37 protein-coding genes and 2 tRNA genes are annotated in these 53233 nt (G+C 65.0%); 16 read left to right on the top strand and 23 right to left on the bottom strand.

Annotated features, from left to right (window positions below):
- From NFW05_RS00435 to NFW05_RS00405, 7 genes are all read right to left on the bottom strand, one after another.
- A partial coding sequence (locus NFW05_RS00435) for an Orn/Lys/Arg decarboxylase N-terminal domain-containing protein (RefSeq protein ID WP_295301822.1) occupies positions 1-1322 on the bottom strand: 1322 nt, incomplete at its 3' end.
- Positions 1323-1421: 99 nt separating this feature from the next.
- On the bottom strand, positions 1422-1988 hold the full coding sequence (dcd, locus tag NFW05_RS00430; protein WP_295301820.1) for a dCTP deaminase: 567 nt from the start codon (positions 1986-1988) through the stop codon (positions 1422-1424).
- 369 nt (positions 1989-2357) lie between these two features.
- A complete protein-coding gene (gene apbC / locus NFW05_RS00425; protein WP_295301816.1) occupies positions 2358-3449 on the bottom strand; it encodes an iron-sulfur cluster carrier protein ApbC in 1092 nt (363 codons plus the stop codon).
- 89 nt (positions 3450-3538) lie between these two features.
- Complete coding sequence (locus tag NFW05_RS00420) at positions 3539-4387, bottom strand: A24 family peptidase (RefSeq protein ID WP_295301813.1); 849 nt, start codon at positions 4385-4387, stop codon at positions 3539-3541.
- Between the two features lie 11 nt (positions 4388-4398).
- The gene (locus tag NFW05_RS00415; RefSeq protein WP_295301810.1) at positions 4399-5637 is read right to left on the bottom strand and encodes a type II secretion system F family protein; all 1239 of its coding nucleotides are present in this window, start codon (positions 5635-5637) and stop codon (positions 4399-4401) included.
- Positions 5638-5650: 13 nt separating this feature from the next.
- Complete coding sequence (gene pilB, locus NFW05_RS00410; protein WP_295301807.1) at positions 5651-7366, bottom strand: type IV-A pilus assembly ATPase PilB; 1716 nt, start codon at positions 7364-7366, stop codon at positions 5651-5653.
- 162 nt (positions 7367-7528) lie between these two features.
- Positions 7529-9817: an NADP-dependent malic enzyme gene (locus NFW05_RS00405; protein WP_295301803.1), complete on the bottom strand. Its 2289-nt coding sequence runs from the start codon at positions 9815-9817 to the stop codon at positions 7529-7531.
- Positions 9818-10134: 317 nt separating this feature from the next.
- Between NFW05_RS00405 and fusA the strand changes: the two genes are divergently transcribed.
- On the top strand, positions 10135-12180 hold the full coding sequence (gene fusA, locus NFW05_RS00400; protein ID WP_295301800.1) for an elongation factor G: 2046 nt from the start codon (positions 10135-10137) through the stop codon (positions 12178-12180).
- Positions 12181-12211: 31 nt separating this feature from the next.
- Entirely contained in the window at positions 12212-14689 is a 2478-nt protein-coding gene (gene plsB / locus NFW05_RS00395; RefSeq protein ID WP_295301797.1) for a glycerol-3-phosphate 1-O-acyltransferase PlsB, read from the top strand.
- Positions 14690-14701: 12 nt separating this feature from the next.
- Here plsB and NFW05_RS00390 read toward each other — a convergent pair whose 3' ends face one another.
- From NFW05_RS00390 to NFW05_RS00355, 8 genes are all read right to left on the bottom strand, one after another.
- Complete coding sequence (locus NFW05_RS00390; protein WP_295301794.1) at positions 14702-15391, bottom strand: transglycosylase SLT domain-containing protein; 690 nt, start codon at positions 15389-15391, stop codon at positions 14702-14704.
- A 276-nt stretch (positions 15392-15667) separates the two neighbouring features.
- Positions 15668-16666: a HupU protein gene (locus NFW05_RS00385; protein WP_295301790.1), complete on the bottom strand. Its 999-nt coding sequence runs from the start codon at positions 16664-16666 to the stop codon at positions 15668-15670.
- Complete coding sequence (locus NFW05_RS00380; protein ID WP_295301787.1) at positions 16663-18123, bottom strand: sigma-54 dependent transcriptional regulator; 1461 nt, start codon at positions 18121-18123, stop codon at positions 16663-16665. Before NFW05_RS00380 ends, NFW05_RS00385 begins: the two co-directional genes overlap by 4 nt.
- Positions 18120-19847 carry a hydrogenase maturation protein gene (locus tag NFW05_RS00375; protein WP_295301784.1) on the bottom strand — a complete coding sequence of 576 codons (1728 nt, stop codon included), beginning with the start codon at positions 19845-19847 and terminating at the stop codon, positions 18120-18122. Before NFW05_RS00375 ends, NFW05_RS00380 begins: the two co-directional genes overlap by 4 nt.
- Before the next feature lie 11 nt (positions 19848-19858).
- Positions 19859-20908 (bottom strand): hydrogenase expression/formation protein HypE, encoded by a 1050-nt coding sequence (gene hypE, locus NFW05_RS00370; protein ID WP_295301780.1) that lies wholly within the window; start codon positions 20906-20908, stop codon positions 19859-19861.
- Complete coding sequence (hypD, locus tag NFW05_RS00365) at positions 20905-22059, bottom strand: hydrogenase formation protein HypD (protein WP_295301778.1); 1155 nt, start codon at positions 22057-22059, stop codon at positions 20905-20907. The genes hypE and hypD overlap by 4 nt, the downstream gene beginning before the upstream one ends.
- A gap of 356 nt (positions 22060-22415) precedes the next feature.
- Complete coding sequence (locus NFW05_RS00360; protein WP_295301776.1) at positions 22416-22790, bottom strand: Hsp20/alpha crystallin family protein; 375 nt, start codon at positions 22788-22790, stop codon at positions 22416-22418.
- Between the two features lie 11 nt (positions 22791-22801).
- Entirely contained in the window at positions 22802-23236 is a 435-nt protein-coding gene (locus NFW05_RS00355) for an Hsp20/alpha crystallin family protein (RefSeq protein WP_295301773.1), read from the bottom strand.
- Positions 23237-23387: 151 nt separating this feature from the next.
- Here NFW05_RS00355 and NFW05_RS00350 point away from each other — a divergent pair, with 151 nt between their 5' ends.
- From NFW05_RS00350 to NFW05_RS00325, 6 genes are all read left to right on the top strand, one after another.
- Entirely contained in the window at positions 23388-24350 is a 963-nt protein-coding gene (locus tag NFW05_RS00350) for a DnaJ C-terminal domain-containing protein (protein WP_295301771.1), read from the top strand.
- Positions 24351-24353: 3 nt separating this feature from the next.
- Positions 24354-24662 (top strand): chaperone modulator CbpM, encoded by a 309-nt coding sequence (locus NFW05_RS00345; protein ID WP_295301769.1) that lies wholly within the window; start codon positions 24354-24356, stop codon positions 24660-24662.
- A gap of 94 nt (positions 24663-24756) precedes the next feature.
- Complete coding sequence (locus NFW05_RS00340) at positions 24757-25878, top strand: trypsin-like peptidase domain-containing protein (protein ID WP_295301766.1); 1122 nt, start codon at positions 24757-24759, stop codon at positions 25876-25878.
- Positions 25879-25934: 56 nt separating this feature from the next.
- Positions 25935-26630 (top strand): hypothetical protein, encoded by a 696-nt coding sequence (locus tag NFW05_RS00335; RefSeq protein ID WP_295301764.1) that lies wholly within the window; start codon positions 25935-25937, stop codon positions 26628-26630.
- A gap of 171 nt (positions 26631-26801) precedes the next feature.
- Positions 26802-28013, top strand: a complete 1212-nt coding sequence (locus NFW05_RS00330; RefSeq protein ID WP_295301761.1) for an MFS transporter — start codon at positions 26802-26804, stop codon at positions 28011-28013.
- Positions 28014-28017: 4 nt separating this feature from the next.
- Positions 28018-28761, top strand: a complete 744-nt coding sequence (locus tag NFW05_RS00325; RefSeq protein WP_295301758.1) for a GNAT family protein — start codon at positions 28018-28020, stop codon at positions 28759-28761.
- Between the two features lie 10 nt (positions 28762-28771).
- On the opposite strand, the gene NFW05_RS00320 is transcribed toward NFW05_RS00325, so the two are convergent.
- A tRNA-Arg gene (locus NFW05_RS00320) sits at positions 28772-28846 on the bottom strand.
- 101 nt (positions 28847-28947) lie between these two features.
- Between NFW05_RS00320 and NFW05_RS00315 the strand changes: the two genes are divergently transcribed.
- Entirely contained in the window at positions 28948-30081 is a 1134-nt protein-coding gene (locus NFW05_RS00315; RefSeq protein WP_295301756.1) for a tyrosine-type recombinase/integrase, read from the top strand.
- A gap of 115 nt (positions 30082-30196) precedes the next feature.
- A complete protein-coding gene (locus NFW05_RS00310; RefSeq protein ID WP_295301753.1) occupies positions 30197-30364 on the top strand; it encodes a hypothetical protein in 168 nt (55 codons plus the stop codon).
- Between the two features lie 833 nt (positions 30365-31197).
- Here NFW05_RS00310 and NFW05_RS00305 read toward each other — a convergent pair.
- From NFW05_RS00305 to NFW05_RS00285, 5 genes are all read right to left on the bottom strand, one after another.
- Complete coding sequence (locus NFW05_RS00305) at positions 31198-34437, bottom strand: hypothetical protein (RefSeq protein ID WP_295301751.1); 3240 nt, start codon at positions 34435-34437, stop codon at positions 31198-31200.
- A 256-nt stretch (positions 34438-34693) separates the two neighbouring features.
- Positions 34694-37399 (bottom strand): phospholipase D-like domain-containing anti-phage protein, encoded by a 2706-nt coding sequence (locus tag NFW05_RS00300; protein WP_295301824.1) that lies wholly within the window; start codon positions 37397-37399, stop codon positions 34694-34696.
- Position 37400: 1 nt separating this feature from the next.
- Entirely contained in the window at positions 37401-40412 is a 3012-nt protein-coding gene (locus tag NFW05_RS00295; protein WP_295301749.1) for an anti-phage-associated DUF1156 domain-containing protein, read from the bottom strand.
- Positions 40409-40993 (bottom strand): anti-phage-associated DUF3780 domain-containing protein, encoded by a 585-nt coding sequence (locus tag NFW05_RS00290; RefSeq protein WP_295301746.1) that lies wholly within the window; start codon positions 40991-40993, stop codon positions 40409-40411. Before NFW05_RS00290 ends, NFW05_RS00295 begins: the two co-directional genes overlap by 4 nt.
- Positions 40990-44073: an anti-phage-associated DUF499 domain-containing protein gene (locus NFW05_RS00285; protein ID WP_295301743.1), complete on the bottom strand. Its 3084-nt coding sequence runs from the start codon at positions 44071-44073 to the stop codon at positions 40990-40992. The genes NFW05_RS00290 and NFW05_RS00285 overlap by 4 nt, the downstream gene beginning before the upstream one ends.
- A gap of 632 nt (positions 44074-44705) precedes the next feature.
- On the opposite strand from NFW05_RS00285, the gene NFW05_RS00280 reads away from it, so the two are divergent.
- The 6 genes from NFW05_RS00280 (at position 44706) to NFW05_RS00255 (ending at position 51368) form a co-directional block, all read left to right on the top strand.
- Entirely contained in the window at positions 44706-46376 is a 1671-nt protein-coding gene (locus tag NFW05_RS00280) for a hypothetical protein (protein WP_295301740.1), read from the top strand.
- 210 nt (positions 46377-46586) lie between these two features.
- Positions 46587-46838, top strand: a complete 252-nt coding sequence (locus NFW05_RS00275) for an AlpA family transcriptional regulator (RefSeq protein WP_295301737.1) — start codon at positions 46587-46589, stop codon at positions 46836-46838.
- Between the two features lie 10 nt (positions 46839-46848).
- Positions 46849-49440: a DNA-primase RepB domain-containing protein gene (locus NFW05_RS00270; RefSeq protein WP_295301734.1), complete on the top strand. Its 2592-nt coding sequence runs from the start codon at positions 46849-46851 to the stop codon at positions 49438-49440.
- Entirely contained in the window at positions 49437-49817 is a 381-nt protein-coding gene (locus NFW05_RS00265; RefSeq protein WP_295301731.1) for a hypothetical protein, read from the top strand. The genes NFW05_RS00270 and NFW05_RS00265 overlap by 4 nt, the downstream gene beginning before the upstream one ends.
- Complete coding sequence (locus tag NFW05_RS00260) at positions 49804-50607, top strand: hypothetical protein (RefSeq protein WP_295301728.1); 804 nt, start codon at positions 49804-49806, stop codon at positions 50605-50607. The genes NFW05_RS00265 and NFW05_RS00260 overlap by 14 nt, the downstream gene beginning before the upstream one ends.
- Before the next feature lie 119 nt (positions 50608-50726).
- Positions 50727-51368 (top strand): hypothetical protein, encoded by a 642-nt coding sequence (locus NFW05_RS00255; protein WP_295301725.1) that lies wholly within the window; start codon positions 50727-50729, stop codon positions 51366-51368.
- 79 nt (positions 51369-51447) lie between these two features.
- Here NFW05_RS00255 and NFW05_RS00250 read toward each other — a convergent pair whose 3' ends face one another.
- Positions 51448-52215, bottom strand: coding sequence for an NYN domain-containing protein (locus NFW05_RS00250; RefSeq protein WP_295301723.1), 768 nt, complete (start codon positions 52213-52215; stop codon positions 51448-51450).
- Positions 52216-52596: 381 nt separating this feature from the next.
- Positions 52597-52673: transfer RNA gene (locus tag NFW05_RS00245), tRNA-Arg, on the bottom strand.
- Between the last annotated feature and the right edge of the window lie 560 nt (positions 52674-53233).

Below are 53233 nucleotides of genomic sequence, written 5' to 3'. Positions count from 1 at the left end.
ACGTCGCAGGAGGCGATGATCGCGTACTGCGGCGAGGTCGAGGTGTGCATCAGGTAGGCTTCATTGAACACGTCGCGGTCGAGCTTCCGGCCCTCGGAGTCCTGAACGAGGATCTGCGAAGCCTGCGAGAGGCCGGCGAGCAGCTTGTGCGTCGACTGTGTCGAAAAGATCATCGAGTCGCGGCAACGCGGCCGATTGGCGCCGATCGCATGGTAGTCGCCGTAGAAATCGTGGAATGCGGCGTGCGGCAGCCAGGCCTCGTCGAAGTGCAGCGCGTCGATCGCGCCGTCGAGCATTTCCTTGATTTCCTCGACGTTGTAGAGGATCCCGTCGTAGGTGCTCTGGGTGATCGTCAGCACTCGCGGTCTGGCCTTGACCGAACGGGCGAAGGGGTGGGCGTCGATCTTCTTCTGGATGTTCTCGAAGCGGAACTCCTCCTTGGGGATCGGCCCGATGATTCCGTAATGGTTCCGGGTCGGCATCAGGAACACCGGGATCGCGCCGGTCATGATGATCGCGTGGAGCACCGACTTGTGGCAGTTGCGGTCGACGATCACCACGTCGCCCGGCGCGACGGTCGAGTGCCAGACGATCTTGTTCGACGTCGAGGTTCCGTTGGTGACAAAGAAGAGATGGTCGGCGTTGAAGATCCGGGCCGCGTTTCGCTCCGACGCGGCGACCGGTCCGGTGTGGTCGAGCAGTTGCCCGAGTTCCTCGACGGCGTTGCAGACGTCGGCGCGCAGCATGTTCTCGCCGAAGAACTGGTGGAACATCCGGCCGACCGGGCTCTTCAGGAACGCGACGCCGCCTGAATGGCCAGGACAGTGCCAGGAATACGACCCGTCCTCGGCGTAATGCGTCAGCGCACGGAAGAAAGGCGGCGGCAGGCTGTCGAGGTAGGCACGCGCCTCGCGGATCACGTACCGGCCGATGAACTCGGCGGTATCCTCGAACATGTGGATGAACCCGTGCAGTTCGCGGAGCACGTCGTTCGGGATGTGCCGCGAGGTCCGTGTCTCGCCGTAGAGGAAGATCGGAATGTCCTCGTTGCGGCAACGGATCTCCTTGACGAAGGCGCGCAGGCCGGCGATCGTCTGGTCCGCGCGCCCATGTCGGAAATCCTCGTCGTCGATCGACAGGATGAACGTCGACGCCCGGCTCTGCTGCTGGGCAAACGAGGTCAGGTCGCCGAAGCTGGTGACTCCGAAAACCTCGAAGCCCTTCTTCTCGATCGCCTTGGCCAGCGCCCGAATGCCCAGTCCGCCGGTGTTCTCCGAGCGGTAGTCCTTGTCGATGATGATCACCGGGAAGTTGAAGTGCATGGTCACTCCAGTAGCGGGTTGAGGGTGGCGAAGTGCACGGCGATCGGGGAATCCGTACCGGGGCGGCCGCCGCGGCGTTCTCCCGATGGTCAAGGCAGGTCAGATCTTGGGCAGCGTCACCCCCACCTGTCCCTGGTACTTGCCCCCGCGGTCGCGGTACGAGGTCTCGCATTCCTCGTCGGATTCGAAGAAGAGCACCTGTGCGATGCCCTCGTTGGCATAGATCTTGGCTGGCAGCGGGGTCGTGTTCGAGAACTCGAGCGTCACGTGGCCCTCCCACTCGGGTTCGAAGGGCGTCACATTGACGATGATCCCGCAGCGCGCGTAGGTGCTCTTGCCCAGGCAGACGGTCAGGATCCGGCGCGGAATGCGGAAGTATTCGACGGTCCTGGCGAGGGCGAACGAGTTCGGCGGAATGATGCAGAAATCGTTCTTCACCTCGACGAACGAGTTCGGGTCGAAATTCTTCGGGTCGACGATCGTCGAGTTGAGGTTGGTGAACAGCTTGAACTCGTCCGAACAGCGGATGTCGTAGCCGTAGCTCGACGTCCCGAACGAGACGACACGGCGACCGTCGATCTCGCGCACCTGGTGCGGCTCGAAGGGATCGATCATGCCGTGCTCCTGCGCCATGCGCCGGATCCACCTGTCCGATTTGATCGACATTGCCGCCTCTCCGGACCCCGTCCAGTCAGATGAAGCGCCAATTCTACGGCCTCCGGGCAGCCTACGGTACTGGCCGCTGAGCGCCGGCGCCGGACTGGCGGCGCCGCGCCGACCGATTTCTGCTCAGAGCTTGTGAATGAATCGACTGCGCGGCCGATCGGCGCGGTTGCTGCTCGCTCACTCAACGGCCGGCTTTGCACAGCCGGCCAGCTGGGGCGGGCGCGCAGCATGCCGCGCGAAACCCCGCCTTCGCTCTCGCCCATCTGTCTGCTGTGTCTCGTCGTTCGCTCCAGGAGGAAAGGGAAGGGAGCCTCCCCTTCCCTGGCGCCGGGCATCCCGGCCTGCTCGCGACGATCTCTCGACGACCTCTCAGCTGTTCTCGACGACGATGTTCGGGAAGCGCGAAGTCATGTCCTTGGCCCGCTCGGCGACCTTGACCGCGATGCGCCGGGCAATCTGGCGGTAGATCTCTGCGGCACGCGATTCGGGCGCACCGACGACCGTCGGCAGGCCCGAGTCGGTCAGCTCGCGGATCGAGCGTTCGAGCGGCAACGAGCCGAGCAGTTCGGTGCCGTAATCGCGGCACATCCGCTGGCCACCGCCTTCGCCGAAGATGGGCTCTTCGTGCCCGCACTTCGTACAGATGTGCAGGCTCATGTTCTCCACCACGCCGAGGATCGGGATGCCGACCTTCTCGAACATCTTGAGGCCCTTGCGGGCATCGATCAGGGCGATGTCCTGGGGGGTGGTGACGATCACCGCGCCCGTCACCGGCACCTTCTGGGCGAGCGTCAGCTGCGTGTCACCGGTGCCCGGGGGCATGTCCACGAGCAGGTAGTCGACATCCTGCCAGTTGGTCTGCTTGAGCAGTTGCTCGAGAGCCTGGGTGACCATCGGTCCGCGCCAGACCATCGGCGAATCGACGTCGATCATGAAGCCGATCGACATCGCCTGAAGGCCGTGCGCGCGCAAGGGATCCATCGACGTGCCGTCCCGCGAGTCGGGCCTCTGTCCGGCGAGGCCGAGCATCTGCGGCTGCGACGGCCCGTAGATGTCGGCGTCGAGCAGGCCGACGCTGGCACCCTCGTCAGCCAGCGCGAGCGCGAGATTGACCGCCGTCGTGCTCTTGCCCACGCCGCCCTTGCCCGAGGCGATGGCGATGATGTTCCTGACCCCGGGAAGCGGCTTCAAGCCGCGCTGCACGGTATGCGGAACGATATTGACCCTGACATCGACGCTGACGTTGCCAGTTCCGGGGATCGTCCGGATCGTGTCGATCACTGCCCGACGGATCGACTCGATCTGCGTCCTCGCCGGATAGCCGAGTTCGATGTCCAGCGAAACGTCTGCACCATCGACCCGAATGTTGCGCGCCGACCGGCTCGAGAGGTAGTCCTTGCCGGTGTTCGGGTCGATCAGATCCCTGAGTGCCGTGTGCACGGCGGTGATGTCCAGCGCCATCGAGGTCTCCTGCGAGCCATTCCTGAGTAAATTTGTACAGTATACCCGAGTTGCCGGCTCGGCGGCAAAGCCCCGTGTTCGCTCGTTCGCTAGAGCAGGCTGATGTACGCCCGGGTCAGTGTCTTGCCCCAAAACATCGAGATCAGCCCGGCTGCGGCGAGGTAGGGCCCGAAGGGTATCGGTACGTTCCTGCCGCGCCGCGTGACGACGATCAGCACGATGCCGACGAGCGCCCCGAGCAGCGACGACAGGAGGATGATCAGCGGCAGCATCTGCCAGCCTTGCCAGGCGCCGAGTGCCGCGAGAAGCTTGAAATCCCCGTAGCCCATGCCCTCCTTGCCGGTGGTCAGCTTGAACGCCCAATAGACCATCCACAGCGTCAGATACCCGGTTGCGGCACCGATCACCGCCGATGACAGATCGGTGTACGTCCCGAACAGGTTGAGCAGCAGTCCTGCCCAGAGTAGCGGCAGGGTCAGCGAATCGGGCAGCAACTGGCTGTCGAGATCGATGCATGTCAGGGCGATCGACGTCCAGCCCAGGAGCATGGCTCCCGCGGCCGGCCAGCCATAGCCGAAGTGAAAGGCACAATAGGCGCAGAGCAGGCCACTGCCGAGCTCGACCAGAGGGTAGCGCGGCGATATCGCCGCCCGGCAGGCCGAACAGCGGCCGCGCAGCCAGAGCCAGCTGAGTACCGGAATGTTTTCGTAGAATCTCAGTGGATGGCCGCAGGCCGGACAGCGCGAGCCTGGCCAGGCGAGCGACAAGGGTTCGAGCGCTGGCGGGTCTTCGCCGCGCAGTTCAGAGCAGTGGACGCGCCAGTCCCTTTCGATGATCTTCGGCAGTCGGTGGATGACGACGTTGAGGAAACTGCCGACGATCAGGCCGAGGGCGCCACTGAGCACGACGAAAAGTGCCGGCTCGAGGTCGGCAGGCATCGTTGCCGGCCCTAACCGACCACCGCACCGAGTTTGAAGATCGGCAGGTACATGGCGATGACCATGCCGCCGATCAGCACGCCGAGGACGACCATGATCATCGGTTCCATCATGCTGGCCAGAGCTTCGACCGCGTCGTTCACCTCCTGCTCGAAGAAGTCGGCGACCTTGCCGAGCATCGAGTCGAGCGCGCCCGATTCCTCGCCGATGGCGACCATCTGGTTGACCATGTTGGGAAACAGATTGGTGTTCTGCATCGCCGTGGTCAGGCTCGTGCCGGTGGCCACCTCGCTCTGGATCTGCCTCGTCGCGGCCTTGTAGACGTAATTGCCGGCCGCGCCACCGACCGACTCGAGCGACTCGACGAGCGGCACTCCGGCAGCGAACATCGTCGCCAGCGTCCGCGTCCAGCGCGCGATGACCGACTTTCGGATCACGTCGCCGAACACCGGGAGGCGCAGAAAGGCGCGGTCGAAGGCGATCTGCATCGTTTCGGAGCGCTTCCAGGTATAGAAGAAGGCCCAGATGCCGCCGCCGATTCCCCCGAACAGGGCCCACCAGTACTCGACGACGAAATCGGACATCGCGATGACCACCAGTGTCGGTGTCGGCAGGTCGGCGCCGAAGCTCCTGAACACCTCCTTGAACGCCGGAATCACGAAAATCATGATCACCGCGGTGATGACGAAGGCGACGAGGATGATCGTCACCGGATAGAACAGCGCCGCCTTGATCTTCGACTTGATCGCCAGCATCTTCTCCTTGTAGTTGGCCAGACGGTCGAGCAGCGTTTCGAGAATGCCCGCCTGTTCGCCAGCGGCGACGAGGTTGCAGTACAGGGCATCGAACTGCAGCGGGTGCTTGCGGAAAGCCTGCGAGAGCGAGCTGCCGGTTTCGACGTCGGACTTGATTTCGAGCAGCAGCTTGCCGACGGACGGATTCTCGTGGCCCCGGCCGACGATCTCGAAGGTCTGCAGCAGCGGGACCCCGGCTTTCATCATCGTCGCCAGCTGGCGCGTGAACAGCGTGATGTCCTTCTCGGTGATCTTCCGGCCGCCCCTGAAGCGCTGCCGACTGATCTTGCTGACCAGAATTCCCTGGCGCCGCAGCGTGGCGTGAACGACCGTCTGGCTGGTCGCACGCTGTTCACCGCGAACGACCTTCCCCGCCTTGTTCTTCCCCTCCCAGAGAAAGATGTGTTCCTTGACTTCCGGCACGATCTTGCGGGTAGGTTTCGCTGCAGTAACCATGACTCCCTCTTCTTCAAGCGTTTGTGCTGCCGAGAACCTCGTCGAGCGAGGTCAGCCCCTGCTTGACCTTCAGCAGACCGGAACGGCGCAGATCGTTGATCCCTTCCCTCCGCGCCTGGGCGGCGATGTCGAGTTCCGAGCCTTTGGCCATGATGATCTGCTGCATCTCCTCGCTGATCGGCATCACTTCATACACCCCGACGCGCCCCTTGTAGCCCGAGCCCTTGCAGCGGTCGCATTCACCCGGGCCGTACAGCTCCCAGCTGCCATCGAGATCGCTGTCCAGAAAACCGGCGTTGATCAACGTCTCGATCGGGACGTCGATCGGCCTCTTGCACGTGCACAGGCGCCGCACGAGCCGCTGGGCGGTGACCAGAAGCAGGGTTGCGGCGAGGTTGAACGTCGGGATGCCCATGTTCATCAACCGGGTCACCGTCCCCGGGGCATCGTTGGTGTGCAGCGTCGACAGGACGAGGTGACCGGTCTGCGCGGCCTTGATGGCGATCTCGGCGGTTTCGATGTCGCGAATCTCGCCGACCATGATGATGTCCGGGTCCTGGCGGAGAAAGGCCTTGAGCGCAACCGGGAAGGTCAGGCCGGCCCGGTCGTCTACGTTGACCTGGTTGACCCCGGGCAGCGCGATTTCGGCGGGGTCTTCGGCGGTCGAGATATTGACGCCGGGCTGATTGAGGATGTTGAGGCAGGTGTACAGCGAGACGGTCTTCCCCGAGCCGGTGGGGCCGGTGACCAGGATCATCCCGTACGGCCGCTCGATCGCGTCGAGCAGCAGGGCCTTCTGTTCGGGCTCGTAGCCGAGTGCGTCGATGCCGAGCGTGGCGCTGCTCGGGTCGAGAATGCGCAGCACGATCTTCTCCCCGTACATCGTCGGCAGCGTACTGACCCGGAAATCGATCGACCGGTTTCTCGAGAGCACCAGTCTCATTCGCCCGTCCTGAGGGACGCGCTTCTCGGCGATGTTTAGACGCGAAATCACCTTGATCCGAGAGGCAATCTTCTCCTTGATGACCAGTGGCGGCGAGGCCACCTCGCGGAGGATGCCGTCGCTTCGGAAGCGGATTCGATAGCTCTTCTCGTAGGGCTCGAAGTGGATGTCCGATGCGCCTTCGCTGATCGCGTCGAGCATCATCTTCTGGATGAAGCGGACCACCGGCGCGTCGTCGACCTCGAGACTGGCCGCCTCCTCGGCCTTCTCCTGGGTCTGCTCGTCGGTGAACTCGAGATTGATGTCCTCCGCCGAGATGGCCCGGAGGGCGTCCTCGGCCGACTCGGCGAGCTTGCTGACCAGCGGCGTGAGCTTGTTTTCCTCGACGACTACCGGATCGACGGCCAGGCCGGTCTGGAAGCGGATTTCGTCGAGCGCCCGCAGGTTCGTCGGGTCGGCGATGGCGATGGCCAGTCGATTGCCGCGCTTGTACAGAGGAACCACATGGTGCGTGGCGATCAGCTTCCGGTCGACCGCGTTGGGCGGGATATGGACCTCGTCGAAAGCCCCGAGGTCGAGCAGCGGATAGCCGAACTTGTCCGCGGCAAAGCGCGCCAGATCGAGGTACGCGCCTTTACGGGCGAGCACCAGCTGCTCGATCAGCGAGGTCCGCTTGGCGGCAGCCTGGGTCAACAGCGCCTCGGCTTCCGCCTCCTTGAGACGGCCAGCCTGCACGAGCGCGCGGGCAAGCCCGCTAAGCGGTGTCTGCGGCGGATTGGCTGCCATTTTCCGTGATCTGACCCTGCAACGCCCGATGTCAACCAGGCTTCCCGAAGCGCGGAGCTTCGCGCTTCGATGATGCATGCCCCGCGCGCATTTGTAAAGTTTGCCACATCCCGGGCATCCGGCCGAAGGCGCAGCCGGACGCCGGCGAGTGGAGCTTCTCCGCTACTGGCTGGCGGCGTCGACGACGACCAGCGCGGTCATGTCGACTATCCGCCTGACGCTCGAAGTCGGCGCCAGAACATGTACCGGCTGCGCCGCGCCGAGCAGGATCGGGCCAACCGAAATGCCGTCGCCGCCGGTCATCTTGAGCAGGTTGTACGAGATGTTCGCGGCGTCCAGATTGGGCATGACCAGCAGGTTGGCTTCCCCGGAAAGCGGTGATTCGGGATCCGATTGTCTGCGGATCGCGTCGGAGAGCGCGCTCTCGCCGTGCATCTCGCCGTCGACTTCGAGGTCGGGCGCCTTCGCCCGAACGATCTCGAGCGCTTCGGCAACCTTGCGCGCCGCCGGGCTCTGCGAGGAACCGAAGTTCGAGTGCGAGAGCAGCGCCACCTTCGGGCGGATGCGGAAGCGACGGACGGCGTCTGCGGCGAGCAGCGTGATCTCGGCGAGCTGTCCCGCGTCAGGGTCTTCGTTGACGTGGGTGTCGCAGAGGAAAAGGGCCCGTCCGGGCAGCAGAAGGTGGGTCATCGCCGCCATGATCGTTCGCCCTGGCGCCTTGCCGATGATCTCGTCGACCTGTCGCAGATGGTGGGCAAAGCGCCCGGTGAGGCCACAGATCATTCCGTCGGCGTAACCGAGCCTGAGCAGGATCGCCCCGATGATCGTGTTGTCGTTGCGCAGGCGGGCCTTGGCGATGTCGATCGTCACGCCGTGGCGCTTGCGCAACTGATGGTAAGCCGTCCAGCACTCCTTGTAGCGCGCGTCGCTGTTCGGGTCGACGACTTCGATATCGGCGCCGACGCGTAGCTTCGAGCCGACCCGCTTGAGCCGCGCGGCGATCACGTCCGGTCGGCCGATCAGGATCGGACGCGTCAGGCCCTCGTTGATCACCGTCTGTGCCGCGCGCAGCACCCGTTCGTCCTCTCCGTCGGGGTAGACGATGCGCGTTCTCCGTCCGCGCTTCGCTGCCGAGAAAACCGCGCGCATGCCGACACCGGCCCGGTATACGAATTCGCGCAGCTTTTCACGGTACGCCGCTCGATCGGCCAGCGGCCGAGTGGCCACTCCGGAGGCCATCGCCGCTTCGGCGACTGCCGGGGCGATCGTGGTGATCAGACGCGGGTCGAACGGCTTCGGAATCAGGTAGTCCGGCCCGAAGGCCAGCTGCTGTCCGGGATAGGCCATGGCCACCTCGTCGCTGACCGGCTCATGAGCCATCGCCGCCAGCGTCCGGACGCAGGCCATCTTCATCGGTTCGTTGATGCTCGTCGCACCGACGTCGAGAGCACCGCGGAAGATGAACGGGAAACAGAGTACGTTGTTCACCTGGTTCGGATAATCCGACCGTCCGGTGGCCATGATCACGTCCGGGCGGACTTCACGGGCGACTTCGGGCATGATCTCGGGAGTCGGGTTGGCGAGCGCGAAGACGATCGGCTGTCTGGCCATTCGCGCGAGCATTTCGGGAGCGAGAACACCCGCTGCAGACAGGCCGAGGAAGACGTCGGCGCCGTCGATCGCGTCGCCGAGCGTGCGCGCGTCGGTGTCCTGCGCATAGCGGGCCTTGGTCGGATCGAGGCGCTCGTCGCGTCCCTTGTAGATGACGCCCTTGGAATCGCAGACGGTGATGTTCTCGCGGCGGATGCCGAGATCGCACCACAGGTTCAGGCAGGCGATCGCCGCTGCCCCGGCTCCGGAACAGACGACCCTGACCTCGCCGATCTTCTTGCGGGCGACCTTCAGCGCGTTGAGGATCGCTGCCCCGGAGATGATCGCCGTGCCGTGCTGGTCGTCGTGGAAGACGGGGATCGACATCCGCTCCCTGAGGCGGGCTTCGATGTAGAAACACTCCGGAGCCTTGATGTCCTCCAGGTTGATGCCGCCGAGGGTCGGCTCCATCGCGGCGATCATGTCGATCAGCCTATCGGGGTCGCTTTCTGCGAGTTCGATGTCGAAGACATCGATTCCCGCGAACTTCTTGAACAGGCAGCCCTTGCCTTCCATGACCGGTTTCGCGGCCAGCGGGCCGATGTTGCCGAGGCCGAGTACGGCGCTGCCGTTGGTGATCACCCCGACGAGATTGGCGCGCGAACTGTACAGGCTGGCCGTGGCCGGGTCGTCGACGATCGCGTTGCAGGCGTAGGCCACGCCCGGGGAATACGCCAGAGCGAGGTCGATCTGATTGGTCAGCCCCTTGGTCGGCTGGACGGCGATCTTCCCCGGAGTCGGATAGCGGTGGTACTCGAGGGCTGCCTCGCGGAGATCGGACTGGCGTTGCTCGTCTTGCATCGGCTTTCCTCCTGTCGGGTTGTCGGTCTGGTCGGCAACGCGTGACTTTATCCGACTCGCGCGATTTGTACAAAACTGATGTCATCCCGATGATCCGTGCGCGAGGTGCGGAAAGGCGCGGCGAGCGGCCGGTTCGCGCCCGTCCCCAGACGATCGCGGCGGCGCCATCGACCGCCGCGCACCGCCAGGGATGCCGCAAGCGCGTGAGCGCGTGGGTTCCGGGCAAGGTAGAATGTCGGCCAGACGCGCGGGTGCCGGGTCATCCTGGGCCCGACCCGCGGAGAAGACCTGCATACGACCTGAAGGGGAGATGATCAATGGGCCAGACTGCCACCAGTAACCTTCGTACCGTTGCTCTCGTCGGGCACGGTTCTGCCGGCAAGACGACGCTGGCTGAAAGCCTGCTCGCCGCCTCTGGCGCGATCGGCAGCCGCGGGACCATCGAGAAGGGCAATACCGTCTGCGACTTCGATCCGCTCGAGAAGGAACTCGGCCATTCGGTCAACTCGGCTCTGGCCAGTCTGTCGTGGCAGGGAGTGCAGGTTCACCTGATCGACACCCCCGGCTTCCCGGACTTCGCCGGCCAGGCGATCGGCGCGCTCGCTGCGGTGGACACGGCTCTGGTGGTGATCAACGCGCAAAACGGCATCGAACTGTCGGCCGAGCGGATGATGAGACTCGCCGCCGCGCGTGGCGTGTGCCGGATGATCGTCATCAACAAGATCGACGCCGAGAACATCGACCTGCCGGCGCTGGTCGGCGAGATTCGCGAACGCTTCGGTCGCGAGTGCATGCTGCTCGATCTGCCTGCCGGCCACGGCAGCGAGGTCGTCGAGGTGCTCGGGCACGACGATGGCGAGAGCGATTTCGAGTCCATCGCCGCTGCGCATCGGGCGCTGATCGACCAGATCGTCGAGGAAGACGAGGACTTGCTCGCGCGCTATCTCGAGGATGGCGTCGATCCGTCGCCCGAGGAACTCCACGTGCCTTTCGAGAAGGCCCTGCGCGCGGGCCATCTGGTGCCGATCCTCTTCGTCTCCGCGCGAACCGGCGCGGGCATCCCGCAACTTCTCGACGTGCTTGCCAGACTCGCGCCGAGCCCGACCGAGGGCAACCGGCCGCCGTTCTACCGCGGTGAGCCGGATTTGAGCGAGGCCTTCGAGGCGGTTCCCGATCCCGACCGGCACGTACTGGCGCACGTTTTCAAGGTGGTCAGCGATCCGTTCATCGGCAAGGTCGGTGTGTTCCGAGTCCATCAGGGAACGATCCGCAAGGAGTCGCAACTCTTCGTCGGTGACGGCAAGCGGCCATTCAAGGTGGGACACGTCTATCGGCCGCAGGGCAAGGAGTACCTCGAGGTCGAGACGCTGATCCCCGGTGACCTCGGCGCCATCGCCAAAGTCGAGGAAATCGAGTTCGACGCCGTCCTGCACGACTCACACGACGAGGACCACATCCACCTCAAGCCGCTCGAGTTCCCGCAGCCGATGCAGGGGCTCGCCGTGCAGGCGAAGCGCAAGGCCGACGAGCAGCGGCTGTTCGAGATCCTGCACAAGCTCGAGATCGAGGATCCCTGTTTCAGGGTCGAACGTCATCCGACGACCAATGAGACGGTGATTCGCGGGATCGGCGAAATGCATCTGCGCGCCAAGCTGATGCGTCTCGCCCAGCAGTACAAGCTCGAGCTCGACACCCGACCGCCGCAGATCGCCTATCGCGAAGCGATCACCGCTTCTGCCGAAGGGCATTGCCGGCACAAGAAGCAGAGCGGCGGTGCAGGCCAGTTCGGCGAAGTGATGCTTCGTGTCGAGCCGCTGGCCCGCGGTGCCGGCTTCGAGTTCGTCGACATCGTCAAGGGTGGCGTCATCCCCGGGGTGTTCATGGCGTCCGTCGAGAAGGGCGTGCGCCAGGCGCTCGCCGACGGGGTCGTCGCCGGTTTCCCGGTCGAGGACCTACGCGTGACCGTACACGACGGCAAGTCTCATCCGGTCGACGGCAAGGACATCGCCTTCTTCACGGCGGCCAAGAAGGCCACGGTCGAGGCCATTCGCGCGGCCAAGCCGATCATTCTCGAGCCGGTCGTGGACATCGAGATCCTGACGCCCGAGATGATGACCGGCGACATCACCGGCGACCTGTCGAGCAAGCGCGGGCAGCTCAAGGGCACGCAACCGCGTGGCCCGGGGGTCATGGCGATCAGCGGGCAGGTGCCGCTCGCCGAACTCGAAGGCTACCAGTCGCGCCTCAAGTCGCTGACCGGCGGGCAGGGTTCGTACAGCATCGCCTTCTCGCATTATGCGCAGGTGCCGGTGACCACCCAGCAGCAGCTGGCGTCCGCGCACAAGGTCGTCGAAGAGGAGTGACGGTCGCGGCCTCGGGGCGGGCAGGCGGTACGTGGCCAACGACGCGTCGCTCAGGTTGCCCGGCTGGCTCGCTTCGCTGGCTCGCCGCCTGCTCTACGTCTGGGTGCGCACCGCGGTCTTTCCCGAGAAGCTCGACGAACTGGCGGTCGACGCGATGCGGCCGGTCTGCTACGTGCTTCAGGACCGGCATCTGTCGAACCTGCTCGTGCTCTTCGAGGAGTCGCGGCGCAATGCCCTGCCACGTGCCGACACACCGATCGTCGTCGGCAGCCAGCGCTTCCCGCGCTCGTTCTTCTTCCTGAATCGTGAGCGCAGCGCCGCGGCGCGGGCCCGCGGCGACGGCCGGCATTCGCCGCTGCTCGTCAGCCTGATCGGCCGGGCGGTCGCCGACCCGCTGTTCGACGTCCAGCTCGTTCCCGTGGTCATTCTCTGGGGACGCAGTCCGGACAGCCAGGACTCGGTGCTCAAGGCGCTTTTCTCCGAGACCTGGAGACCACTCGGTGCCTGGCGGCAGCTCTTCGCGGTCCTCGTTCACGGACGGGACGTGCTCGTCCGCTACAACCCGCCGCTCTCGCTACGCGAGTTTCTGCGCGGCGGGCTCGACGAGGAACAGGCGCTGCGCAAGCTCTCGCGCGTGTTGCGGGTGCATTTCCGCCGGCAGCGGCAGATGGCCATCGGCCCCGACCTGTCACATCGCAACACCCAGATCGGCGCCGTCCTGTCCGGCGAGCGGGTTCGTGCGGCGATCGCCGGCGAGGCCGAAGTCAGGGGGATCCCGCTTGCCGAGGCCAGGGACCGGGCGTGTCGCTTCGCCCTGGAGATTGCTTCGGACTATTCATACGGCGTGGTCCGGGCGTTCGAACTGTTCCTCTCCTGGCTGTGGAGCCGCCTCTACGATGGCCTCGCCGTACACGGTTTCGAGACGGTGACGCGGATCGCCTCCGGCCAGGAGATCGTCTACGTCCCCTGCCATCGGAGCCATGTCGATTATCTGCTGCTCTCCTACCTGATCCTGCGCCAGGGCCTGACGCCCCCGCACATTGCCGCCGGGGCCAACCTGAACCTGCCGATCGTCGGCCCGCTGCTGCGCCGCGGCGGGGCGTTCTTCGTGCGTCGCAGCTTCAGGGGCGAGCCGCTCTATGCCGCGGTGTTCGACGAGTATCTGCACCTGATGCTCGCCCGGGGCTTCCCGATCGAGTACTTCATCGAAGGCGGGCGAAGCCGCAGCGGCCGCATGCTGACCCCGAAGGCCGGAATCCTCGGCATGACCGTGCATAGCTTCATTCGCGAGCACGCCCGGCCACTGGTCTTCGTCCCGGTGTACATCGGTTACGAAAAGCTCGTCGAGGGACACAGCTACCTCGACGAGCTGGCTGGCAGGCCCAAGCAGCGCGAGTCGCTGTGGGGCGTGCTGAGCAGTGTGCGCAACATCAGGCGGGTCTTCGGCGCGGTGCATGTCAACTTCGGCGAACCGCTCGCGCTGGCCGCCTTCCTCGATTCCCGCCATCCTGGCTGGCGGGAAGAGGCTGCGGCCCTGCCGGCGCCCTGGTCGCGCGCGGTGACGCGCGAGGCCGCGTCGGAGCTCGCCAAGCGCATCAACGAGGCCGCGGTGGTCAATCCGGTGAACCTGATCGCCCTGACCCTGTTGCCGACGCCCAGGCGGACGGCCGACGAACACTCGCTGCAGCGAATGATCGCCCACTACCAGGCGCTGGCCCGGCAGGCACCGTATTCGCCAGCGACGGTCACCTGCGAGCTCGACCCGGTGCACATCGTCGCGTACGCCGAAAGGCTCTCTGCCGTCGAGCGCGTCGCCGACCCGCTCGGCGACCTCATCCGCGTCCGCGAGGACCAGGCTGCGCTGCTCGCCTATTTCCGCAACAACGTCGTGCACCTGTTCGCGCTGCCGGCGGTGATCGCCTGTCTGCTGAGCCACAACCGGAGCCTCGACAGCGATCGCATTGCCCAGGCAGTCGACGGCATCTGCACGCTGATGCGCGCCGAGCTCTTCCTGCGCTGGTCGCGCGCGGAGCTGCCCGGGGCGTGCCAGGCGGTCGTCGGTGTCCTGCGTGAACGGGGCCTGGTGGTCGGCCCCGCGGGAAGCGCTGATCTCGTCGCGCCCGAACCGGTCAGCCAGGAGTTCGCCGAACTGCATCTGCTCGGCGAGACGATCCGCCCGTTGCTCGAACGCCATTTCCTGGCCCTCTCCCTGCTCGAGAGCCATGGTAGCGGGCGGTTGACCCGGCGGGCGCTCGAGGACGACTGCCACCTTCTCGCCCGGCGGCTGTCGCTGCTCTACGAGTTCAATGCCCCCGACTTTCCCGAAAAGGCGACCTTTTCGGCTTTCGTCGACAACCTGATCGAAGCCGACTTCCTGCGCGAAGACGAGCAGGGGCTGCTGCACTTCGATGAGCGCCTGACCACCCCGCTGGCTCATTCGGAACTGGTTCTTCCGGCCGACGCCCGTCAGGCGATCCGGCGCAGCGCGGGATCCGGCATCGCTTGCTGAAGTTCGCCGCGGCTAGCCCCGGGACCCGGAACCTCGGCGGCTGGCGGCCTGCTCGAGACGTTCCTTCTCGGCGAGCACCCGGTTCGCGTAGCTGGCTTCACCGTCTTCGGAGGCACCGCCGTAGTGCTGCAGGCCGGCGGTCAGACCGCCGCGCCAGCGGATCGCCTCCTCGAGCACCTGCACGCCGACCTGGATGTTGGTCACCGGGTCGAGGAAGGGCAACTCGCCGGCGCCCTGCGGCACCTTGTCGAGATGATAGCCGGGGACGATCTGCATCAGGCCCTTGGCGCCGACGGCGCTTTCGGCGAAAGGATTGAAGCGTGATTCGATGCCGATGATCGCGATGATCAGCAGAGGGTCGAGGCGGTGCTCGCGGGCGACCGTCTGTGCCGCCTCGAAGACCGGGAACAGGGCCTCGGGCGCCACGCGGTAACGCCGCGAGACGAAGTCGAGAACCCGGCGCATCCGTGGCGACAGCCCGGTTTCAGCTTCCCGTGCCGGTTCGGCGGGAGCGACTTCGGCCGACTGGGTTTCGGAAACGGCGGCTGACTGGCCGTCGCCGACGCCGATTTCGCCGACCGCGTGCTTGACCGCGCCGACGACGACGATCAGCGCGGTGGCGATCAGGCTGTGTTGAATGAAGCTCAGTGTGGCGTCGATACGACGCCCGATCGTACTGGGCAGTGCAATGGTTGCGGACATGCTCTCTCCTTCACTTTGGTCGTCGTGGCACGACAACACCACGTCGATGGACGGTTACAGGCGGGTGCAAAGCCTCGGAAACTTCGGGGTGACTTCCCCTGAGGCCGGAACTCCGGGCGGTGAAGAGAACCGCGTCCGGAGCGGCGAGAACGCAGCCAAGCGGCTGCGACGTGTCGTTTGTTGGCAGACGGGCCGCAGTCTATGGAATTCTCGGGACTTGTCAATCCCTTTCTTAGCTGTCGGGGCAGCTCACGGGGCGTTCAGCCGTTCGGCCGATCACTTTCTGCCACGCTTGCGCGGCTGCGGGGCGATCAGCGGGTGGTCGGAGTGGGCATTCTCGCGGACCCGCTCGGGCATGGCCGACTTGGCCAGCGCGGCGAGCGCGACGAACCACGCCTTGGGCATGTCCACCGGCAGGCCGGTCGGAATCCCGGCGATCTTTGGCGTTTCCAGGAATGGATGGCCGGGTTCGTCGAAGTCCGGTTCGGTGCATGCGATGCACGGAAAGCCTCCGCGCACGCACGAGCCGACACCATGCCAGAGACGCAGGTTGCAGTCGGCGCTGGCCTGGGTGCCCTTGCAGCCGAGGTTCTCCATCAGACAACCGAGGTCGGAAGGCCTCAGGGCGCTCGCCTTGAACTCGTAGAACTCGTTTCTCGGGCAGCCATGGTGGACGAGTTGCTCGGTGTAGAAGCGCGGGCGCTGCCAGGCGTCGAGGTCGGCCGGTCCGAGGGCGCCGAGCGCGAGTGCGATCAGCGTGTCGACGATCCAGCCCGGATGCGTCGGACAGCCGGCGACGTTGATCACCGGCATCCCCGACCCACTCCGGAAGTCGGGACCGAGCAGGCCGCCGGGCTGGTCGCCGTCGAACTGGAGCCCGCAGGCCTCTGCGGGATTGTCTCCAGCGGCCACGAGACCACCGAAAGCCGAGCAGGTGCCGATCGCGACGACCACCGGCGCGCGGCGAGCGAGCTCGCGGACCCATTCGATGACCGGGCGGCCGGTACCCGAGAGGATCTGGAAGCGCCCGCTGCCTTCGGGTCCGCGCAGCAGGGCGCCTTCGACGCAAAGCACGTCGAAGGGCAGTGTCCCCGTTGCGGCCGCCTCGAGAATGCACAGCGCTTCGTCGCCGGTGGCTTCCGAAAGACCGGGATGGAGCATGAACTCGAGACCGTTTTCGGCGAACTGCGCGAGCACACCATCGCGCGCCTCGGCGCCGAGCAGCGACTGCGTACACCCGCCGCATCCCGCGGCCTGCAGCCAGAGCAATTTCATCCGTGCTCGAGCCCGTAGCGCAGCAGCTTGCTGCGCAGACCGACTCGCGAAAGGCCGAGCTCGCTGGCGGCCCGCGACTTGTTCCAGCGGTTGCGGATCATCGTCTCCCTGAGCACCCGCGCTTCGAGTGCCTCCATTCGCTCCTTGAGTCCGCCGTCGCTGGCCACGAGGTCGAGCAGGTCGTCGCGGCGCTGATCGACCGCCGGGCTGCGCAGGATGCGCGGCGCGAGCAGGTCGGCGCCGAGCTGCGGCGAGTCGGCGAGGGCGAGCATGCGCAGGATTTCGTTCTGCAATTCGCGCACGTTGCCCGGCCAGGCATACACGGCGAGACAGGCCAGCGCTTCGGTGGTGAAGCCGTCGACCGACTTGCCCAGCGCCTTGCGGCTGTTCTCGAGCAGGCGCTCGGCGAGCAGCGGAATGTCCATCGCCCGTTCGCGCAGCGGAGGGACCTGCAGCGTCACCGTCGCCAGCCGGTAATAGAGATCCTCACGGAAGGTGCCGGCGCGCACCTCGGCTTCGAGGTCGTGGTGGGTCGCCGCGACGACCCGGACATCGACGGCGACCGGGCGTGCCGCACCGAGCGGCCGGAACTCTCCTTCCTGCAGGACGCGCAGCAGCTTGACCTGGAAAGCCGGACTCGTGTCGCCGACCTCGTCGAGGAAGATCGTTCCCCCGTCGGCGAGCTGGAAGCGACCGACGCGGTCTTCGTAGGCGCCGGTGAAGGCGCCGCGCCGGTAGCCGAACAGCTCGGCCTCGAGCAGCTGGTCGGGGAGCGCGCCGCAGTTCTCGATGACGAAGGGCTGTTCGGCGCGGCGGCTGCGGTAGTGGATCGCGCGCGCGAGCATTTCCTTGCCGGTGCCCGACTCGCCGCAGATCAGCACCGAAAGGTCGAAAGGCGCGACCTTCTCGACGAGGCGGCAGACGTCATTGAGCGGGCTGCCCGGACTGCGGATCAGTCCGTCGAGCGCGAACTCGCGTCTGGCCCGCTCGTGCTTTGCCTCGACGCGTCTGGCGAGCACCGGACTCGCCGCGCGCAACTCGATCGACAGCCGCTGGTTCTCCTGCTGCAGGCGATGGACGGTCGCCGCGGTCTGCAAGGTCAGCAGCAGCTGCTCGGGTTGCCAGGGTTTGGTCAGGTACTGGTAGATCCCCGCTTCGTTGACCCCGGCGATGATGTCCTCGGCGTCGGTATACCCGGAGAGGAGAATGCGCAGCGTGTCGGGCCACTGACTGCGCAGCGTCTTGAGCAGATCGACCCCGGTGGTTCCGGGCATCCGCTGGTCGCAGACGACGACGTGCACCCATTCGGCTTCCATGATCCGCAGCGCCTGCTCGGCACTCGCCGCGGTGAACACCTCGAAGTCGTCCTCGAGCGTGCGGCGGAGCGCCTCGAGCGAGCGCGCCTCGTCGTCGACGACCAGAACGGTCGGCAGTCTGGGTTTGCGATTCGTGGTCATCGGGGCAGCGTCCAGCCGAGTTCGCGGTGTTTCGCCAGGTGGCGGGGGGTCCACGAATGCGGTGTCTTGTGCACGAAATGGAAGCGCGCGACGTGGTAGCTCGGGTCGAAACCGTAGAAACTGCGGGCCATCTCGGCGAGTTCCGCGGCGCGATAGCTGGCCAGCGGCTTCTGCTGCTCGTCGGCCAGCAACCGGGCGCGTTTGGCCTCCAGTCGCCCGGCGAGGTCGGGCGAGCCGGCGAGCTCTGCGGCGCGGCGGGCGACGTCGACGCGGAACGCTTCGCGGCTTCCCGCGAGGCAGGCGTCGATCAATCCCCTGTCGACAGCATCGCCGGCGCTGATCGGCAATCGCTCGCGCATGAGTCCGGCCGCCGCTTCGGCGCCGACGCGCGCCGGCAGCAGGTAGGTCCAGTACTCCGATCCGAACAGGTTGCCCATGTTCCGGTAGTGCGGATTGAGGACGATGCCGGGGCGCGCCCAGACGAAGTCGCTGGCCCGCGCGAGAAAGCAGCCGCCGGCTGCGCAGTTGCCCTGCAGCGCGGCGACCGTCAGCTGGTCTTGGCAACGGATGATCGCCTCGGCGAGGTCGTCGATCGCGTTGATGTTCGCCCACGATTCGTCGGGCGGCGACTCGGCGGCTTCGATGCTCGCCAGATCGATGCCGTTGGACCAGAAGTCGCGCCCACCGAGCAGGACGATCACACTGACCGGCCGGCGGCGAACCCACTCGAAGGCGGCGAGCAGGCGCTGGCACTGGCGCGTGCTCATCGCTCCGTTGTAGAACTCGAAGTGCAGGAAAGCGACGCGCCCGGCTTCCTCGTAGCGGATGTCCTGCCAGGTCCGCCCGGCCGGCGCGAGACAGACCTCGGGCGAGCCGCCCAGTGGCATCTCGGGCAGCCCGGCGAGCCGCGCGCCGAGGACGACGGTCGCCGGGAGCTTGATCGCCCCGGGTGCCTCGCGCTTGAGGTGGCCGATCCACAGCGCACCGTCGATCGTCCGGCGCAGCACCGCCGTCTCGCGCCAGGCGATCACCTCGCCCGGCGCACCGCTGTGCGGGCGATCCTCGGGCCAGGCGTCATGGAGCCGGCAGAGCTCGCCGCAGACCTCGTCGACGACGCCGGGTGACCCGTCGGCGGCGTTGATCCGTGCGACGGTCGTCGCCGTCGTGTCGCGCTGCCAGTCGATCGCCCGGTCGGCCTGGCGCATCGCCGGGCGCTCGCGGCCGCGGACCCGCGGATCGGCCGGATCGACCGGCGACGGCACGAAGCCGCCTCGACCGAAGCGCTCGACGGCGTCGAGTACGGCGCGTGTCGCCGCCTCGGCCACTTCGTGACGGTAGAGGCTCGACTTGCTCGCCTGGCGCATCGGGAAGGTCTCGCTGGCCCACACCGGCCCACCGTCGAGTTCGCCGGTCGCCTGGAGAACGGTCACACCCCATTCGCGTTCGCCCTGCTGGATCGCCCAATCGAGCGCCGATGGCCCGCGATCGCCGACGATGCCCGGATGGACGACCAGGCAGACGTGCCGGCGCCAGATCGACGGCGGGATCGCCCGCTTGAGGTACGGCGCGAGCACCAGCTCGGGCCGGAAGAGCTCGACCGCCTCCTCGCTCACCTGATCGGCGATGTCGAGCTCGACCGACAGCTCGTGGCCGCGTACGGCCAGTTCGCAGTACAGGCGCTGGCACAGGCTGTTGAACGCGTGGCACAGCAGCAGGATGCGCATCGCCGAGCCTCTCAGCAGATGCGCGGCAGTTGCTCGCCGGTCAGCCAGTCGACGATCCGCCGGCCGCCGAGCGCGGTGGTCATCTGCACGAAGTGATGGTCGTCGCGATGCACGCTGCCGATCAGCGCCGCGCGCCGCCCGAGCGGGTGAGCGCGCATCGCGGCGAGCAGCCGTTCCGCGTCTCCCGCCGCGACGATCGCCAGGAGCTTGCCTTCGTTGGCCACGTACAGCGGGTCGAGACCGAGGAATTCGCAGGCCGCGGCGACCTCCGGCTGGATTGGCAGCGAGCGCTCGTCGATGACCATGCCGACGGCCGACTGGCGAGCGATCTCATTGAGCGTCGTGGCCAGGCCGCCGCGCGTCGGGTCGCGCACGACGCGGATCGCCGCTCCGCTGGCGCGCATCGCCGCGGTCAGCCCGTGCAGCGCGGCGGTATCCGAGACGATCGGCGCGACGAAACCGAGCCCTTCGCGCTGCGCCATGATCGCCATGCCGTGCTCGCCGATCGACCCGGAGACGATGATCCGGTCGCCGGGCTGCGCTCGGTCGCCGGACCACGCCGCGCCCTCGTCGACGACCCCCGCGCCGGTCGTGCCGATGTACAGCCCGTCGGCCTGGCCACGCCCGACGACCTTGGTGTCGCCGCAAACGACCGGCACACCGGCGTCGCTCACCGCCCGGGCCATCGAGTCGACGATCCGCGCCAGGTCGCGCAGCGCGAAGCCTTCCTCGATGACGAAGCTCGCCGTGAGGTAGAGCGGCGTCGCGCCCATCACCGCGACGTCGTTGATCGTTCCGTGGACGGCCAGACAGCCGATGTCGCCGCCCGGGAAGAAGAGCGGCGAGACGACATGCGCGTCGGTGGCCAGGACCAGCCGCCCCGGCGGGAACGGAAGGACTGCGCCATCGTTGCCCTGGCGCAGGAACGCGTTGTCGAGCCGGCTGGCGAACAGTTCGTCGATCAGCTGTGCCATGGCCCTGCCGCCACTGCCGTGGGTCAGGTCGATGCGCCCGTCGCGCAGGTCGAGCCGGCGCACGTAACTTCGGCCAGTCCTGCTCACGTGGTCACCGCCGCTTCGCGAAAGCGCCCGAACGAGTAATGCGCGGCGCACGCTCCCTCGGGCGAAACCATGCACGAACCGACCGGATTCTCGGGTGTGCACGCGCTGCCGAATATTCGGCACTCTTCGGGGCGCTTCACGCCGCGCAGGATTGCTCCGCATTCGCACGCCGGATGGTCGGCCACCGCCTGGTAGCTGATCGCAAAACGGCGCTCGGCATCGAAGTCGGCAAAGCGGCTGCGCATGCGCAGTGCGCTGTACGGCAGCTCGCCGAGGCCGCGCCAGGCGAACGAGCGGCGCAGCTCGAAGACGCTGGCGACGAGTTCCTGCGCCTTGCGGTTGCCTTCGCGGCTCACGGCTCGGGCAAACTCGTTCTCGACGACCGCGCGGCCGGCGTTGACCTGCCGGATCAGCATCAGGATCGCCTGCATCACGTCGAGCGGCTCGAAGCCGGCGATGACCACCGGCTTGCGGTATTCGTCGGCGAAGAACTCGTAGGGTCGCGTGCCGATGATCGTCGACACGTGCGCCGGGCCGATAAAACCGTCGATCGGCACGCTGCCCCACTGGCGGACTTCGGGTGCTTCGAGGATGCTGGCGATCGCCGAAGGCGTGAGCACGTGGCAGCAGAGTACCGAGAAGTTCGTCAGGCCGAGATGCGCGGCCTCGCGGATGACCACCGCCGTCGGCGGTGTCGTCGTCTCGAAACCGATGGCCAGGAAGACGATCTGACGATCGGGGTTCTGCTGCGCGATGGCCAGCGAGTCGGCCGCCGAATAGACCATCCGGACCTCGCCGCGCGGGCCGTTGCCGGCGGGTCGCGCGCGGACCCTGAGCAACGACAGTCCGTTCGACGCCGGAACGCGCAGCACGTCGCCGTAACTGCAGAGAATCACGCCGGCGTCGCTGACCAAGCGAATCGCCATGTCGATCCGTCCGACCGGCAGCACGCAGACCGGGCAACCCGGGCCATGGATCAGGCGTACCTCTCCGGGCAGCAGGTCGGCGACGCCGTACCGCGCGATCGCGTGCGTGTGCCCGCCACAGAATTCCATGAACCGGTACGTCCGGTCGGTCCGCGCAGCGAGCCGGATGGCCGCGGCGAGACGCGCGGCGAGTTGGCCGTCACGGAACTCGTCGATGTACCTCATCGAGGCGCTCGTGCCGGCCTGCGAGGCACGGCCGCTGGGTATCGATCGCCCCGGTCGCTGCTGCCGGCATGCGGGCCCTGGCGACACGATCGAGCGATGTCTTGCTGGCGCATGAGCGGCTCCGTTGGCGCGCGGACGACGATGCGCCACTATAAGCCGCTTTGCGGGATGCGTTCAAGCCGCCGTCAGGACTGGACGGGCCAGGCTGCCCGGAAGCTCGTCCACGGGCGCTGCAAAGCGCCCGAACCAGCGCTGGCCGTCAGGCCGCTGTTCGCCCGGCGGATGTCGCAGCACCCACGGCATTCACCTGCGAACTCCCGGGGAAGCTCGCCGTTGGCGATTCCCCCGGGAACGGCTCAGAGGACCCTGACTTCGACCTTTCGCGGCTGGGCGTACTCGGCCTTCGGAATCAGCAGCTTGAGGACCCCCTGGCTGAACTCGGCGTTGACCTTGGCCGAATCGAGTTCCTTCGACAGCGTGAACACGCGCCGATAGCGCGGCAGGCTGACCTCGGCGTGACTCGCCTCCATGCCTGCCGGCACGTCGAGGGCGATTTCACCTTCGATGGTCAGCGTGTCGGCTTCGACCTGCAGATGCAGCTTGTCCTTCGGCACGCCGGGCAGATCGGCGAAGAGCGTGATCCCCGAGGAATCCTCGATCACGTCGACGGGTGGCAGCAGCGCGGCTTCGTCGCTCGCGGACTGTTTCCTGACGGGAGTGGTGTCGGTCATCGTGCTTCTCCTCACTGAATGGTGATCCGCCGCGGCTGGGCGGACTGCTTGCGGGCGATGCTGATGCGCAGCACGCCATCGCGGTAACGCGCTTCGACGGCGTTGGCGTCGACGTCGTCGGGCAGCGTGACGACGCGCCGGAAGCGGCCCGCGAAGCGCTCGTCGATATGCACGGTCGCCTGTTCGGCAGGTTCGGGGAGCTTGCGCTCACCGGCGATGGTCAGCACACCCTTCTCGATCTGCACGTCGAGGCTGGCCGGGTCGATCCCGGGAGCGAAGGCGTAGATTTCGACCGATTGCGGCGTGCCGCCGACGTTCATCGCCGGGAAGCCGCCGCGGGCGATGCCGCGGATGCTCGGCGACAGGTGGAAGGCCTGCTGCATCTCGCGCTGCAGCCGGTCGAGCTCCGCGAGCACGTCGCGGGGGAAGAGGGAGCGATACATCATGTTGAATCCTCCATGCGTTGGCAAGGGACGCCTGATCGGCGCTTGACACCAAACTGGGGGCGCTTCGGCGAAGTTCAATATCCCCCGATTTCCACCCGCCGGCACTATTTGCTATCGTTGTCGTCTGGCCGATGGCGATCGGGATTGGTGAATGGAATTCAAGGACTACTACCAGGTGCTCGGAGTTTCGCGTGAGGCGACTGCGGAGGAGATCAAGAAGGCCTTCCGCAAGCTGGCGCGCAAGTACCATCCCGACGTCTCGAAGGAGCCCGATGCCGAGGCGCGGATGAAGGAACTCAACGAGGCGCACGCCGTTCTCTCCGATCCCGAGAAGCGCGCAGCCTATGACCAGCTCGGACGCGGCTACCAGCCGGGCCAGGAATTCCGCCCGCCCCCCGACTGGGACGCCGGCTTCGAGTTCTCCGGACGCGGTTTCTCTCCGGGCGAAGCGGCCGACTTTTCGGACTTCTTCGCCGAGCTGTTCGGGCGGATGGGTGGCGCGCGTGGCTTCGGTGCTGGACAGAGGGCGAATTTCGAGGCGCGCGGCGAGGACCATCACGCGAAGGTGCTGCTCGACCTCGAGGATGCCTTCACCGGGGCGACCCGACAGATTTCGCTGCGCTCGCCGCGCAGCGATGCCCAGGGGCGCGTGACGCTCGTCACCCGGACGCTCAACGTGCGCATTCCACAAGGCGTGTACGCCGGCCAGATCATTCGTCTCGCCGGGCAGGGGGCGCCGGGAATCGGTGGAGCACCGCCCGGAGACCTGCTGCTCGAAGTCCGTTTCCGCCCGCATCCACGCTTCCGGGCGCACGGTCGCGACCTTCACCTCGGCTTGCCGATCGCTCCCTGGGAAGCGGCGCTGGGCACGGTACTGCCGGTCGAGCTGCCGCAGGGCAGCGTCAAGGTGCGCATCCCGAGAGGCGCGCAGAGTGGGCAGGAACTGCGCGTGCGCGGCAAGGGGATCCCCGGCGGCCAGGGCGGAGCCGCCGGTGACCTGCTGCTCGAAATCCGCGTCGTCCTGCCACCAGCCGAGACACCGCGGGCGCGGGAACTGTATGAGACGATGGCGCGCGAGCTGGCTTTCGATCCGCGCCAGCTGGGGAGGGGATGATCGATGCTCGACGACGAAATCCTGATCGGCAGCCTGATCGAGGACAGCTGGCTGACCATCGAGCAGGTCGCCGCGGCATGCACCGTCGACCCCGATTGGCTCCTGCGGCACATCGAGGACGGCCTGTTCCCGAACGCCGAGAGCATCGCCGGCGTGTGGTGCCTGTCGACGACCGGACTGCTGCGCGCGCGGCGGATGCGCGAGCTCGAGCGCGACTTCGACGCCGTTCCCGAACTCGCCGCGCTGGTCGCCGACCTGCTCGAGGAGCTCGATGATCTGCGCACACGCGTCGGTGATCGCCGCCTACGCTGATCGCCGAGCGCCACCGTGCGGCCGCTTTGCGGCTGCCGCGCCTTCGGCGCGTCGGCCGGCGCGGCCGTGCACCCTGCGGGCCGGAGGTATGTAGATGGCCGGTCGATTCCTTCCCCGAGTCACTTCGCTGCTTGTCGCCGGACTGCTGCTGATCGTCCTCTGGCGTTCCTGGCCACTCTTCGAGGGCTGGTTCGCGCCACAGCAGGCAGAACCGCGCGTGGTCACCGCCCGTGGCGACATCGCCGCCGACGAAAAGGCGACGATCGAGCTCTTCGAGCGAACCCGCGATTCGGTGGTCTTCATCACCACGCGCAAGCAGGTTCGTGACGTCTGGACGCGCAATGTGTTCACCGTTCCGCGCGGCACTGGCTCGGGCTTCATCTGGGACGACGCTGGACACGTGATCACCAACTTCCATGTCATCGAGGGCGCCAGCGACGCCTCGGTCAAGCTCGCCGACGGGCGCAGCTACAGCGCCGCGCTGGTCGGCGCGTCGCCGGCCCACGACATCGCCGTGCTGCGCATCGGCGTCGGTTTCAAGAGGCCGCCACCGGTGCCGCTCGGCACGAGCAGCGACCTGCGCGTCGGGCAGAAGGTCTTCGCCATCGGCAACCCCTTCGGCCTCGACTGGACGCTGACCACCGGGATCGTCTCGGCGCTCGACCGCTCGCTGGGCAGCGACAAGGGGGCGACGATCGAACACCTGATCCAGACCGATGCGGCGATCAACCCAGGGAACTCCGGCGGGCCGTTGCTCGATTCGGCGGGCCGGCTGATCGGCATCAACACGGCGATCTACAGCCCGAGCGGAACCAGCGCCGGGATCGGCTTCGCCGTGCCGGTCGATACCGTCAACCGCGTCGTCCCGGAGTTGATCGCCCGCGGGCGCTACGTGCGGCCGGTGCTCGGCGTCGAGGCCGACGAGGCGCTGAACCAGCGCCTCAAGCGCGCGCTCTCGGTCGACGGCGTGGTCATCCTGCGCGTCGCCCCCGGGTCGTCGGCCGAGGCTGCCGGGCTGCAGGGCGCACGCCTGACTCCCGAAGGTGCCGTCGCTCCTGGCGACATCATCGTCGCCGTCGATGGCAAGCCGGTCGATTCGGTTGGCCGCCTGATGGCCCGGCTCGACGATCGCCGCGTTGGCGACACGGTCGTCCTCGAGGTCCTGCGCGACGGGCGGCGGATCGAGGTCCGCGCCGTTCTCGAGCCGGGCGTCTGATGGCCGCGGCCGTGGCGAGGTCGAGAGGCGGGGGAGCCTGCAGGAGCAGCGGGCCGTTGCGACTCGTCCCGGGCGCCTCGGCGCTGGCCGGCGTCGCACTGCTGCTGCTCGGCGGATGCGCGACGACGCAGATCAGCAGCGAGTGGCGGAATCCCGCATTTTCCGGTGGCTTCCTGCACGGTCATTACGTGCTCGTCGTCTGTCAGGCGCGCGACGAGTCGCTGCGGCGAATCTGCGAGGACCGGCTGTCGCGCCAGCTCGGCAACGGGGGTGCGGCCGGAATCCAGAGCTACTCGTTCCCCGACTTTCCGCCTGGCGGTATCGCCGGTCCGGCAGAGACCGAGGCTGCGGTGCGCGGCGTCGGGGCCGTCGCCGTGGTCAGCGCGCAGCTCGTGCCGAGCGACTTCGCGGTGATCAGCCCGGGGCCGCAGGTCGGCTTCGGGGTCGGCGGGGGCAGCGCGAGTGGCGGGTATCACGGCGGCGGTTTCAGCTTCGGGGGTTTCGGCCTCTCGTTTCCGGTCGGCGGCGCGACGGCGACGCAGCCGATGAGCCTGAGCGCGTCGTTGAGCGATGCGGCGAGCGGTGTGCTGGTCTGGTCGGGCAGCGCGACGGCTCCGGCGGCGAGCGACGTGGCGGGACAGGTTTCGGCGTTGGCACGGGTGATCGTCGACGCATGGCAGCGGGCCGGTCTGCTCGGGACCTGCGGCGGAAGCGCCGGCGGCTCTCGCGGAAACACCGGCGATTGTCGCTGAAGCGGCATGGCTGTTTTTTTGGCCTGACGCCAGCGGCTGACTGGCGTAAGCGCTGCTGGTGCTCGCGGGCCCGTGGCCGGTCGGCTTGTCGCTCGTCGAAGCGGCTGGCAGAATGCGGGGCTGCTTGCGCACGAGCCCTGCGCCCGACCTTCTTTGGCCACACCGGAGACCATGTTCCGCACTCTCAATCAGCCCGCGTCGTGGGCGATCACCCTGTCGGCGGCAGGAATCCTGATGGTCACGATGGGCGCCCGGCAGTCGCTCGGCCTGTTCGTTTCCCCGCTGAACACGGCGACCGGTCTCGGTGTCGCGTCGATCAGCCTGGCGATGGCCGTCGGCCAGTTCACCTGGGGGGCGATCCAGCCGCTGGCCGGAGCCGCTGCCGACCGCTTCGGGCCGGCGCGGGTACTCGTCGCCGGGCTGCTGCTGCTCGCCGTCGGTAGCGCGCTGACCCCGTCGATGAGCAGTACCTGGGGGCTCGTCGTCTCGCTCGGCCTGCTCTCGGCAATCGGCTCGGGGGCGGGCAGCTTTTCGGTGCTCATCGGCGCTTCGAGCCAGCGTCTGCCGCTCGAAGCGCGGCCCGCCGCGTCGGGAGTGATCAACGCCGGCGGCTCGTTCGGGCAATTCGTCTTCGCTCCGCTGCTCCAGGCGCTGATCCAGTTGATCGGCTGGATGGGGGCGATGTGGTCGCTGGCGGTGATCGTTCTAGCCGCCCTGCCGCTGGTCAGGATCCTCGCCGGGCCGGCAGGACAGCAGGCGAAGAGCTCGCTGCCGGGCGAGGGACTGTGGCCGAGCGTGCGCGGCGCGCTCGGCGATCGCAACTTCGCGCTGCTCAATCTCGGCTTCTTCACCTGCGGTTTCCACATCGCCTTCCTGGTCACCCATCTTCCGGGGGAGGTCGACCTCTGCGGTCTGCCTTCGGCGGTGGCCAGCTGGGCGCTGGCGGTGATCGGGCTGGCCAACATCTTCGGCAGTCTCTACGCCGGTGCCTGCGTCGCCCGCTATCGCAGCAAGCACGTGCTGTTCTGCATGTACGGATCGCGGGCGCTGCTGATCGCGCTCTATCTGGTCGCACCCAAGACCGATCTGACCTTCTACGTCTTCGCCGCCGGCCTGGGGTTCACCTGGCTGGCGACGGTCCCGCCGACCGCGGCGATCGTCGGCAAGCTCTTCGGTGTCCGTTACCTCGGCACGCTCTTCGGCATCTCGCTGCTCGCCCACCAGATCGGTGCGTTCTTCGGTGCCTACCTCGGCGGGCTCGCGCTGACGCGCTTCGGCGATTACGGGTGGATGTGGTATGCCGACATGGTGCTCGCCAGCGGCGCCGCGCTGGCCAACCTGCCGATCCGCGAGGCGGCGATCGCCCGTCCGGCGAGCGCCTGAACCCGTGCGCCGCGCTGCACTCAACGCGCTCGGCCAGCCGGTCGGCGAAGCGCTCGATGGCTGGAGGCCGCCGATCGATCCGCCCGGAATCCTGCTCGAGGGACGCTACGCCCTTCTCGAGAGGCTCGCGGCCGCCCGGCACGCGGCGAGCCTGCACCGGGCGAACTCCGCCGACGGCGACGGGCGCAACTGGACCTACCTGCCCTACGGGCCATTCGACAGCCTTGCCGCTTACCGCGCCTGGATCGAGGAGTGTTCGCCGCGGCGCGATCCGCTGTTCTACGCGATCGTCGAACGGGCCTCGGGCGAGGCGCTCGGAGTGGCCAGCTTCCTGCGGATCGAGCCCGGGAGCGGATCGATCGAAGTGGGTCACCTGAATTTCTCGCCGCGGCTCCAGCGGACTCCGGCGGCGACGGAAGCGCTCTTCCTGATGCTCGGGCACGCTTTCGAACTCGGCTATCGGCGCTGCGAATGGAAGTGCGATGCGCTCAACGGCGCTTCGCGGACCGCCGCCCGACGCCTCGGCTTCACTTTCGAGGGAATCTTCAGGCAGGCGACCGTGATCAAGCGACGCAACCGGGACACGGCGTGGTACTCGATCATCGACGGCGAATGGCCGGCGCTGTCCTCGACCCTTGCGCGCTGGCTGGATCCGGAGAACTTCGACGCCGACGGCCGCCAGCGCCTGGCGCTTTCGGAGATGACCCAGCAACTGCCCAGCGCCGGCGAGCAGCGGACATGCAGCTGACGCGATGAACTGGCACGCCCGAGACGACTTGAACGTCCGACCCCTGCCTTCGGAGGGCGGGAAAGATGGTCCAGTGCAGTCCCGTGAATTCCATAACCTATTGACGAATCAGAAAGAATCGTCCATTGAAGTCCAGAGACGTCCAGTGTAGAATTTCCGTATCGTTTACGTACGGAAGATCTCGTGATGACCGGCATCGTATCCAAGACAGACCGGAGCAAGCTGCAGCCCAGGCGCGAGCCTTACTGGGCGCGCTTGCTGGCGGGCGGCTACATTGGGTTTCGCAAACTCGACAGTGGCGAGGGGACATGGATCTCGCGCTGGCGGGGTGAAGACGGCAAGCAGCACTACCGTGCGTTAGGGCACTTCGACGAGTACGACGAAGCTGCCAAAGCCGCCCGAGAGTGGATTGCGCAGAATCAGCAGGGTGCAAGCCCAAAGACGACAACAGTCGAGGCGGCCTGCAAAGCCTACGAGGAAGCGTTGCTCCTGGATCAGCGACGTAGCACGGCCAAGGATGTTGAGGGACGTTTTCGTCGGCTGGTGTATGGCACCGCATTCGGCAGGATACCTCTTGATCGGCTGAAGACCACGGACGTGCGCCGTTGGCTTGCTGATCAGATCAGGCAGGACGAGGACAGCGACGAGGAGGACTTGAGGCGCGCGAAAGACTCGGCGAATCGAAACCTGGCAAGTCTGAAAGCGGCCTTGAATCGCGCACTGAGCGATCGCCTGGTGGCAACCGATTCGGGCTGGAAAACCGTGCAGGCGTTCGAAAGGGTATCTGCCCGTCGAAAGAATGCGTTCTTGAGCATGGCGGCGCGTCACAAACTACTCGAGAAATGCGATGACGACCTGCGCCTTCTGGTCAAAGCCATGCTGCTGACCGGCGCGCGCCCGGGAGAACTGGCGATGCTGAACGCTTCGGATTTTGACCGGAAGTTTGGCGCGCTCACGCTTCGCGGCAAGACCGGTGAGCGAACGGTAGCAGTCTCGACTGCAGCCGCAGAATTTCTGTCGGAATTGGCGAGGATCCGCATCGGCAATGCTCCGCTGTTGATCACCTCGACCGGCGGTCGGTGGAACAAAGACTCTTGGAAGAAACCCTTCAAGGAAGCCGTGATCGCGGCAGAACTGCCGCCTGACGTGGTCCTCTACGCCCTTCGTCACACGGCCATTTCCGAGATGATCATGGGTGGCATGGACTCCTTCGTGGTCGCCAGGGTCACAGGCACCAGTGTGCAGATGATCGAATCAAACTACGGGCACCTGAGGCATGACAAGGTGCGAGACAGGTTGGACTCGGTCCGCATGTTTTGACCTGCAGTTCCGGGGGCGCGCAGCTTCCTGCGGACCGGGTTTTGAAACTGAGCATCGATCACAGACACCCTGTCGGGCGAACAAGTCGCGTTCCACCGACAACAGGCCAAGCCGAATGCGTGAAGGAGCGTTGGGCGATGAAGCAGCAGTGGGGGATTACTTGGGACGTCTGAAGGTCTGCGCCGCTGTGATTCCGATCGACGGGCGGGCGGCTGCGGATTTCACGGAACGTGACCGACCGTTTCGCGTCATCGTGACCGATCGCGTGATGCTGCATGAATAGGGTCTGATGATACCTCAGCCGGTCACGCTCTCGTGGAACACCGGTCACGCTCTCGTGAAATCACCGGTCACGATCACGCGAAATACGCACCACCATGCCTACACGCCATCAGGCGTGAGTCCGACGTAGCTGCGCAGAGCCCGCAGAACACCGACAAGCGCACCGACATCACCTACCTTTGCCTGCGCCTTGGCGAACCTCAGTAAGCCGGCCTTGTCCCCCGACGTCCAAGAGGAGACCGTTCCTCCCCCCGATGCGATGGGCGGACGAGATGTCGCGGAAGGCGTCTGAGCTAGGAAGCGCTCGCATAGAGCAATGGGCAAGAGGTCCTCAATCACGCAGGTCAAGGCCCTATGTGGTTCGTTGGCTTCCTTGAACCTCTCTTCGAGTACTCGTGCTGATCCAGCTCGCAGCGGCATCACTCGGCGCAGTCGAAAAATCGACTCATACTCGACGATCCGTCGATGTCCCTTTGTAATTCCATTGACAGCAGACCGCCCCATCGGATCATCGTCAACCAGCGCAATCACGTGGTACCGACGCTTACCAGCCTGATCGAGGTCCAACCCTGCCATCCCGAAGAGGGTCGGAAACCACTCCGATATGCCGTATGTCCCGCCATCATCGCCCTGACCAGCTGAGAACACTGAGAGGTCTTCTCCAAGGAGCCGTTTGCCCGTGGCGTTTCGATGGAGGCGAGACGCCAGCTCGAAATACCCCACATCGGAATCCCCTTCAACCATGACATTGCCGCGCCGAAGGGTCCAACCGCGCTTTTGAGCGACCCACTCACATCCCGCAGCGACCACAGGACTCCCGGACATAGCCCTCTCCTAGTGCGTTGCAGGCTCGACAGGCTTCAGGAAGGGCCCCATAGCGGAGAACGTCACCTGGCACTTGAACTGCTCATTTGCCGACATGCGTGCCTTGCCAAACTCATTTGGATTGAAGCGCGCCAGCGCGTTTCCAAGTTCTGTGACTCTCGCCATCGGTCGCATTGGTTCCGCGCTGTCGACAATCCGCGCCGAACATGTCGCACGTGAAGACCGATCGGGCTTCGGCAGCCACCGCAAGCGCTGCGGCACGAACACCACCACTTGAGCGTCCTTGACCGCCGGGCGGAGCGTATTGAACTCGTCCAGGGCCTGTCTGTGCCGCCCTGCGAAGTGCAACAGGACAGCCCGCTCCAGGACCTGTTGAAGGGAGAGGTGATAGCCAGGAGTGGCAGCAAGCTCATCTAGCAATCGGAGCTGCCCCTCGAAGTCCTTCGGATCAGCAACCACTGCGAGGTCGTACTGCAGGCGCACGAGCAATCCGTCCCGAACGGGTGCCGACTTGAGGAGCTCGACGGCGCGACTGGCCAGGTCCGGGCCGATCGCATCTAGCTGAAGCGACGAATCCGAATCGGGCTCGATCGGAAGCATTCGCCATGCCTTAGCGATGTAGCCGAACGGGCTACTCTGCGCGCAAAGCGTCTCGATAGCTGCCGTCGCTCGATCACCGCGAAGATGGCGCAGGGCCTGCCCGGCAAGGATCCCGAGCTTCATTCCTCGTGAGTACGCCGTGTCTAGCCTCGAGGCCTGGAACACGAACGACAGTGCCTTGGCCGCAGACTCGACCCGCTCCGTCTCCGCAGTTACGACGCTAGTCTGGCGCAGCAAGTTCTTCGCAGCGGTCTCCAGGACATAGGAGCTATTCGGGTTCTCTTTGAGCGCCCGATTGGTGACCTCATCCGAACTTGCCAGCAACCGTGAGACCTCTGCCGGGGAACCTCCAGTCAGCCGCTCAATCTCTGCCAGATCCTGATAGACCAATGCAAGGGTATTCAGGATGTTGAGATTGCTCTCGTCCTCACGCGAAGGATCGATCTGATTCAGAGCGAATTCGAGCTCCTGGACAGCCCGCCGCAAGAGCTCCTTCTTCTCGTCCTCACTTACGGCAAACAGCTCACCCTGGGTGACCCGACGCCTGGAGATCGCCACGTGGTGATTGAATGCGCGACTCGTGAGCCGAACGGTGTCGGGGATTGACTCAAGCACTGCCAGAACCTTGCGCCAATACTTGAAGAACTCTGCATTCCCCTGCTGTTCGTCTAGCTTCAGTACGTGCGTCGCGAGTGCCACTGCAAAGGGCCGCGCAAACACTTCGCCGGTGCTGGCCCGCCTAGACACTTCGGCGATCATGGCCAGCCGAAGGTCGACCGGATCCTCAAAGGCGGGAAGCGACAACTCATCACAAAGCAGGCGGTCATTCCAGATTCCGTTCAACAGGTATCTGGCAAGCACGTCATGCGCGATGGCCCAAACCCTGCCGTATGGCACTGCGGTCGCCTGAACGATGCCAAGGCCGGGGGTCTTTCGTCGCGCCCCCTCAAGTGCGTAGGACCACGGCAACTTGGGCGCGCTCATTGGCATCAGCAGCCGTTCCGGTGTCGGCTTGCGCTCGACAGACAGCGCAGCGACTTCCATCAGGGCCCTCTGCACTTCTCGCTGATCTGACAAGGTCTTGAACTGCCTGACTGCCCAGCTCTGGATCGACTCGCCAAGAGCCATTAATCCCGACAGCCAGAACTCGAGTGCGATCCAGAAGCTCGCCACACCGGTATCGAGGTCTGGCCTGTGTGACCTCCAGAAGCTAATCCAGTCCGCGGACGCCTTCTCCTTGCCGAAGTTTCGAAGGTAGGCGTTCAAGTGCCGCCCAAGGGCTTCGACGTCAGCGGACTCAAGTTCGTGCCCCACGTAGATCAGCTCCGTGTACGGAATGGGGTCAGGTGGATCAAGCGAGGCATCAGCCGAGACCACCTTCAAGACAGCGACCTTGCGCCCGCTGCGAATGAGATCGCCGCAAACCCGCTGCAAGTCGTCGAGCCCCCGTCCGCCATGCTGACCGTCAAGCACCAGCACCCACACAGGCTCTCCAGCTTCGCCGTGACCAGCCTGCGCGGCGACTGCACCAACTTCTTTGATTGCACGAAAGAGGAAGCCCGTCAGCTCAAGCATGCTTGGCACTTCGGACTGCTGCTTGATCAGCAGTACTGGGAAGCCAGCTCTTGCAGCTTCAAAGGCCAGCAGTCGCGCCTGAGTCGTACCGCCTGCCCCTGGCTCTGACACGACAGAAAGCACCTGTACCGATCCTGGCGGATCGTTCAACTGTCTCTTCAGCTGCTTCAGAAGCTCCTTCTGCGGCGCAGGATCTGGCACCCACGGAAGGCCGGCGGCATAGGGGCGCCAAGACAACGACCCACGTGCGAAGAACTTCTGGAAGTCCTCTTCGCGGAGGTCCGATGGGGCGACGGGCAGCAGATCACGTGTCCGAATGAACTCACAGATGTCGGCAATCGGCTGCTCGGCCAACTCCGCGCGCGCCAGATCCACCTGAACGATGGGTCCGCCAGGCAGTTGAACGTCTACTAGAACGCTGGCTTCGACGCTGACTCGCGAGAGTTCGCGAATCACCTCGCGGGCAAACTCGATCGGCTCCTGCTTGAGCCATTGCACTACCGAGAGATTGGTCGCCTGACGAAGCTTCTCAGTTGCTTCCGCCAGAACGGCAGCCCGGTCGGTAACCAGCGTCAGGAGGGCACGGAACTCTGAGTCCCACAGGTCAATAAGATCCTCCACAGCCGCCAGCGGGCTCGGGCCGACCACGACAACCCGCCGTGGCTCAAGTTCACGAAGCTTGGCGGTCATATTGCCCCGGCGAATCAATGCTCGCTTTGGTGGCAGCTGGTCCCCTTCCACACCCGCTCGATCCGCCCGTCCGTTGAGAAGGAAGATGGGCTTGGCTCGCCGTTGCAGCAACAGCGAGGTGGGGTCACTTGCGATCACATAACTGAAGGCTCCCGCACTGTCGCGGCCCGCTTCGCCCCTCTCCTTGTCTTCAAAGGCCGATGCGAACGCGCCTGCAGACGACTCAACGAAAACGGCACGCCACGGACCATGCGCAAGACTCAGGTACGCGTTTAGCTCAAGCTCGTCACAGATTGAGCTCGCGGTAATCCATAGCACGCAGTCGCGCGCCACAACATCGCTCAACAGCTCACTAGCAATTTCGGATGTCTCTACAAGATGCATGGCGTACCCCTACCGTCGTCAATTCGCCACTGGTTGAGCCTTCGTAGCGCGATGCTGCCGCCGAGCTGGGTCGCAGCGACGCCCACTGACTGCCGACCGGTGCCACCACCCCGGCCCCCTCGCGTCGGCTGCAAGCAATTGCGCAACGTTGTCGGATAGTGCCACACCGGAGCAGACAAAGTCTGCCTCCTGCACATTCTAGGAGCGGCCATGAAGAACGGGGGGTGATCAGCCGACGACATCGCAAGGTTCATGGTCACCATGCCGCCGACAGCTTGTCCACGATGTCCCGCCGCGACAGCACCCGCGAGCAGAGCTCCCAGCGGTCCTTGTCCGGGTCGATGGTTTCCTGGTACCGCATCTCGAATGCGTTGTGAGCCTGATCGCGCAGATGGATGTACTCGTCCATGCGCTGCTCCAGCTGCTCAACACTGTCGATCCACTCGTCCTCGATCGTGTCTGGCAGGCTGCCGAAGATGTCGTAGCGGTCCTTCATGCGGCGCGAGATCACGGCGTAGACCTGCTCGTCTTGCGTGTGGTGGTAGACGAGGTTGAGCATGTCAACGCTCTGGCGTACCTGCCCGAAGCGCTTGATGCGGCCAAGCCGCTGCTCCAGCCTTGACGGGTTCCAAGGCAAGTCGACGTTGATGAGGGTACCGAGCGTCTGCAGGTTCAGGCCCTCGCACGCGGCGTCTGTCGCGATCAGCAAGCGGACCTCGCGGCGCTTCACGGCCGCCTTGATGTCCTCGCGCTCGACCGACGCGAAGTCCGAGCCGCGATAGATGCCGCTCTTCCCTGCACCCGCGTAGATCGCCACCGGTTCGCCGGGCAGTGCGTCTGCCAGCTCGGCGGCGAGCGTGCGGACGGTGTCGTAGTACTGGCTGAAGACGATGCAGCCATGCTCCAGCCAGGTTCGCCCGTCGGTGCGGTGCTCGGTCAGGAAGTACTTGACCGCCGAAGTCTTCGGGTCGCGGGCTTCCGGACGCGAGAGCTCTTCGACGATCGTGCGCAGGTATGAAGCTTCGTCGGCGGTTAAGCCGTCCAAGACCTCGGCGACGGACTGCGCCTCTTCCTCTTCTTCCAGAACCTCGCGCCGCAGCATCTTCTGGGCGGTGGCCCGCCCAGAAGCGAAGCTCGAACAGATTCGCTGCAGCAGCAGCGTCTTCATGAAGCCCGCCGCCTTCGTTCGCTGCTTGAGTGCGGCGGTGAAGTCCTCGGCGGCCTTGTAAGCCAGGTCGAAAGGGAGGTTCGTCAGCAGCCCCAGCCCCTCGAAATCTACGCCGCCGTAGTTACTCGCGTTGGCCTCGGGCTCCGGGTGAATGGCCACACCCACCCGCTGCAGCAAGCCCGCGCCCTCCAGCGTCACGCGTCGTCGCAGGACGGTGTGGCGCACCACCGGGTTGTGGTCGCGCAAGAAGCCGGGCGCGAGCGCGTCGGCGATCGCCTGCTGCTCCAGGAATCCCAACGACCCGAAGCCACGGTCGGTGAAGAAGGTCTGATCGGGCAACCCGATCTGCAGGCGAAGTGTCGCGAACAACGCGTGCTCGCCGGCCGGTGGAAGCGGGTTGCGCAGCCACTCCCAGACCCCGCGATCCCCGACCGGAGTCTCCGTCCCCTTGACGATCGGCAACGAGCGCTGCCAATCCGTCCAGCGGCTGAAGGGCGTGCGCCCAAGAACGAAGTCCGCACCCACCGCCAGGATCGCCAGCAGATCCCACAGCTCGTGCACCTCGGTCTGTATCGGCGTGGCGGTGCCCAGCAACAGGTTCTTGGTGCGCGAACCGATCCGCATCATGAAGTTGAGAAGGTTGTTGGGCTCGTCCTTCTGCTTGCCCATGCCCCCGCGCCGGCGCGCCTTGTGCGCCTCGTCGAGCACCACCGTGCCGAACTTGCGGCTGAGCAGATGCTGTCGCTCCTCCGAGTCGTGAAAGATCAGACCCGTGGATACGATCGCGATCTGAGACGGACACCGAGCCACGTCTTCGGGGCCGCGTGTGCGTATCTCGTGGCCCTTCGGGTCGAGCCAGACCTTCTTGGTCGACGACCACACCGCGCTGGGGATTCCCAGCTTGTCGGCCAGCTCGACCTGCCACTGCATCGTCAGCGTCGAGGGACAGAGGATCAACACGGGGCCGTCGTCGAGAAGCGCCGACATCATCGCGCTCGCCGCCAGGGACAAGGTCTTGCCGACGCCCACCTCGTCGGCCAGCAGCAGGCGCGCACGGCCGTAGGTCTCGCGATGCTGCAGGAACAGGGTGACAAACGAGCGCTGCCAAGGCTGCAGCTGCTCACCACCCCGGTAGATGGGGCTCTCGGCCAGCGCTGCCGCCGGCACTTCCTTCGGCGTGGCGTCGCCGAAGCGAATCTCGGCGCGCTGCGCGACGCGCTGGACCTCTTCGATGATCGCGTGGGGCAGCGGGAATGCGTCTCCCCACAGGGCCGCGAACTCCTCTTCCACCCAGGCCACGCCTTCCGGCGACGAGTCCTCCCACAGAATCTCGTAGTTGTGGGCGAACGCGCTCTTCGTCTCGTTGATGGACCCCAGGAAGCACGTCTTCGAGCCGTCCGCCGCTTCGATCACGCCGGCCTTGCCGTGCACGAACACCTGGTCCTTCGGGACGACGCGGACCTCCACTCGGCCACTCGTCAGCAGCTCGTGCAACTTTCGGTACCGGCCGCGGTGCAGGAGCGCCTCCACCTCGGCCGGTGCCTCGTTCCAGCGTTCCTTCAGCGCGGTCTCGCGCGCATGCCTGGAGATCAGCACGTCGGCCGCGTCGAGCTCGCTGTTGCAGAGCACCTGCACCTTGGGAATGGCCGAGATCTCTTCCCCCACCAGCTCGAAGATAGAGCTGCGGAAGTAGCCGGCGATGCGCCGGTACGAACGTGCTCCGGCGAGTTTCTGGTTCAGGAACGCATGGTCCAGCCGTTGCCGGCGAGAGGAGTAGCGCCGGATCGGGTCCATCTCAGCCAAGGCGCTGGTTCTTCACCAGTTCGCGCAGCACGCGCGCTGCGCTGGCCTCGTCGGGCCTGATCGCGTCCAACCGCTTGGCCAGGTACTCGGCCAGATCCGCAACCAGGGCGCGCTGGGTCATGTCGCCGTAGTAGTTGGGGACGGTCAGCGTCAGGTGTGCCAGCACCTCGGCGCCGTCGAGGCCCTTCTGCAACTCCATCAGCGCGTAGAGCGCGGCCCGCAGTGTCGACTGATGGAACTCGGAGCCTTCGCTCATCTCGGACCGGCCGAACTCGACGGCGCTCTTCAGCCGTGCGCCGTTCGCCTTGTGGCTGGCCAACAGCGGCTTGAAGTCGCGGACCTTGAACGCCTTGGCAAAGTTCTGGTAGTTGTCCAGCGTCTTCGCGCCGCGCGCTTCCATGTCGAGCATCTTCAGGTAGAAGCGCTCTGCACCCGACAGGCGATCCCACTGCGCCTTCACAATCCCCTGCGGGACTAGACACTGGTTGGCCGTGTCGACGGCGAAGGCGATCAGGCCGTCGACGAAGGTCGTCTCCCCTTTGACGCGGGGCCGAATCGCTTCGGCCGTCATGTCCCGGCCATCGATGATCGCGTAGCGGGTCAGCACCCTCAGCGCTGCCGCATAGCCCGCCATCTGGATGTCCGCGTCCTCGAAGACGTTCTCGTCGCGGTAGAGTCCCCTGGCTTGCTGATTGAGGCCGATCAGGTCAGCTACCTGCTTCTCGACTTCCTCCTGGATCTCCCAGGCCAGATCGTCGCGCGTCGTCTTGAGCGTGCCCTGACGCTTGCGGAGCACGAGCAGCACCGTGCCCTTTACGTAGCTGCCCGCGCGAAGGGCGCTATCTGTTTCCGTGACCACATACCACGCTGCAGTCACGTGGAGCCCTGATGCCCACACGATGTTGGCCATGTCAGCCCAGATCGAGCCGGACTGATGCGTGAACATGATGACCTGGATTCCGTTGTCGGGCATGCACTCAGTCATGCGCTTGTAGGCAGCGACCATGCCACGGCGGAAGTCCTCGCCCTCTCCCTTGATGGCAAGAGCGCGACGGCTATCCCAAGTCCAACTACTGAATGTCGTTGGTGTGTTCCTACGGAGCCAAGCGATGAACACCTCAAGGATTTCCTCGTAATTCACAGCGTCGCCGTAAGGCGGATCTGTGACGAAGATCTCCGCGGTGGCTTCCATCTCATCTGCAGCCACACACTGGGTCGTTGCCGAGACCTCTGCGAGCGGGAAGTGCGCAGGGTTGGTCAACATTGTTGCTGAGAGGAAGTGCCAGCTCCGAGCACCGTAGTTGAACAACGTGTTGAGCGCTTGGTTGTAAAAGATATTCTCGGGTTTCTCCCAGCGGGAGTACCAACGACAAAGGCGACTCCCCCAGTCAAGCGCCTTTGTCGCGAATAAGTAAAGCTCTGGTTGTGCCTCCGATCTCTTCAAGCCCGAAAACAAGAGGCCGAAGTAGAGAAGCTGTCTCGCATTGAACAAGTGATGCCAGTGAGTCCAGCCTCTCGTACGGATTGGCTCGTCGGTCTTCTCTCCGGGTTCGATACGCATGTCCGGAACCAAGCCACTTTCCTGCCACTCTGCGAGGCGATCGGCCACGTATTTCTCGACGATCCTCCCTCGCTCTAGGTCCGCCTCAGTTACGGCGCGAAATTCATAGTCAAACAGCCGCCCGTGAGGCCGTGGCCGCATCCAGTGAATGCAGTAAAGTCGCTCCTGAAAGATGTCGTCCGGACGGGGCCTGAAGTCACTCTTGTCCCACAACCGCAATCGATTCCCTGTGGAGCCGTCTGCCCTTCGGTAGTCGCCGCGCAGTGTGGATATCTTCGTTCGGTACTCAACCCCAGCTACGGTGTGAATGAGGTAGGGGTCTTGACCCCGCCCGTCGGCACGAACAGTCCCCTTTTCCGCGGTGGCAAGCTCTTCATCGCTGACACCTGTGTGGATATCAATTCCATAGCGCCGGCTCCTGCCGTCCGGCACAAGTACAGCGATCGCTCTATCGATCTTTCCAATCACCAAGGAAGGCAACAGAGGAACCACCCATCCTGTTTGGGGGCACTTTGCTTCCAGGCAATAGAGAAATGACTTGGCCCGCCAGCCCTGCCCGTCGACTTCTATTTCCAAGCGATCGATCTCGGACTGCACTCTCTCGACAAGTGCTCGTTGACTTTGCGCAAGTTGCCTACGGTCTTCTTCTGCCGCGCCAACGACGTAAAATGCACCCCATGTCAGCATGCACGCTACGGGGTTCAGGTCAGAGGCGTAGACGTCGCAGCCCAACCGAGCCGCTTCAAACGGAATCTGTCCAGAGCCGCAGAAAGTGTCGGCCACCCGGGGACGATGGCCGAACCGCATGATGCCGAGCTGCTCGACCAACTCTGGGAACGTTCGTGCACTCGTCCCCAGGTGGGCGTTGACTTCCTCCCAGATGTGAAGGTCGACCGCGTCGATGACCTCTTCTGGGCGTCTCGCCTCCTCGACCAACGCCCGATATGAAACGCGCGGGAGCATCTGCGACTCGAGCCTGCGGCGATCTCGCTCGGGCAGGTCCTCTCGCCATGAAACCCTTACGTCCGCGTACTCGGGCCGTGTCCAGTCGACTGGAGCGGAGGCGGGCAAGACACCTTCTGGCGAAGCATCGAAGTAGTCAACGATCTTCGCGATCGATAACCGTTCAAGGACTTCCTTGGGCCTTGGACGCCGCTTCCGGCGGATGGCGAAGGACTCCGCGTCCATTGCCATCAGCTTCTCAAAGATCTCCAGGTCCCGCGCCTGATTCCCGGTGGCAGGCAGGAGACAACCCAAGATGCAGGCCTTGTTGAGAATGAGCGGCTTACGACCCTTCCAATAGCTTCCAAGTGCGGTGAGCGTCTTTCCGACATTCGCCATTTGCTCCTTGTACGCCTCAGCCGAAAGCTTCTGGACGGGCAGTAGCCGCTCAATAAGCGCCGGCGCATCCTTCAGCGAAAACGGAACCACACCCGAACTCATTCGGTCTCCCTGAACAACGGCAGGCGGAACAAGTCGTCTTCGACGGGTCGCCGACGCCTGCGGCCTGGCGCTGGTTTCTCTCCGTCTGACAGCGCGGAGAACAGTGCACGCCGCCATCCGCGCTGCGTGTCATGAGGCAGGCCGGACTCGGCGACGGTCATCGCGAAGAGCCACCAGCGCTCTTCGGGCCGCAGCGCCGCCCAGCGGCTGCCGATCACGGCGAGCTGCTCGTCGTTCGCGGTCTCCGCCGCCCAGGCCAGAACGCACAGCTCCTTCCCGAGCAGGCGATCGACGAGATTCGTCCCGGAGTGCCAACGCCCCGTGGTTGCCTTGGCGGCCTTCAGGCGATCGTTGAACTCCCGTCGCGCCACATCGGCGATGGCTGACCAGACGCGCCGGGTCAACACGACTCGCTGCTCGTCACGAGGAACGCCCGCCTCATGGCCTCGATAACCGTAGTCCTCGACGATGACGACCGACTCGTTCCGCGCCGCCGGGATCTCGACGCGGAAGACATGCGCCCCGAACTTGTCCGGCGCCCCGAAGTCGACCGTCGTGGCCGTTGCTTCCTTCTGCGTCATTGCTCCACGTCCGCCTGATCAAGCTCGATACCCAGCTTGCCCGCAAAGTCCTTGAGGTCGTGCCCGGATGCGAAGTGCGCCTTGCGGAAGGTCATGGTCACCGGCGTGTCCGGCGCGAACTTCTCCAGCACCTTCTCCAGCAGTGCCGTGATGAACGCCGAGTCCACGCGCACCTCGCCGACGGCGATCTGGGCCACCTTGCTGCCCTGCCCTACGGTGAGCGTCACGTTCTCGAATTCGACCGACTTGTCGGTGGCCTGATTCAGGCCCTCGAAGGTACTGGCCCGCGAATCGAGCTTGCGGCCGGTTCGTGACACCAGGCGCGCCGGCTTGACCTCGTCGACCTGCACGCCCTTCTTGCCCCGCGCCGGAAAGCGGAAGTCCGCCTTGGCCTCAAGTCCCTCTGCAGTGGCGAAGGCGCGCACAAGAACATCCTCGTCGCCGATCTCAAAGCCCTCGCTGTACGGCACGCCCTCCCGCGGTTCGCTGCCGTCGAGCGTGTAGCGGATGTCGCCGCGCGGCGCCACGAACAGCTCGACCACGCGCTTGCCGGCCTTCTCCGTGAGCCGGTTGCGCAGCGTGAGCTGGTTGGACCAGGTCACGGGGTCGCCCACCTCGTACTGCCCGGACACGTCGCACACGAGAAAGCTGACCCGCAGCGCCGTCGTCGAGTACGGGTTCTCCTTCAGCGTGGGGCTGGAATCGGTGGCCGTCGCCTCCTCGGCAAAGTGGATGCGCGGGGCTGGGCCTGCATTGACCGGGTTCACTCGCAGGCGCACCCGACCCTCGTCCCCGAACTCCGGTTCGGCCACGATCTGCGCACTGGTGCGCTTCTTCCTGGGCTTCTTGGTGACATAGCCCGTTCCGAGGTCTTCCCACAGACCTCGGTTGCAGGCGATCGTCTTCAGGCTGTCCAGCCCTCGTGGAGGCAACCACGGCATGCCCGCCTGCTCGGCATAGCGATCGGCCGCATCCGACCACCGCGTCTCGTCCTGGTTCTCCGGCCACAGCAGGTCCTGCGCCTTGTCGCGGATCGCGTCGAACTCCTTCTCGACGTCCAGGTACAGCTTCAGTGGGTTGGAGGTCAGCGTTTTCTCGATCTGTTCTTCCCCGTTGAAGGGCTTGCTCGCGTCCCGGGTCATGTCCAGCGGCTTGCTCGCAAGTTGCGCCGGTTTGCCCGCACGCTGGATCGGGAAAAGCACCTTGTCGAACAGGCTCAGAACCGTGGCGTTGAAGTCCTGCTCGTAGGTCTGCTGCTTGCGCTCCAGGTCCTCGCGCTGCGGGTGTCCCTTCGGGATGCGGCCGTCGGCCTTTTGCGCGGCAAACAATTGCCTGGCCGCCTTCTCGACGCTGCCCATCGCCGTCTTGTCGCCGGTCAGCACGCACAGGTTGTTCTTCTGGCTCAGGCCGTCGAAGAATTTCTGCACTTCGTCCGGCGGGATCTTCGCGTCCGGGCTGACCACGAGGAGCACACGCCCACGGCGCACCCGGTCGGCGACCTCCTCCAGCTTGGGCAGGGGCAGGACCTCGTCGTAGACCGTCTTGCGATGCGCCTTGAACATGTCGCGCAGGCGATGCCGGATCAGGTCGTCGACCAGGTTGTCCGGGGCATCCTGCGCCAGGCTTTGCAGCAACTTGGTGAGGTTCTCCTGCCGGTCGAAGTAGAACCGCCCCTCCGGCGTGTGGTGCAGGTACCAGGCGACCTTTTCCAGATCCTCGAAAGCCGCCAGAAAGTCCGACGGCTCGCGCAGCGGCGACACGAGGCACTCGACCATCTCCTCGCGGGTCAGGCCCTTGACGGCGTTCACCGCCGTGGACAGGCTTGCCGTCATCAGCAGCGCGCCCACCTGCGTCGCGGCCTCCTTCCCCGTCTGCAGGTCGATCACCTGCGCATGCGCCGATTGCTGCGAATCCCACAGGTCCTTGGCGATCACGTCGCGCATCCCGGAGATCTCGGTCAGCTTGTCGCGCACCTCCGTCACCGAGAAGTCGAAGTGCTGCGGTCCGATCAGGAACACGTCGTTCGCGCTTCGGTTCCACACCGACTTCAACAAGCGTGACACCAGCTCGATCAGCCCCCGCGTCTGCTTGAACTGCTCGTTCTCCTTGAACAGCGCGACGACATTCTTCAGCCGCGGGTGGAACGGGTACGTGGCGACGATCTCGTCGGCGATCGCCTCCGCGCCACGGTTGGCCGTCTTGGACTTCGCCGCCTCTTCGAGCTTGCGTCCGTAGACGTCGGCGATGTCCTCGATCTCGCCCTTGTCCGGCAGCTTGGAGAACAGCCGTTTGCGCAGGATGTCGTAGATCTCGTTCGCGGCCAGATCGACCGGGGTGATGTTCCGTTCCTGGCGGCCCAGCTCGGACCGCGCGTCGGCAAGCGCCTTGTTGATCAGCTTGCCACCGGTGTCGTACGCCGCCGCGAGGTCGGAGACGACGATACAGACGTTCTTCTTCTTGCCCGCAGCCGTCAGCAGGTTCGCGAAGGCCCGGGTCGCGATGTCCGCCACCGTGCCGTTGCCCACCTTCTGGGTGTCCAGGTAGTGGAAGTATGGCGGCATCTCATCGAGCAGGATCAAGACCGGCTGATCTCCCTCGAACAGCTTGAGCCAATCCTTCTCGTCCGGCGCCTTCGGTCCGCTCGTCCAGAAGTTGCGGAACTGCTCACCCTTGCGCAGCTGATTGGCGATCTCTCCCCAGAAGAAGTGATCCGGGTTGTTGCGCCCGTTGAAGGCAGCGATGGCCGCGCCGTGGAACGCGTCGGCGTGGGCGATGCCCGCGCAGTACTTGGCACGCAGGCTGGCGTGCTTGGCCAGGAGACCGAATCCGACCAGCAAGTGCGTTTTGCCGCCACCCATGGCCTGCTTCAGGTGGAACACCGCCTGTGAGGACGCCCCGGCCAGCCGCGCGATGCCTTCGGCGATCAGATCCTTCATACCCTGGGTGATGAAGGTGCGCGCGAAGAAGTCCGCACCGTTGCCTTCGCCGGCGATCAACTCATCAAGCTGCTCAATCTGGTCGCTGAGCTTGATCGCCAGTGCGGTGGGCTGCAACTGGCAGGCGTCGCGTACGGTTTTCATCGCTGGTTCTCCCTCGCTGCTCGGTGCGGGATGACCTCAGCCACCGCCGGGGCAACGTCCGTCCGACTGTCGCTCATCTCGCGTGATATGCCTGATGCACGAGGATGTTCGGGAACAGTTGCCGACGACTCCTGGCGCCTCTTCGACGGCGCATCGCAGCCGGCGAGGATCCTGACCCACCCTCCCACGAAGTTCCGCAGTGTACCGGAGCACTCCGTAAGGAATCCACCTTCCCGAAGCGATTCCCGGCAATCGAGAGGCGGGGGCTGACATGGTTCGAGGAGCGGCCGCAGATTGGTCCGCGCTGAAGACGATGAAGTGCTACCGGGCAGGCTCGAAGCACGGCGCAGGCCAGGGTCTCTATCGTGCCATCGTGGAACTTCATTGACGCGCCGTTCGAGGTGTCGGCCAGTTCGGCAGGATATACGAGGCGACGTCTCGTTGAAGCCACGCGTCTGACTGTCGACCACGTCCATGGATCGACACGCGGGGAGGATCGCCGCGAGGCCTGTTGAGAGGCGGAAAGCGATCAGCGGCCCGAAGCCGGTGCCGCGAGGGCGGTTAAAATTGGCAGATCTGCCAGCGCCGTATTTTGTCGTCCGGCAGAGTCCCGGTAACTCAGGAGTCCTGCGATGCAAACAGACTATTCTCCCTTCCTCAGTTGCGATGCCGACGGGCGCCTCTGCTGGCTACTGGAGGACGCGCTGCGGCTGGCTGCCGGCCATATTCCGGCACGGGATGACCATGGCAACGCTATAGAAATGCTTTGTTGCCCGAGTGACCGCGTCCGCGTCAGCGAGGAGACTCTTCGCGCTGCGTTTGCCGATCAGCAACTGAAAATCGTTCGCCCCGAGGTTATGGACCGAGCGGGCGATCAAGTAGTGGAGGCCAGGGCATTCCTGTGGTGGCTATCTCTATACTTGGCCCAGACGAAGGTGGATGTCCCGTTTCCCGTCGATCTGGTTCGCGAAGTCTGGGCCGCCGCCAGCGCGGGTGAAAGCCAGGTCGTGGTCCGATCGTGCTTTTCGAGTCTGGCGGCAGCGCTGGACGGCTGGTTCGACAAGCCCCTGTGCGATCTCCCGCAGGACTTGTCAGACCGCGTGAGGAGGGAACTGTGGCCGTTGCCTTGGCAGTCGCTATCGACCAGACAGAGGATCCGTTTGGCCAAGCAGTGGGATTACCGCGAAGATCCGGCGACTCGCTCTGAACGAATGCGGTGGTGGAGAGTCTTCAGGGAGAAGCTCGAGATTGAGCAAACCATCGCGAGGCACAAGGCGACGTGGGATGCCATCGCGACACCGACATCCGGGCAGCGGATCGAAAGGGAGGATGATCTCGGGAGATTGGAAGCACAGCTTGCTGATCTGGACCGCCTGGAGGAGAACGCGTGGCGTGCCGGTGGCGACGGCTATCCTGAACGAGCGCTGACCGCAGGAGGAGAAGGCAAGCGGTGCGAAGAACAGCAGTGGGCTCCGCGATACATTGCTTACCCCAAGGCCCTGAGGCTGCTGAGAAAGAGGTTCGATGCAACCCCCGAAGAAGTCGCGGCCTGGATCTGGGATGGCCCCAGCAATGGCGGTCTCATCGCCTACATGCACGCTAACGAAATGCGGCATCCGCCCCGGTTCTACTTTCATCACGAACTTGGACACGACTACATATCGCCGCTGATGGCCTGCTGGTTTCGTGAGGACCACATCGCCAGTTTCGTTCCGGTCGAACGATATATCACTGGAGCGCAACTGTTCGAGCGATGGGGCAAGTATCCCGGGGTCTATCCCGAACAATCAGTGCGAGTCAAGCTACGCGAGTCGCGGCTGCTGGACATTCATCCTAATTTCGGTGGGACAGAAGGGTCCTTCCCCAAGGAAAAGATAAGGAGGGCTTTCCCCCCTCTCGAAAGCGGCTTGTTTGCGCTCTCGCACGTGGAGCAGATCGAATCGGAAGATTTTGGTGCCGAAGAAGAAATCGAAGAATCCGCCAATGGTTCGTGCCAGCCTGCTAGTGCTGATCTGATCCGAAGAAACTTTCCTGTCAAGCGCGATCCGGTCGAGAACGAAAGATGGTGGAAAGACAAGATGTCTGAAGCCGCACGGTACGGCTTGCTGGAGTGCCGGGTTGGCGAGGGTAAGAGGGGCCGAGGCGGCGGTTCGCTTTGGAGACCGGACATGATTGCTGGATGGCTGGTCGATCGACACACGAAGGGTAAAGAGGGTTTGGCAGCCGACGACGCGCGCAAGGCGCTCATGCGGTTTCCCGGGTGCGCAGATATTGCCGAGCTGATGTTCCCGCAGGACGGATAGCGATTTGCAATACCGTAGTGAATTACCGTAGCCCCGCTACGGTAATTGTGAGAATGTCCCACTACAGCAAGATGTCATTACCGTAGCCGCGCTACGGTAATGCTGCGCCATGTAAATAGCTAGGCCAGGTGATCCGCTGCAATCCTCAATTGCACGGACAAGGCCACCTAGCAACGCGGAGCACCCGGCCTTGTTCGTAAGGAAATGAACATGGCTGAGCAACTCCGATCCTTTCTCCGTCTCAAGCAAGTCAGGGCCGTCACCGGCATGTCTCGCAGCTGGATTTACGAGGCGATCCGGCGAGGCGAGTTCCCGGCGCCGATCCCATTGGGCGCGCGAGCCGTCGCGTGGGATTCTGCGTCCATCGCGGCTTGGCAGGCGGCGCGTATCGCCGGCAAGTCGGATGCCGAGGTCCGGGAACTGGTCGCCCGCCCCGAAGCTGCCCGCAAAGCGGCCTCTTGAGGGGGCGGCCATGACTCCCAAGGTGCTGACAGATTCGGCAACCGAACCCGTAGGAGCCGGTAAAGGCGGCGAAGGCGGTGATTTTCAGGTAAGCAATGCCGATTTTGTGGCGGCCGTGTTTCCAGTCCTGCCCGAAGGCGCCTTCGCGGCGGCGTGCTCGAAGAGAGGCGACCCCGGCGTGGGCGGATGGCCCGCCCGTCGCGCCGATCAGGTTGCGGCCACACTTTCTGCCGCGAACAACAACTACATCGCTTGTGCGAGCTTTTACCCTGGTGACGATGGTTCATTCAGGGCGCGCAAGGCGCAGTTCGCCGCCTGCCATTTCCTCATGCTCGATGACTTGGGCACCAAGGTACCGCTGGAGCGGCTGGCCGGGTTCCAGTTGTCCTGGCTGATCGAGACCAGCCCCGGTAACCATCAGGGCGGGATCCTCCTCGCCGAACCGTTGACCGATGGTTCGGCCGCCGTGCGGCTGCTCAACGCGGTGATTGACTCAGGGCTGTGCGATGCGGGCGCGACGGGGCCATTGAGTCGCTGGGCGCGGCTGCCGGTTGCCATCAACGGCAAGCCCAAGTATGCCAGCGACGACGGAGCCCCCTTTCAGTGTCGCCTGCTCGAATGGCGACCGGACGCTCGCTATACGCCACAAGAGATTGTGGAGCGTCTGCAATTGGAACTTGCTCCGGCCGGGCGACCGAAGAAGAGCGCCAGACCCTCTGCGCGCGTTGCTCAAGTGGGCAATATCTCGTGCAGCATCGGCAACGATGCCGACGATGTGTTCACACCCAAGGCGGCGGAGAACCCGGTCGTTGCGGCGCTCAAGGTGCGCGGGTTATACAAGACGCCGCTGGGTTCCGGCAAACACGACGTGACCTGCCCGTGGGCGCAGGAGCATACCGACGCACTGGATACCGGCGCGGCCTACTTCGAGCCGGATGAACTCTATCCGTTGGGCGGGTTCTGTTGCCAGCACTCGCACCGCGACCAGTACCGCGTCCGCGCACTGCTCGAGTTCCTCGGCGTGCGCAGCTCCGAGGCCCGCCACAAGCCGGTGATCCGCGTCGTAGCCGGCGATTTGCATCGCGTGGTCGATGCGGCGGAGAAGGAATTGGCCGACCGCGGGCGGCACTATCAGGCGGGAGGTCTGATCGTCTCGATCTCCACCGACCCGACCAGCGGCGATCCCTCCATCGTCCCAACCAGTGGCCCAGCGTTGACACGGGAACTATCGGTCGCGGCAAGCTGGGAGAAATTCGACCGGCGCGCAGGCGACTGGGTGCGTTGCGATCCGCCGGCGCGGCACGTGGCCGTTCTCTTTGACGCGCAGACCTTTCGCTACCTGCCGCCGCTGGCCGGGGTGGCGAGACAACCGTACTTTCGCGAGTCGGACGGCGAACTCATCACGCAGGCCGGTTATGAAAAGTCGGCGCAGCGGTTCGGTGTGTTCGATGCGCGGCAGTTCGTCGTTCCTGAGCCGACACAAGAAGCGGCACGGGCGGCGCTGCGCTTGCTGGAAGACCTGCTCACCGAGTTCCACTTCGTCGCGGACTCCGACAAGGCGGCTGCGCTGTCCGCGATCTTCACCGCCGTGGTGCGTCCGGCGCTGCCGCACGCGCCAGCGTTTCATGTCCGAGCGCCCGTAGCCGGCAGCGGCAAGACCTACTTGTGCGAGCTGATCGGTGCCTTCGCTGGACCGGGGGGAAATGCCAAGGTGAGCTATCCAATGACCTCGGAGGAAGCCACCAAGGTGATTCTGTCCTTGCTGCTGACCAGCCCCGCAGTCATCGAGTTCGACGACATGGATACCGACTGGCTACCGCACGGCACCATCAAGCGGATGCTGACGGCGGAGCAGATCACTGACCGGATCCTGGGCGTGAGCAAGACGGCGACGGTGAGCACGCGCACGTTGTTTCTCGGTTCGGGCAATAACGTCGGGCCGATACGCGACCTGTTACGGCGTGTGCTGACGATTCATATCGATCCGCGCTGTGCGACACCGGCAACGATAACCTACCAGGGCTGTCCGGTCGAGAAGGTGCGCCAGCGCCGAGGGGTCTATGTCGCGGCGGTGCTGACCATCATCCAGGCATGGCGCACGGCCGGAATGCCGCGCGCCGCGGCGGACAGCATCGTCACCTTCGGGGGTGCATGGTCGGACTATTGCCGGTATCCCTTGATGTGGCTGGGACAGCCTGACCCGGCCACGGCGCTGCTGAAGCAGGTGCGCCATGATCCCGATGGTGATGCACTCAGGGCCTTGATGACCGAATGGCATGCTGCATTTGGACCGACCCCGACGACGGTACGCAAGGCCGTAGACTCGGCACTGTTCAACCGCCCTAATCTGCTCGATGCGATACGCGAGTTCCCGGTGGAAGAACGCGGCGAGATCAATCGCTCGAAGTTGGGCTGGGTGTTGAAAAAACATGCGAACCGGATTGTCGGCGGGTTGGAGTTCCAACAAGCGGAGGCCGACGGGCGCACCGCCTGGCGTGTGGCGGTCGTGAAATCACCGCCTTTACCGCCTTTACCGCCGCTCACCCCACCGCTTGAGAAATCTGTCACGCCAACGGAACGAGAAGTCGGGGTGGAGATATGAGCCCGGCCGAGATCCTAGAACGGGCGACTTCGGAAGGCGTGCTGCTCGCGCTCGCGCCCTCGGGCAGCATCTCGGCAAAGGGCGATCCGTCGGCCATTGACCGCTGGTTTCCGGCAATTCGGCAAAGCAAGGCCGCGATCATTGCTGAGTTACAGCTAGAACGTCGCCGCGCCAAGGTGCTGGGGATGTTGCGCGACAACCCCGGCAGCCGCTACGCCATCGATGTGGCGGATGCGAGCACCGACCCGATCGTCGTCGCGATCGCAACCCGCGACGTCGCCACCTTCGAGCTGAACATTCCGCAGTTGTACTACGATGCCTTCGGGCTGCTTGAGTTGATTGAGAAACACACAGGAGATAGACATGCAGACACTTGAGCACGACTCGATAGGTCTAGCCTGCGCGGTTACCGGAGACAAAACGCCGACAGCCGGTTACGAAATGGTCCGCTACAACGCCATGAAGCATGGGATTCTCTCGAAGCTGGCGGTACTCGCACACGAGGATCACCAGGAGTTCGCCGAGCTGCTGGCCGCGCTGGTCGATGAACATCAGCCGACAGGGATGACCGAGCAGCATCTGGTCGAGGAACTCGCGGCGATCATCTGGCGGAAACGGCGGGTCTTGCTTGCAGAAGGGGCAAGGATCAACGATGGGTTGAAGAGCGCCCTGCACAGCACGACGACACTGGTCCCGGCGGCCGCACCTTTCCAATCGGAACTGTCGGGAGAGCATGTCGACTTGCCCAGATTGCTGAACGCGACGGCCGAGCGAATCGCGGAACTTCAGCAGGAGGCCGAGTTGGACTTGGCGGCAACCCGCAAGGCGGCAGCGATCCTCGCCAAGGGTGGTCCGAATGCCTACGAGAAGGCTCGGCGGGCGCTGCTTCCCGGGTCGCGCGATTGGTGGGACGTTCAGGTCAGTGAGGAGGAGTACCCGGGCACCGTCGAAGGCTTGGCGGAGTTCATTCGTGAATCGCTCGAACCGGTGTGCGTCGGTATGGTGCAGCAGGCGCGGCATGCCACGGCGATCAAGGCGCAGGCTTTGGGCGCCGGCCTGCAGGCACACCGATTGGAAAACCTGAACCGCTACGAAACACACCTCGACCGCAAGTTCGAGCGCACGTTGGCCATGCTGCTGAGGCTGAAACAGCTCCGCAGTGAGTAAAACGGCGGTGTCGGGAAAAGCGCCGCAAAGCCTGTCATGGCAAGGCTTGCGGCAGGTTGAGGCAGCAACCAGGCGAGGCGATTGCCTGATGATTTCGGGAAAATCGGGGGGAGAAAAAAATGGGTGGCATCGGCAGCGGACGACACTGGCACTACGGCGCGAAGCGCACCACTGAAGACTCTTGCCCGCTCGACATTCGCAGGCTGCACCGGGCCGGCGTCCTGATCGCGGGGCAGTGTTTCGGGTGGCAGTGGACGGTCGGCGGCCGGCCGGTGGCCAACATTCAGGGTCGTGTGGAAGCCGATCGCGTCGTGCTCGTCTACCGACACCGCAGCGGTGATGAGGATAGCTGGCAGCATGTCGAGCAGCCGGTTCGCCTGGATCACACTCCCTGCACCTACGGGGGAACGAAGCACTGGTGGATCTGTCCGGCCTGCGGTCGCCGCGTCGCGATTCTCTATGGTCCCGGCAAGCTGTTTGCCTGTCGCCACTGCTACGGTCTGGCCTATGCGAGCCAGCGGGAAGACGACGACGATCGTGCGCTGCGGCGGGCGGAGAAGATCAGGCGGCGTTTGGGCTGGCCGGCGGGCATTGCCAATCCCGGCGGCGGGAAGCCCAAGGGGATGCACTGGCGCACGTTCGAGCGTCTGACTGCGGTCCACGACGCGTCTGCGGAGGCATCGCTGGCGGGGGTGGTGAAGTGGCTGGAGTCGATGAGGAGGCGGCAGCGCGGCGTGTGCGATGGCGCCGACGGCTGGTGATGAATCTGTTTCGCAAAGTGAGGCCGCCAGGCCTGGGCGCCGCCTGCTGGGCAATACCCGAGTTGGCAGATTGTTGTTGCTACCAACTCGCCGGCTTCTTGATGTTTGTTCCTGGCAGCGTGTCAGGAAACACCGACGCATGGAGGTGGGCCGCGCGGATGTGCCGGACATGACTTGCCACGGCCGCAAGCGGCTTGGATGCCCCGAAGTCCGATGGGCACAGCACCGTGACCGGCTTCATGAGTTCCTGTACCACGATGCGAATGGGCTCCACGAGATCAGTATCGTTCGAAATGACGACGGCCGCATCGTAACGGTCCGCCCAGCCATCGTTGATAAGATGGCTGGCCAGATTGACGTCGGAACCCTTTTCCTCCATTGCGTGCACCAGCGCCTTGATGGCATCCGTGGCCGGCTGGCGCACCTTGTTGCCTTTGCCATACTTGCCGACGGGCAGCGATTCCACCAGATTGCCTGTGACGCTCGGGTCTGCCGCTATGGGGTACCGGCCGGGCGGTAGAACCGTCTGGCTCGCACCATGCTGGATGCCGCGATCGCCGACCGGCAGGTTGAGCACTGGTCGCCACATGGCTTTGGCGAGAAACTGGCCAAAGAAGATCTCGACTTCGGGGACTGTACGCAGCGCGTTCAGATAGATCTGCTGGCGGCGGGGCTGGTCTGAGTCAGCAATGCCGGAAACCCGGGCCGTGTAATACTTCAGCTTCTCCACGACGACGCCAGACGGCATCGCGGCTTCGCTGAGCGCCTTGATGTTCAGCCACTTGCAGCCGGAATTGCGGATCCCGTAGTAGAGGTTGAAACCATCGATGTAGACCCAGGTGCGCATTGACCCTCCAGACAGCAAAAGGCCACACCCGAAGGTGTGGCCCCTTGAGCCGACAGCACGCTGCCAGCGGGTATGTGAAGCCCATTATAAGCCCAGCTTCGGGTTCGGGGTAGTCGTATTTCTTGTGATCAGGCTGTCATCAGCCGGCACGATCCGCATCCGCCATGGCCGTAGAAGCCCCCGACCATACGAGCCGAGCGCATCCTGGGGTTGCCACGCGAGACCTCGGCAAGGCCGGTCGGGGATTTCCGACGGCAACCCATGCGAAGGCAGGTGCCGCGTTGTGGGGTGAATTTCCGGTCGATCCGAAGAGAGAATTCCGTCTGGATTCCGTACAGACTCCGGGAAGTCATCCGGTGACGGCTTAAGTCATTGAATTCATGGCACGCCCGAGACGACTTGAACGTCCGACCCCTGCCTTCGGAGGGCAGTACTCTATCCAGCTGAGCTACGGGCGCGCGAGGGAGGCAAGCTTAACCGGTTTGCTCCGGGGAGTCCACCGTCTGTGAAAATGGGGGACAGACCACGTTTTTCCCTCCCGATCACCACCGGGCAGGGGACCTTCTTCTTCAGCCGATCAGTCGATGACCAGGCCCCTCGCCGCGGAGGCCAGGTGGCCGACGCGAGATCACCCCGGTCTGCCCTGCTCAGGATCGGAATCGATCGCGACATGAAGCTCGTTCACGGAGGGCGTGCCCTCGGCTTCGCCTTGCGCACGGGGGAGTTCGATCTTTTCCTCGGTCTTCGCTGGCCCCGCGCGGTAGAATACGCGCGTCGGGCCTGTAGCTCAGTCGGTCAGAGCAGAGGACTCAGTAGGCGCGGAAACCGGGTCGTTGCCCGGTCTGCCGCGCTCCGGGTTGCCCGCGGCCAGCGCAGTCCTGGCCACGGGTAGAACTGGTCAAATTCGGTGGAAGCTAAATCCGCAGGGACATGCCAATACCGAGCCAAGCCCCGCGGACCGCGGGGAAGGTGTAGAGACTAGACGGCCAGCCTGTAACGGGAAGGTATAGTCCAGACC

Source organism: Accumulibacter sp. (assembly GCF_023806625.1).
Lineage (GTDB): Bacteria > Pseudomonadota > Gammaproteobacteria > Burkholderiales > Rhodocyclaceae > Accumulibacter.
Note: the sequence above shows the minus strand (reverse complement) of the source record. Positions and strands in the feature narration are given on the sequence as shown.

Coding starts and splice junctions, on each gene's coding strand:
- dcd (WP_295301820.1), bottom strand. CDS start 1,988: ATGTCGATCAAATCGGACAGGTGGATCCGGCGCATGGCGCAGGAGCAC.
- apbC (WP_295301816.1), bottom strand. CDS start 3,449: ATGGCGCTGGACATCACCGCCGTGCACACGGCACTCAGGGATCTGATC.
- NFW05_RS00420 (WP_295301813.1), bottom strand. CDS start 4,387: ATGCCTGCCGACCTCGAGCCGGCACTTTTCGTCGTGCTCAGTGGCGCC.
- NFW05_RS00415 (WP_295301810.1), bottom strand. CDS start 5,637: ATGGTTACTGCAGCGAAACCTACCCGCAAGATCGTGCCGGAAGTCAAG.
- pilB (WP_295301807.1), bottom strand. CDS start 7,366: ATGGCAGCCAATCCGCCGCAGACACCGCTTAGCGGGCTTGCCCGCGCG.
- NFW05_RS00405 (WP_295301803.1), bottom strand. CDS start 9,817: ATGCAAGACGAGCAACGCCAGTCCGATCTCCGCGAGGCAGCCCTCGAG.
- fusA (WP_295301800.1), top strand. CDS start 10,135: ATGGGCCAGACTGCCACCAGTAACCTTCGTACCGTTGCTCTCGTCGGG.
- NFW05_RS00390 (WP_295301794.1), bottom strand. CDS start 15,391: ATGTCCGCAACCATTGCACTGCCCAGTACGATCGGGCGTCGTATCGAC.
- NFW05_RS00385 (WP_295301790.1), bottom strand. CDS start 16,666: ATGAAATTGCTCTGGCTGCAGGCCGCGGGATGCGGCGGGTGTACGCAG.
- NFW05_RS00380 (WP_295301787.1), bottom strand. CDS start 18,123: ATGACCACGAATCGCAAACCCAGACTGCCGACCGTTCTGGTCGTCGAC.
- NFW05_RS00375 (WP_295301784.1), bottom strand. CDS start 19,847: ATGCGCATCCTGCTGCTGTGCCACGCGTTCAACAGCCTGTGCCAGCGC.
- hypD (WP_295301778.1), bottom strand. CDS start 22,059: ATGAGGTACATCGACGAGTTCCGTGACGGCCAACTCGCCGCGCGTCTC.
- NFW05_RS00360 (WP_295301776.1), bottom strand. CDS start 22,790: ATGACCGACACCACTCCCGTCAGGAAACAGTCCGCGAGCGACGAAGCC.
- NFW05_RS00355 (WP_295301773.1), bottom strand. CDS start 23,236: ATGATGTATCGCTCCCTCTTCCCCCGCGACGTGCTCGCGGAGCTCGAC.
- NFW05_RS00350 (WP_295301771.1), top strand. CDS start 23,388: ATGGAATTCAAGGACTACTACCAGGTGCTCGGAGTTTCGCGTGAGGCG.
- NFW05_RS00345 (WP_295301769.1), top strand. CDS start 24,354: ATGCTCGACGACGAAATCCTGATCGGCAGCCTGATCGAGGACAGCTGG.
- NFW05_RS00340 (WP_295301766.1), top strand. CDS start 24,757: ATGGCCGGTCGATTCCTTCCCCGAGTCACTTCGCTGCTTGTCGCCGGA.
- NFW05_RS00330 (WP_295301761.1), top strand. CDS start 26,802: ATGTTCCGCACTCTCAATCAGCCCGCGTCGTGGGCGATCACCCTGTCG.
- NFW05_RS00315 (WP_295301756.1), top strand. CDS start 28,948: ATGACCGGCATCGTATCCAAGACAGACCGGAGCAAGCTGCAGCCCAGG.
- NFW05_RS00310 (WP_295301753.1), top strand. CDS start 30,197: ATGCGTGAAGGAGCGTTGGGCGATGAAGCAGCAGTGGGGGATTACTTG.
- NFW05_RS00305 (WP_295301751.1), bottom strand. CDS start 34,437: ATGCATCTTGTAGAGACATCCGAAATTGCTAGTGAGCTGTTGAGCGAT.
- NFW05_RS00300 (WP_295301824.1), bottom strand. CDS start 37,399: ATGGACCCGATCCGGCGCTACTCCTCTCGCCGGCAACGGCTGGACCAT.
- NFW05_RS00295 (WP_295301749.1), bottom strand. CDS start 40,412: ATGAGTTCGGGTGTGGTTCCGTTTTCGCTGAAGGATGCGCCGGCGCTT.
- NFW05_RS00290 (WP_295301746.1), bottom strand. CDS start 40,993: ATGACGCAGAAGGAAGCAACGGCCACGACGGTCGACTTCGGGGCGCCG.
- NFW05_RS00285 (WP_295301743.1), bottom strand. CDS start 44,073: ATGAAAACCGTACGCGACGCCTGCCAGTTGCAGCCCACCGCACTGGCG.
- NFW05_RS00280 (WP_295301740.1), top strand. CDS start 44,706: ATGCAAACAGACTATTCTCCCTTCCTCAGTTGCGATGCCGACGGGCGC.
- NFW05_RS00275 (WP_295301737.1), top strand. CDS start 46,587: ATGGCTGAGCAACTCCGATCCTTTCTCCGTCTCAAGCAAGTCAGGGCC.
- NFW05_RS00270 (WP_295301734.1), top strand. CDS start 46,849: ATGACTCCCAAGGTGCTGACAGATTCGGCAACCGAACCCGTAGGAGCC.
- NFW05_RS00265 (WP_295301731.1), top strand. CDS start 49,437: ATGAGCCCGGCCGAGATCCTAGAACGGGCGACTTCGGAAGGCGTGCTG.
- NFW05_RS00260 (WP_295301728.1), top strand. CDS start 49,804: ATGCAGACACTTGAGCACGACTCGATAGGTCTAGCCTGCGCGGTTACC.
- NFW05_RS00255 (WP_295301725.1), top strand. CDS start 50,727: ATGGGTGGCATCGGCAGCGGACGACACTGGCACTACGGCGCGAAGCGC.
- NFW05_RS00250 (WP_295301723.1), bottom strand. CDS start 52,215: ATGCGCACCTGGGTCTACATCGATGGTTTCAACCTCTACTACGGGATC.